The organism is Pseudomonas putida, assembly GCA_041071465.1.
In the GTDB taxonomy this organism is placed as follows: Bacteria; Pseudomonadota; Gammaproteobacteria; order Pseudomonadales; family Pseudomonadaceae; genus Aquipseudomonas; species Aquipseudomonas putida_P.
This window is the reverse complement of sequence record CP163498.1, coordinates 749,731-807,401: the sequence shown is the minus strand read 5'-3', so window position 1 is coordinate 807,401 and position 57,671 is coordinate 749,731. Positions and strand designations below refer to the sequence as shown.

Below are 57,671 nucleotides of genomic sequence, written 5' to 3'. Positions count from 1 at the left end.
CAGCGCCTGGATACTGCCAGTGAACAGTTCCTTGCTGCGTTGCGCCGCCTGCCTGCCAGCGACCCGCTACGGCTGGCCGAGGGGGCGGTGCTGCAGTTGCAGAAAAGCTGGGGCAAGTGGTGTCGCTGGCAGGAGGAAACCCATGGGGTTGCGTGAGTGGGAAGTGGGCGGCGTGCTGCTCAGCCCGTTTCTGCTTTATGTGTTGTTGGCGCTGCTGCTCACCGGCCTGCTGCGCCTGGTGGTGCAGGCTACACCGTTGGGGCGCTGGATCTGGCACGAAGCGCTGTTCGACGCGGCGCTGTTCGTTTGTGTGTTGTTCCTGGTGGTGCGCCTGCTGGGAGCGTTATAAAGGAGTGTTTCGATGCGTGCGGCCGTACGTACTCTGGTAACCCTGTGTGTGGTGGCTTTGGCCGTGTTGGCCGGCTACCAGCTGTGGCAGTACTACATGCTTACCCCATGGACCCGCGATGCCCGGGTGCGTGCCGATGTGGTGGTAATCGCACCTGATGTGTCCGGCTGGGTGCGCGAACTCAAAGTGCATGACAACCAGCAGGTCAAGGCCGGCGACCTGTTGATGAGTATCGACCGTGAGCGTTTCCAGGCCGCTTTCGACCAGGCCAGCGCCGTGACTGAAACTCGCGCCCAGCAACTGCGCTTGCGCGAGCGAGAGGCAGCCAGGCGAACTGCCCTGGGGCCCGAGGCGATCAGTGCCGAGTTGCGTGAAAACGCCCAGATCAATGCCGCCATCGCGCGTGGCGAGCTACACGAGGCTGAGGCGCAGTTGCAGGTGGCCAAGATCAACCTGGCGCGCAGTGAAGTGCGGGCACCGCGCAGCGGGCATATCACCAACCTGCGTCTGGCCGAAGGCAACTACGTGAACACCGGGCAAGCGGTGATGGCCCTGGTGGATGATTCAACTTTTTACATCCAGGCCTATTTCGAGGAAACCAAGCTGCCGCGCATTGGCGTAGGGGACTCGGTGAAAGTTTGGCTGATGGGCGCGGGCGAACCGATGCAGGGGCATGTAGAGAGCATCAGCCGCGGCATCACCGACCGCAACAGCAACCCGGACAGCCAGTTGCTGCCGGAGGTGGAACCCACTTTCAACTGGGTGCGGCTGGCCCAGCGGATACCGGTGAGGATTCGCCTGGATCAGGTGCCGGAAGGGGTGACCCTGAGTGCGGGGATGACCGCGAGTGTGCAAGTGCGTGAGGATCAGGATCGCTAGTGAAGGCCCTGGGGCCGCAAAGCGGCCCCAAGATGCCGAACTCAGAGAAACATCCCGCCCGATACCTCCAGCCGCTGCCCGGTAATCCAGCCATTGCCGTCTTCCAGCAGCAGCGCAATCGCTGCCCCGATATCATCCGGCAACCCCACCCGCCCCAATGCCGTGTTGCCAGCGATGTACTCATTCACCTGCGGGTTGTCCCGCACTACGCCGCCACCAAAATCGGTCTCGATCGCACCCGGCGCCAGAATGTTCACGCGAATGCCTCGCGCGCCCAGTTCCTTGGCCTGGTAGCGGGTCAGCACCTCCATTGCGCCTTTCATCGCGGCATAGGCGGCATACCCCGGCAACGCAAAGCGCGCCAGGCCGGTGGAAATGTTGACGATGCGGCCATTGTCCGCCAGTAGCGGTAGCAGGCGCTGGGTGAGGAAAAACGGCCCTTTGAGCTGAATGTTCAACAACTGGTCGAATTGCGCCTCGGTGGTTTCGATGTACGGCACGTTCAACCCAATCCCTGCATTGTTCACCAGAAAGTCGAAACGCTCGCGGCCAAAGTGTTGTTGCAGGGTCGTGCCCAGGCGCTCGGCGAAACCGGCAAAGCTGCTGCTGTCGCTGACGTCCAGTTGCAGCATGGCCGCTTTGACTCCGGCCTGCTCCAGCCGGGCCGCCACGGCGTGCGCTTCATCTGCCTTGCTGTTGTAGGTGCCGATGACATCGATGCCGCGTGCGGCCAGGTGCTCGGCAGCGTTGCGGCCGAGGCCGCGACTGGCGCCGGTGATCAGGGCAATTTTGCGGATCATGGTGAAAACCTCATGGTGGGTGAATGAGGACAGGTTATTGGTCGGTATGGCGCTGTTAAATCCTGAAAATATGGAAATACTGTTCGCTTTAACCGAATAGTAGGGGCCACGTGGTGAACAAGCTGGAGTTGTTGCGCACCTTTGTGCGGGTAAGCGAGGTCAGCAGTTTCACCCAGGCTGCCGAGAGCCTGGGGTTGCCACGTTCGACCGTATCGGAGCAGGTGAGGGCACTTGAGCGCTTGCTGGGCACGCAGTTGTTCAACCGAACCACACGCCGGGTGCAGGCAACCCAGGATGGCGCCTTGCTGTACGAGCGTAGCAAGGACCTGCTGTCGGGCATGGACGAGATCGAGAGCCTGTTCAGTGCCGATGATGCCGAGCTGGCCGGGCGCCTGCGCATCGATCTGCCAACCATGATGGCGCGCCGGGTCATCATTCCGGCGCTACCGCAGTTTCTGCAGCGCTTCCCGAGACTGGAAGTGGAACTCAGTTGCACCGATCGCCAGGTCGATCTGCTGCGCGAAGGGTTTGATTGCGTGATGCGCATTGGCGCATTGCAGGATCTGGATGTAGTGGCACGGCCGGTTGGGCAACTGAGCATGCGCAACTGTGCCAGCCCCGCCTACCTGGCTCGCTATGGTGTCCCGCGTACTCTGCAGGACCTGGCCGATCACCAGCTGGTGCATCATGTGCGCACCCTGGGTGCGCGCAGCGCCGGCTTCGAATACCTGCAAGGCGGTGAGTTGCAATTTCAGGCCATGGCCGGTGTGGTGACGGTCAACAATGCCGAAGCCTACTCGGCGGCCTGCCTGGCCGGGTTGGGGTTGATTCAGGTGCCTGCGGTGGGGGTGGCCGAGCACCTGCAGCGAGGCGAACTTGTTTCGCTGCTGGAAGACTGGCAGGCGCCGGCCATGCCGGTGTCGCTGCTGTATGCCCGGCAACGGCATGTGCCACGCCGGGTACAGGCGTTCATGCAGTGGCTGGGTGAAGTGCTGCACACCCAGGTCGATGCAGTGGTCAGTGATTGAGCAAAGCCATGGCGCATGGAAGGCCACTTGCGTTAGGCTGCCCTCTGCGAGTTGCCCGGCAGAGGCGACCCATTCCCGCCAGGCGTGCGTATCTTCCGATTTCATTGCGAGGTTACGTCATGGCCATTACTTCCCAGGATATCTGCAACGCCGCCGACCAGCTCAAGGGCTTTGTCGGTTTTCACGACAAGCGCGGCGTTCATATCGTGCGTTTCTCCGAGGACTCGTTCGGCATGGACGTGGCCGATGCCAGTATTACCCCCTGCAGCGAGTTCGTCTGGCGGCCCGAGCAAGGGCAGCGTATGGCGCTATGCCGCGAACGGCTGGCGCTGTTGCTGGAGCAGCATGTGGATGACCGCTTGAATATCGGCGAGCCGCTGCGCGCCTACCTGCGCCGGGGCGACCTGCCGGAAATCGTCGCTGAGCGCAGCCTGCAGCAGCCCGTGTAGGAGCAGCCTTGCGCGGCTGCTACAAGGGCTGTGCTGTGTTTTTGGATGTTTGCTGCAGCAGCGCCTGCAGCCCTGCACTGTCCAACGGGCGGCTCATGTAGTAGCCCTGCACTTCATGGCAGCGGTCCTTTTCCAGCGCCTTGAGCTGCTGTTCGCTCTCTACACCCTCGGCTGTCACTGTCAGCCCCATCGCTTCACCGAGATTGATGATGGCCTGGACCACGGCGCGGTCGCTCCCGCCGTTGTTGTTCAGGCCGCTGATGAAGCGCTTGTCGATCTTGATGCTGTCGAACGGGTAGGTACGCAGGTAGCCCAGCGACGAATAGCCCGTACCGAAATCGTCCATGTTCAGGCGCACGCCCAACTCTTTGAGCGACAGCATGGTGCCCAGCGCGCCCTCGATGTCGTTGAGCATCACGTTCTCGGTAATTTCCAGCTCCAGACGCTGGGCCGGGAAGGCGGTGTCCAGCAATATCTCGCGCACGTCGGCCACCACATCGCTGCGCAGGAACTGCGCAGGCGACAGGTTCACCGAAACCAGAACATCGTTGGGCCAGTCATGGGCGGTACGGCAGGCTTCGCGCAGTACCCAGCGGCCCAGCGCAACGATGATGTCGCTCTGCTCGGCCAGCGGGATGAAGGTATCCGGCCCCAGCAACCCTTCCTGTGGGTGCTGCCAGCGCAGCAACGCTTCGACTCCGACGATGCGCAGGTCGCCGAGGCGGTAGCGCGGCTGGTAATGCAACACGAACTCCTGATTGCGCAAAGCCCGGCGCAGGTCGTTCTCCAACTGGCGGCGGTACTGGATTTGCTGGTTCATTTCGGCAGCGAAGTAGCGCCAGGTGTTCTTGCCGTCGGCCTTGGCCTGGTACAGGGCAATGTCGGCGCAGCGAATCAGCTCGCCGGCATCGAAGCCTTGAGTGCGGGTCTGGGCAACGCCAATACTGGCGCCAATGTGCAACTGCTGGCCGTCGAAGATGATGGGTTGCTGCAGCAGGCCAATCAGCCGCGCACAGAAGCGGTCGATTTCGCTACGGTTGTCCATGCCGCCGAGTACCAGGATGAACTCGTCGCCGCCCAGGCGCGCGACCAGGTCGCCATCGCGGGTGGTGTCGCGCAGGCGCGTTGCCACTTCTTGTAGCACGGCATCGCCAGCGGCATGGCCGAGCGAGTCGTTGATCGGCTTGAAGTTGTCCAGGTCCAGCAGCAGCAGGGTGAGCGGCGGTGAGTCATTGCCGCGAAGCAGTGCCTGTTCCAGGTGCCTGGCCAGCTTGTTGCGGTTGGCCAGCCCGGTCAGTGGGTCGTGCAGCGACAGGTGCTGGATGCGCGCGTGGGCGTCGACTTCGTCGGTTATATCGCTGGCCGTTCCTCGAAAGCCAAGCGCCTTGCCGTCGTGCCAGATGGCGCGGGCGGAAATCCGGCAATAACGGTTTTGGCCATTCGGGTCTCGGTAGGTGCACCGCAGGTTGGCCAACTGCTGCGGGTCGGCGGTAGTCAATACGTCCAGCCAGGGCGACAACGGTGTGGTATCGCAGGCCAGCAGCTGGTTGAGCGGGTGGCCCAGCCAGTCGTCTACCGGGTAGCCGGTGACGTTGGCAAAGCGTTGCGACAGGTAGGTCAGGCGTTGTTGCCGGTCGGTTTCCCAGATCCAGTCGGATGCCGACTCGGCTACCGCGCGAAAACGTTGCTCGCTGGCCTCCAGTGCCTGGTTGCTCTGTTGCAGGTGGAGCAGGGTCAGGCCGACTGCTCGTGAGCTGCGCAAGGCATGGCGGCACAGGTACAGCATGACCAAGCCGAGTATCAGCAGCACGCTCAACAGAGCTGGCAATACTGCCCACAAGAGTTGGTGCCCAGGCAGCGGGCTGCTCCAGGACAGGTGATAGCCGGTGTCGCCCAGGTCGATACGCAGGTGGCCATGCTGCTGTTTATCTTCCTTCTCCACGTGCATGCCCGTCAGGCCGGCACCTTTGCCCAGCTGCGCCAGTTTTTCTTCGGTAAGCTGGTCGACGAACAGCATCACTGGCGCCTGGCTCACCTCGCTGTCGGTGACGTCGCGGTCAGGGCGCACGGCCGCTGCACTGAGTACGGCCGGCCAGCCATTGAACAACACGAAGTGGGTGACCTGCTCGCGCGCAATTGCCGCCGCACGGGCCTGGTCAATGATCGGCTGGAGCGGTGCGTCTATATACGTGTTGGCGCCGGCCTGGCTGGGCTGGCCTTTGAACAAGGCATAGGTGGTACGGTCGTCTTCCAGCACAAACACCCCTTCGTAGCCGCTGGCGCTGTACAGCGACTCACCTACATTTTTTTCTTCGTAGGCCCAGTGCCAGTCGACATCACCTGCCAGGTGCTCGAAGGCTGCATCCCATACGGCATAGCTGGACAGAAACTGGCGCGAGGCGAGCAACCGTTGTTCCAGCGCCTGGGTTGCATGGAAGGCGCTGCGTTGGCGCTCCTGCTGGTCGAGCGTGGTCGCGATATTGAACAGAGCTCCGAGAATGACCAGGCAGGCCAGGCCGAACACTGTGCTGAAACCGGCAATCAGGTGGCGCACCTGAAAGCGTGGTGTAGGGCTGGCGGGTGGAAGGTTGGCGGTCCTGGCCATGCGCGAGCGGCTCCTTCAGGCAACCTCCCGCCAGGCAGTCAGGAAGGAGGTTCAATCAGGATAGGCCAGCTTGAGCGCGGCAGCGTCAGCGCGGGCAAAATTGACTTGATCGCGGCCAGCGTGCTTGGCGGTGTACAGCGCCTTGTCCGCCTGTTCGAGCCAGTGCTCCGGGGACTCCAGGCCGGCCTCGAATGGTGACAGGCCGATACTCAGGCTGATGCGCAAGTGGGGTAGCTGTGGGTTGCGGTAGCTGGAAACCTGCTCGCGCAGGCGCTCCATGGCATGACAGGCCTGGGCTTCGCTGGTATCGGGCAGGATCACGCAGAACTCGTCGCCGCCGTAACGCCCGGCTTGGTCGCCTTCGCGCAGGTTGCGCCGCAGCTCGACGCTGAGCTGGCGCAAGACACAGTCGCCGACCACATGGCCGAAGGTGTCGTTGATGGTCTTGAAGTGGTCGATGTCGATCAGGGCAATCACCGCGTGCCCCTGTTGCTGCTTGCAGGCCTGGAACTTGAGCAGCAGCAGGTCTTTCCAGGCGCCGTGGTTGAGCAGCCCGGTCAGGCTGTCGGTGAGGCTCAGTGCGCTCAGCCGGCGCTTGTGGTCGCCCAGCTTGATCGCCAGCTGGTAGCACACCCAGCCCAAGGCCAGCGGGTAAAGCGTGAGCATTGGCAGGCAGGCATAGACCTGCAGGGGGGTGGCGGTCAGTTGCAAGCCGGGGCCGAGCAGCAGAAGGGCGACAAGCATGCCAGCCAGCTGCGCCAGCACCCCGCGAAAGACCATGCGTTTGCCGCCGGCGGCGACGTTGTTCATGGTCATCATCGACAGCACGGTCACGCTGGGCAGCGGGTTGAAGTGCATGGCGGCGGTCCAGAACCCGCCCATTAGCGAATCCAGCAGCAAATTGCGTTGTTCTGCCTGGTACGGCGCTGCCGAGCGGGCAGCCCACAGGTAGGCGATGTGTGGCCACAACAGCCCATTGAACAGTACCAGCAGCCATGCCCAGGTGGGTGGCGACAGCGGCGCAATGGCCGCCATGACACTGAACAGGCCGATGCCCAGGCCGATGACACGCGGCAGGTAGATGCGCTTGACGAAAGAAAGGCCTTTGCCGCTGCGGTTGTCCATCATGGTCATGTTCTTCTGCCGGGTGCCGTTTATCGCATAACTTGCATGAATATTGTTGAACAGTGTTTCATCGGCGAAAAATGACCTTACAAGCCATTTCACGGTTGATCCGATCACTGTGGGGTAACATGAAGGCTTTCCTGTTGCTCGGAGTACTGCTGATGGTTCCTTTGGCCAACCCCGCCGGCGAGCCGGCGCCACAGCGGGACGGACGTTTTCACAACCAGGCATTGTTGCCGCAGGAAGGTGTACTGAAAAAGTTGCGCATTGGGCTAAAGTACCTGTTCTTGCGCAAACCGCCAGAAACCCGGCCAGCCACGCCGATCAGCCTGCAGCCCATGACCCGCCAGCAAGTGCTCGACGCCCCTGACCACAGCTTGTGGCGCCTGGGCCATTCCACGGTATTGCTCAAATTGCGTGGGCGTTTCTTCATTACCGACCCGGTCTTCGCCGAGCGGGCCTCTCCCGTGCAGTGGGCCGGCCCGTTGCGCTTCCATGCGCCACCGCTGGGGCTGGACCAGCTGCCGCCGCTGGCGGCGGTAGTGTTGTCGCACGACCACTTCGACCACCTTGATGAGCAGGCGATTCGCCAGTTGGCGCCGCGCACCGGGGTGTTCCTGGCGCCATTGGGTGTGGGCGACCGCTTGATCAACTGGGGCGTGGAGCCGGCGAAGGTGCGGCAACTGGACTGGTGGCAGGAGAGCGAAGTGGATGGCGTACGTTTCGTCGCCACCCCGGCACAGCATTTTTCCGGGCGCGGCTTGCTGGACAGTAACCGGACCTTGTGGGCGTCGTGGGTGATTGTCGATGAGGATGTGCGGGTGTTCTTCAGTGGCGATACTGGGTACTTCGAGGGGTTCAAGCAGATTGGCGAGCGCTTCGGGCCGTTTGACCTGACCCTGATAGAGACCGGTGCCTACAACGTGGCCTGGCCCGCTGTGCACATGCAGCCGGAGCAGAGCCTGCAGGCCCACCTGGATTTGCGCGGCCGCTGGATGCTACCGATTCACAACGGCACTTTCGACCTGTCCATCCATGGCTGGCAGGAGCCTTTCGAGCGTATTGTTGCGTTGGCCAATGAGGCTCAGGTGCGCCTGAGCACACCGCAGATGGGGGAACGGGTCAGCCTGGGCTCACCGCATGCCGGGCAGAACTGGTGGCAGCCGCGGCCCGCGCGCCAGCGGGGCCAAGGGCATGAGCGAACCGTAGCGGCGCGCTGAGTATCATTTGTGCTCGTCCCTGCGGGGCGAGGGCTGAGCCTGGTCGTCGTCCAGGAGTCGCGAGGGCGGCTTGCCGCTGTCACTGCGCACTTGGGCATGGCTGATCAGGGCGAAGATGAAGCTGCCGCCGATGATGTTGCCCGCCAGCGTCGGCAGGGCAAAATCCAGCCAGAAGCTTCGCCAGGTTTCATCCCCAGCCCAGACCAGGTAGGACACTTCGACCGAGCCCACTACTATATGAGTGAAATCGCCAAGGGCCATCAGGTAGGTAATCATCAGGATGATCCAGATCTTGGCGTGTTCCATCGACGGGATCATCCAGACCATTGTGGCGATCATCCAGCCCGAGACGATGCCCTTGGCGAACATCTGGCTGATATCGTTCTTCATTACCTTGCGGCCGACCTCCAAGAAGGCGACATCGGTCTTGCTGTCGAAGATCGGCAGTTCCAGCATCACCCAGGCCACCAGCAGGGTGCCGGCCAGATTGCCAAGCAACACCACGCCCCATAGACGAAGCAGGCGCCCGAAGTTGGCCAGAGTAGGGGAGGTCATGACGGGGAGCACGGCAGTGAGCGTGTTTTCGGTAAACAGTTGCTGGCGGGCCAGGATCACGGCAAGAAAGCCCGTGCTATAGCCGATGCTGGCGATTACCTGGGCACCGTCGCCTTCTGGCAGGCGGGCGTAGAACAGCCCCATGGCCATCAGTGACAGCCCCATGGAAAGGCCGGCGGCCAGTGCCGACCACCACAGCGCGGCCAGGGTGCGCTCCAGTTCCTGGTCACCTTGGCTGCGAATGATCTCATGCAGCACTGCCGCCCTTGGCGGCTGGTTGTGGCTGACCTCCTGTTCTTCGTCTGCAGACAGGCCGGGGGTTTTCTCGCTCTGCGCATCGCTCATGGCCGCTACGCTCCGTGGGGGTGTTTCTTTACAGATCCACGACGCTTTCATTAGTTGCCGAGTAGCGGCAAAACGGTGATGGAAAGTTTTTTCAGAACAAGGTGTTGACTCTGATTTTAAAGCGCGTATTATTCGCCTCCTCGCAGCGACAAACGCTTCGGGCAAGCGGTAAGTTGTTGAAGTTGTTAGCTTTCGAAAGAAAGCGGTGGTAAAAAACTTCAAAATAAACGCTTGACAGGCTCTGAGGAAAGCGTAGAATGCGCGCCTCGGTTGAGACGAAAAGCTCTTAACCAAACGCTCTTTAACAAATTGAATCAAGCAATTCGTGTGGGTGCTTGTGAGTACGGACTGATAGTCAAAAAGATTATCAGCATCACAAGTGGCCATGCGAGAAATCACATAGTCATTTGAGATTGCTGAGCCAAGTTTAGGGTTTCTTAAAAACCCAAGCAGTATTGAACTGAAGAGTTTGATCATGGCTCAGATTGAACGCTGGCGGCAGGCCTAACACATGCAAGTCGAGCGGATGACGGGAGCTTGCTCCTTGATTCAGCGGCGGACGGGTGAGTAATGCCTAGGAATCTGCCTGGTAGTGGGGGACAACGTTTCGAAAGGAACGCTAATACCGCATACGTCCTACGGGAGAAAGCAGGGGACCTTCGGGCCTTGCGCTATCAGATGAGCCTAGGTCGGATTAGCTAGTTGGTGGGGTAATGGCTCACCAAGGCGACGATCCGTAACTGGTCTGAGAGGATGATCAGTCACACTGGAACTGAGACACGGTCCAGACTCCTACGGGAGGCAGCAGTGGGGAATATTGGACAATGGGCGAAAGCCTGATCCAGCCATGCCGCGTGTGTGAAGAAGGTCTTCGGATTGTAAAGCACTTTAAGTTGGGAGGAAGGGCAGTAAGCTAATACCTTGCTGTTTTGACGTTACCGACAGAATAAGCACCGGCTAACTCTGTGCCAGCAGCCGCGGTAATACAGAGGGTGCAAGCGTTAATCGGAATTACTGGGCGTAAAGCGCGCGTAGGTGGTTTGTTAAGTTGGATGTGAAAGCCCCGGGCTCAACCTGGGAACTGCATCCAAAACTGGCAAGCTAGAGTACGGTAGAGGGTGGTGGAATTTCCTGTGTAGCGGTGAAATGCGTAGATATAGGAAGGAACACCAGTGGCGAAGGCGACCACCTGGACTGATACTGACACTGAGGTGCGAAAGCGTGGGGAGCAAACAGGATTAGATACCCTGGTAGTCCACGCCGTAAACGATGTCAACTAGCCGTTGGAATCCTTGAGATTTTAGTGGCGCAGCTAACGCATTAAGTTGACCGCCTGGGGAGTACGGCCGCAAGGTTAAAACTCAAATGAATTGACGGGGGCCCGCACAAGCGGTGGAGCATGTGGTTTAATTCGAAGCAACGCGAAGAACCTTACCAGGCCTTGACATGCAGAGAACTTTCCAGAGATGGATTGGTGCCTTCGGGAACTCTGACACAGGTGCTGCATGGCTGTCGTCAGCTCGTGTCGTGAGATGTTGGGTTAAGTCCCGTAACGAGCGCAACCCTTGTCCTTAGTTACCAGCACGTTATGGTGGGCACTCTAGGAGACTGCCGGTGACAAACCGGAGGAAGGTGGGGATGACGTCAAGTCATCATGGCCCTTACGGCCTGGGCTACACACGTGCTACAATGGTCGGTACAGAGGGTTGCCAAGCCGCGAGGTGGAGCTAATCTCACAAAACCGATCGTAGTCCGGATCGCAGTCTGCAACTCGACTGCGTGAAGTCGGAATCGCTAGTAATCGCGAATCAGAATGTCGCGGTGAATACGTTCCCGGGCCTTGTACACACCGCCCGTCACACCATGGGAGTGGGTTGCACCAGAAGTAGCTAGTCTAACCTTCGGGAGGACGGTTACCACGGTGTGATTCATGACTGGGGTGAAGTCGTAACAAGGTAGCCGTAGGGGAACCTGCGGCTGGATCACCTCCTTAATCGACGACATCAGCCTACTGATGAGCTCCCACACGAATTGCTTGATTCATTTGCTGATCAGAACTCAGAAATGAGCATTCCCTGCGAATGTTGATTTCTGACTTTTGTCAGATCGTTCTTTAAAAATTCGGATATGTGATAGAAATAGACTGATGGCCAGTTTCACTGCTGGTTAATCAGGCTAAGGTAAAATTTGTGAGTTCTGCTCGAAAGAGCGACGTGCGAATTTTCGGCGAATGTCGTCTTCACAGTATAACCAGATTGCTTGGGGTTATATGGTCAAGTGAAGAAGCGCATACGGTGGATGCCTTGGCAGTCAGAGGCGATGAAAGACGTGGTAGCCTGCGATAAGCTTTGGGGAGTCGGCAAACAGACTGTGATCCAGAGATCTCTGAATGGGGGAACCCAGCCAGCATAAGCTGGTTATCTTGTACTGAATACATAGGTGCAAGAGGCGAACCAGGGGAACTGAAACATCTAAGTACCCTGAGGAAAAGAAATCAACCGAGATTCCCTTAGTAGTGGCGAGCGAACGGGGACCAGCCCTTAAGTTGGTTTGAGATTAGTGGAACGCTCTGGAAAGTGCGGCCATAGTGGGTGATAGCCCCGTACACGAAAATCTCTTATCAATGAAATCGAGTAGGACGGAGCACGAGAAACTTTGTCTGAATATGGGGGGACCATCCTCCAAGGCTAAATACTACTGACTGACCGATAGTGAACCAGTACCGTGAGGGAAAGGCGAAAAGAACCCCGGAGAGGGGAGTGAAATAGAACCTGAAACCGTATGCGTACAAGCAGTGGGAGCCTACTTTGTTAGGTGACTGCGTACCTTTTGTATAATGGGTCAGCGACTTATATTCAGTGGCGAGCTTAACCGAATAGGGGAGGCGTAGCGAAAGCGAGTCTTAATAGGGCGTTTAGTCGCTGGGTATAGACCCGAAACCGGGCGATCTATCCATGGGCAGGTTGAAGGTTAGGTAACACTGACTGGAGGACCGAACCGACTACCGTTGAAAAGTTAGCGGATGACCTGTGGATCGGAGTGAAAGGCTAATCAAGCTCGGAGATAGCTGGTTCTCCTCGAAAGCTATTTAGGTAGCGCCTCATGTATCACTGTAGGGGTAGAGCACTGTTTCGGCTAGGGGGTCATCCCGACTTACCAAACCGATGCAAACTCCGAATACCTACAAGTGCCGAGCATGGGAGACACACGGCGGGTGCTAACGTCCGTCGTGAAAAGGGAAACAACCCAGACCGTCAGCTAAGGTCCCAAAGTCATGGTTAAGTGGGAAACGATGTGGGAAGGCTTAGACAGCTAGGAGGTTGGCTTAGAAGCAGCCACCCTTTAAAGAAAGCGTAATAGCTCACTAGTCGAGTCGGCCTGCGCGGAAGATGTAACGGGGCTCAAACCATGCACCGAAGCTACGGGTATCACCTTTTGGTGATGCGGTAGAGGAGCGTTCTGTAAGCCTGTGAAGGTGAGTTGAGAAGCTTGCTGGAGGTATCAGAAGTGCGAATGCTGACATGAGTAACGACAATGCGAGTGAAAAACTCGCACGCCGAAAGACCAAGGTTTCCTGCGCAACGTTAATCGACGCAGGGTTAGTCGGTCCCTAAGGCGAGGCTGAAAAGCGTAGTCGATGGAAAACAGGTTAATATTCCTGTACTTCCAGTTATTGCGATGGAGGGACGGAGAAGGTTAGGCCAGCCTGGCGTTGGTTGTCCAGGTTTAAGGTGGTAGGCTGGAATCTTAGGCAAATCCGGGATTTCAAGGCCGAGAGCTGATGACGAGTTGCCTTTAGGCGACGAAGTGGTTGATACCATGCTTCCAAGAAAAGCTCCTAAGCTTCAGATAACTGGGAACCGTACCCCAAACCGACACAGGTGGTTAGGTAGAGAATACCAAGGCGCTTGAGAGAACTCGGGTGAAGGAACTAGGCAAAATGGCACCGTAACTTCGGGAGAAGGTGCGCCGGCGAGGGTTAAGGACTTGCTCCGTAAGCCCATGCCGGTCGAAGATACCAGGCCGCTGCGACTGTTTATTAAAAACACAGCACTCTGCAAACACGAAAGTGGACGTATAGGGTGTGACGCCTGCCCGGTGCCGGAAGGTTAATTGATGGGGTTAGCGCAAGCGAAGCTCTTGATCGAAGCCCCGGTAAACGGCGGCCGTAACTATAACGGTCCTAAGGTAGCGAAATTCCTTGTCGGGTAAGTTCCGACCTGCACGAATGGCGTAACGATGGCGGCGCTGTCTCCACCCGAGACTCAGTGAAATTGAAATCGCTGTGAAGATGCAGTGTATCCGCGGCTAGACGGAAAGACCCCGTGAACCTTTACTATAGCTTTGCACTGGACTTTGAATTTGCTTGTGTAGGATAGGTGGGAGGCTTTGAAGTGGGGACGCCAGTTCTCATGGAGCCATCCTTGAAATACCACCCTGGCAACTTTGAGGTTCTAACTCAGGTCCGTTATCCGGATCGAGGACAGTGTATGGTGGGTAGTTTGACTGGGGCGGTCTCCTCCCAAAGAGTAACGGAGGAGTACGAAGGTGCGCTCAGACCGGTCGGAAATCGGTCGTAGAGTATAAAGGCAAAAGCGCGCTTGACTGCGAGACACACACGTCGAGCAGGTACGAAAGTAGGTCTTAGTGATCCGGTGGTTCTGTATGGAAGGGCCATCGCTCAACGGATAAAAGGTACTCCGGGGATAACAGGCTGATACCGCCCAAGAGTTCATATCGACGGCGGTGTTTGGCACCTCGATGTCGGCTCATCACATCCTGGGGCTGAAGCCGGTCCCAAGGGTATGGCTGTTCGCCATTTAAAGTGGTACGCGAGCTGGGTTTAGAACGTCGTGAGACAGTTCGGTCCCTATCTGCCGTGGACGTTTGAGATTTGAGAGGGGCTGCTCCTAGTACGAGAGGACCGGAGTGGACGAACCTCTGGTGTTCCGGTTGTCACGCCAGTGGCATTGCCGGGTAGCTATGTTCGGAAGAGATAACCGCTGAAAGCATCTAAGCGGGAAACTTGCCTCAAGATGAGATCTCACTGGGATCTTGAATCCCCTAAAGGGCCGTCGAAGACTACGACGTTGATAGGTTGGGTGTGTAAGCGCTGTGAGGCGTTGAGCTAACCAATACTAATTGCCCGTGAGGCTTGACCATATAACACCCAAGCAATTTGTGCGTCAGCCAAATTGCGGTGGTGAAGATGATACGAACCGAAAGTTCGCAACGAACCACACAATCACATATCCGAATTCGCTGGGCTGTCCATCTGGACATTCTGGCTACAGAATTTCTTGACGACCATAGAGCATTGGAACCACCTGATCCCATCCCGAACTCAGCAGTGAAACGATGCATCGCCGATGGTAGTGTGGGGTTTCCCCATGTGAGAGTAGGTCATCGTCAAGATTCATTTCGCAAAACCCCTATCTGCACATGCAGGTAGGGGTTTTGTCCTTTCGCCTGAAAATTGCAACTCCTACAGCCGCACAAGGCTGTTCCTACTGGTACCTGCGACAATATCCCATCGCATTAACGTGACTTTCCTGTTGCCCCCCTACGTCAAGACTTTGTTCAGGGCACTCCTGCCCCTGCACCTGGCGATGCCAGCGTACCGTGCTGCGCATTTCTGGACTTCCACCGTCCCATCACTTGAGGTAGCAAGCAAGATGGCCAAGGCCGCCGATGTCGTTGTGCAATGCCTGGAAAACGAAGGTGTCGAGTATGTATTCGGCATTCCTGGTGAGGAAAACCTCGACCTGCTCGAATCCCTGCGCAAGTCGAAGATCAAGCTGGTACTGACCCGTCACGAGCAGTCTGCAGGTTTCATGGCTGCCACCTACGGCCGCCTGACCGGCAAGACCGGCGTCAGCCTGTCGACCCTCGGCCCTGGCGCCACCAACCTGGTCACCGCCAGCGCCTATGCCTACCTGGGCGGCATGCCGATGATGATGATCACCGGGCAGAAGCCGATCAAGAAGTCCAAGCAGGGCCGCTTCCAGATCATTGACGTGTGCGGCATGATGGACCCCATCACCAAGTACACCCACCAGTTCGCCTCGGCCGACAACATCCCGTCGCGCATGCGCGAAGCCTTCCGCCTGGCCGAAGAAGAAAAGCCGGGGGCGGTACACCTGGAACTGCCAGAAGACATCGCCGCCGAGCAGACTGATGCACTGCCGATCCCGCGCAGCCTGCACCGCCGCCCGCTGGCCGAGCACGTGGCCATCGAAGCAGCCGTCGAGAAACTGCTGAACGCCCGTAACCCGATCCTGGTGATCGGCGCAGGCGCCAACCGCAAGATGACCGCCAAGGTCCTCAAGCAACTGATCGACAAGACCGGCATCCCGTTCATCACCACCCAGATGGGTAAAGGTGTGGTCGACGAGCGCCACCCGCGCTTCCTGGGCAACGCCGCGCTGTCGTCGGGTGACTTCGTTCACCGCGCCGTCGAAGCGGCCGACCTGATCATCAACATCGGCCACGACGTGATCGAGAAGCCGCCATTCTTCATGGTCCGTGGCGGCACCGAGGTCATTCACATCAACTTCCGCTCCGCTGAAGTCGATGCCGTGTACTTCCCGCAGGTTGAAGTGATCGGCGACATTGCCAACGCTGTTTGGCAGATCAGCGAAGCGCTGAACGACACGTCGCACTGGGACTTCACCCGCCTGATGGCCATTCGTGAAGCCAACGAAGCACAGATCGCCGAAGGTGCCGACGATAACCGCTTCCCGGTCTACCCGCAGCGCCTGGTGGCCGACATCCGTCGTGTACTGCCGTCCGAAGGCATCGTTGCCCTGGACAACGGCATCTACAAGATCTGGTTCGCCCGTAACTACAAGGCGCACAAGCCCAACACCGTGCTGCTGGACAACGCCCTGGCGACCATGGGCGCCGGCTTGCCATCGGCGATGGCCGCGCACCTGGTGCACCCGGACCGCCCGGTGATTTCGGTGTGCGGTGACGGTGGCTTTATGATGAACAGCCAGGAGCTGGAAACTGCGGTACGTCTGGGCATGCACATCACCGTGGTGATCCTGCGTGACGACGGCTATGGCATGATCCGCTGGAAGCAGGCCAACATGGGCTTCACCGATTTCGGCCTGGACTACGGCAACCCGGACTTCGTCAAATACGCCGAAGCCTATGGTGCCAATGGCCACCGCGTGGAAAGCGCCGAAGGCCTGCTGCCGCTGCTGGAACACTGCATCAAGACCCCAGGCGTGCACGTGATCGACTGCCCGGTCGACTACAGCGAGAACGACCGCATCCTCAACAGCGAGTTGCGTGAGCGCGCGCTGGCGGTATAACGTCCAACGCAAGCCAACACCCACAGGCCTTTCTCGATTCTGTGGGTGTTGGTGACACATAACCAACACTCCGCACATCTCAACTCGATCATGCTCAGGCTTCTCAATTCATGGAGCGCCCGAGAACATGACCATCGGTTCGACCCACAACTATCCTGCTGATCTGGCCCTTGAGCCATCCTTGCCCTTGCAGCCGTGGGCCGCACGGTTTCCGAATCCACCAGACCTCTGCTTCGATTACCGACGTCTGGTTGAACAACCGGGAGGCGTTGCAAGTGCCGCCCAACCGGAACATCGGATCTGCATTGTCGGTGCTGGTGTCACAGGGTTAACTGCTGCTCGGGAATTGCTACGCTGTGGTTTCACCCGCATCACCTTGATAGAGCAGTCGCAGCGTGTGGGCGGTCGCCACCTGACTGTGGTGAACAAAGGCGGTAATCACAAGCAGCCTTCAACGCCATTCGAGATGGGGGCCATGCGTATACCTTTGTTCAGCAGGACAGGCGAACCGCCTAAAGATGGACGCTCGCTTATGGCCTATTACGCCAAGCTGTTCGAGCTACGGCTTTCCGAATTTCCAAACCCTGGGACACCCTGGGTGAATGCAACGGGTATCTATCTTCGGAATGGACAACTAGAAGGAGAGGAGAAGCCAGAGCTGCTGATTTGGCGAAATCCAGAAGGGAATACCCCTCCACCTACAGCCACACTGCAAAAGGTCTATGAAAAATGGTACCGCTTCGCCGGGCAGTTTGCCGAGCGCATCGCTGTGGTATATGGCACGCAATGCTGGGCGTCGATATGGCAGAGTGTTGTCGAGCGCTATCACCTGATGTCATTCAGGGATTTGGTACATTTGCCGGTGCTGACAGCGTGGGACCCCGCCAACCCTGGTGATTTCGGTGGGTTGGGCATGAGCCGTGAAGAGTCGGCCATTTTCTATTCCATCGGCATTGGTGATGGGAGCTGGGGAGCGTTCTATGACGTCTGCTGCCTTTACCCACTACGTACAGCAATTTTGGGTTTCAGCAGCCATTTGCAGCTGGTGCATGGCCGTGTCGATAAGGAAGGTGTGCCATATGCTGCACCGTATCTGGAGGCCAGCACTGTGCCTGATAGCAGAGGGCTGATGTTCAACGGGCCGGCTTATATTGGGCACTCCCGCAGTCGATTATGGACGCATGGAACCACGCTCATTGGGAAACCAGCTGCAAGGTCTATGCGCCACTGAAGAAGCACTATCTGGACCGCAACTCGGCGCTACCGCAGATTCTCGTCACCGACAGCTTTGTCCACGACGTCTATGCCTACCGATACAACGACCATTACGCCGATGACTGCATGAAGCCATATCGCCCTATATCGATACCCGAAACATTTGCATACAGCGCTGGATGACGGACAAAAATGCGCTCGGCTGCGCGAAGCTGTATCGAGCAGGTACCTACTATGACGCGGTCGGGCTGATGAAATACAACCGCGATTTCAGCCCGCTCAGGGCTGTATCTGGCTGGAGAGTCTTTCTCTGTTGACGCCGGCTGGACCGAGCCGTGTTTGCGTACCGCGCTGGATGCAGTCATCAACCTCTGCCATCGAACTTCAGCGGCGTTCAATGGTGGCTTCACCCTTGAGGACTACCCCCATTATCAAGTTGGGAAATAGCGGCGCCCGAGCGTTTCTGTGAGACTTTTCCTATTGCAATTATTCGCTTGTCTGTCGACCCCATAGGACTCACCCGACTGTCCCCGCCAAGCCGAACCCCGCTCTACTGGCGACCTTCCAAAACAACCACAAGAAGGAAGCCGCCATGTCTGAACACAGCACCCCCGTCAGCCCTGTCCGTATTGCCGTCATCCAGTACGACCCTCAGGTCGGGGTCGAACACAGCGACGGCAATTTGAGCAAAGGCTTGGCACTGGCTCGACGCGCGGCGCGTGAAGGCGCCAATCTGATCGTGCTGCCCGAGCTGGCCAACACCGGCTATACCTTCCACTCCCGTGCCGAGGCCTACGCCCATGCCGAGACGTTGCAGGAGGGCCGCAGCCTGAAAGCCTGGGCAGCGTTCGCCAGAGAGCACCGGGTGTATCTGGCAGCGGGTTTCACCGAGCGTGATGGACTGAAGCTATACGACAGTGCCGCACTGTTCGGCCCCAACGGCCTGCTAGGGCATTACCGCAAGGCTCACCTATGGAACCAGGAGAAGCTCTGGTTCACCCCGGGCAACCTCGGGTTCCCTGTGTTCGAGACACCTATCGGTCGTATAGGCCTGTTGATCTGCTGGGATATCTGGTTCCCTGAAGTGCCGCGGCTTATGGCCGCACAAGGCGCCGACATCATTTGCAGTTTGAACAATTGGGTGTGGACTCCACCCCCCCTGTTCGACGAAGCAGGTCGTTGCATGGCCTCGTACCTGACCATGACCGCCGCGCACGTAAACAATGTCTACATTGCCGCCGCCAACCGTATCGGCAATGAACGGGGAGGGCGCTTTCTCGGTTGTTCATTGATCGCCGGTACCAATGGTTGGCCTATCGGGGAGGTTGCCAGTGCGCAGGAGGAGGCCATTCTGTATGCCGACGTCGACCTTAGCAGCGCGCGTTCAGCACCGATCTGGAACAGCCTCAACGACCTGCAGCGTGACCGCCGCACCGACCTCTATGATGCGTCGCTTGGCTATCGCCTGCATACGCCTATGCCACGCTGAGGGGGCGCGTATGAAGGCATTACGTTTGTCCAGTCGGCAGCGCTCCCCTGTGTTGCTCTTCATTTGCTTGTTGATACTGCTGGTAGCCAGCCTAGCGCTGGGCCAATGGCCGGACTACGCGCAACTGGCGGCGACACTCGATCAGCCGCTAAGCCGCTTGCGCTGGATAGTGGGTGATATCAGCGAGGTGGCATTCTACAAACATGAACTGCCTGCTCTGGGCTTGTTGCTAGGGGCTTGCCTGGCGCATTGGGCCCATGTTCGCGGGTATCGATGGCAAGGTTTTGCCATCTGCTATGGCAGCGGGCTGTGGCCCCGGCTGCACCGGCATACGGTTCAATGCTGGTGATGCACATTGTGGCAGGGCAGGCCCTGGCGTCCCTGGTTGGTGTCGTCATCTGGCGTAGCCAGTGGCAAGCCCGTGGGTGGTACCCTACCTACATTCCGATTGTCTCGATCGTTCCGGCCGCGGTGCTGACGCATGGCGGCAGCTGGGAAGTCGTGGTGAGCAGTGCTGTGCTGGGGGCGCTGGTGGCTCCGCCGCTGGCGGTGGCGATCACGCGCCGGTTGCCGGCCTATGTGCATGGCTACATTGGCAACGTGATGTCGATGGCCATCAGCACGCTGGGAATTGTGCCGTTGATCGGGTTACTTGTGGGAGGAGACGCATGATTGAGCATTCAAGCCTGCCCAGGCTGTCGATCGCCAGTTTAGGGGGTACCGTCAGCATGCAGGCTGGGGCTGCTGGCTGTGGCGTGGCCCCAACCCTGGATTGTGAGCAGCAACTGCTTCAAGTCCCACAGTTGCGCGAAATGGCGCAGTTGAACGTTGCTTCATTGTCCCTGGCCCCCAGTGCATCGCTGGGATTCGCGGCGTTGTTGGATGTGCTGGTTTGGGCTCGTAGCGAGGTGGAGCGCGGTGCCCAGGCGGTGATCCTGACCCAAGGCACCGACAGCCTTGAGGAAGCGGCCTATTTCCTTGATCTGCTCTGGCCATTCGATGCACCGTTGGTGATGACCGGTGCCATGCGCTCGGCCAGCCAGGTGGGCAACGATGGCCCGGCCAACCTGCTGGCTGCGGCACAGGTTGCATTGGCACAAGGCAGCCGTGGGCGTGGTGTACTGGTGGTGATGAATGATCAGGTCCATTGCGCGGCAAGGGTTCGCAAGATGGCCAGCCTGGCGATGGCGGCTTTCGAGTCACCAGGCTTCGGCCCTTCGGCGGAAGTTGTAGAGGGTGTTGTGGTCTATCGCCATCCGCCAGGTCGTCGGGCTGTGCTGCCGTTACCGGGCCGAACCGACCAGCGCGTTGCCCTTCTGGAGGCTTGTCTGGATGTGGACACAGCGCTGCTGCAGGCTGTGGCTCCATTGGGCTATGAAGGGCTGGTCATTGCTGGTTTCGGTGCTGGGCACGTTTCCGGTACTTGGTCCGATGTGCTGGAGCATCTGGCGCCCACCTTGCCGGTCATTGTAGCCACCCGCACAGGTAGAGGCCCTACAGCCCGGACAACATACGGGTTTGCAGGCTCCGAGATCGACCTGCAGCGCAAAGGCGTGCAAATGGCCGGGCACCTCTGCCCGCGCAAGTGCCGCATCTTGCTTTGGCTGCTGATTGGCACCGAACGGCAGCATGAGTTGCAGGGCTGGTTGGCCATCTGAGGAATCTGCCCGCGCAGTGGTGCTCGCGGGCAGCCCTTGCGCCGTTGCTGTGCTAGGGTGCACACACTTTTGCTTCCCAGGATTTTCACCCCATGCTCCCCGTACTCAGCGAAAAAGAACTCGACCGCCTCGAAGACCTGCTGATCACCTATGGCAACGACTACTCGGTACTCAACCTGGCCGAGCTCAATGGTTTCTTCACCGCGCTGGCCAGTTCACCGGTAACCGTGACCCCGGAACATTGGTTGCCAGCCGCTGCCGGTGGCAAGGTGCCAAAGTTCAAGAAGCCGGCACATGAAGAGGCTTATGTGGCGTTGATGCTGCGCTATGCCAGCCAAGTGGCGGAAGAGCTGAGCGATGATGTCGACCAGTTCGAGCCGCTGTTCGAAGAAAGGGAAGACGAGCAGGGCACTGTGATCGTGATGGAGGAATGGTGCTTCGGCTACATGCGCGGTACCCAGATTGCCGGTTGGGGCGAGTTGCCGCAGGAGCAGGACCAACTGCTCAAGGCGATTTCGCTGCATGGGTTGGAGGACAATTTCGAACTGCTGGACCAGATGAGCGAAGCGGATATCCAGGCCTGCGTACCGCAGGTTGTCGAGGCTTCGCGCGGGTTGTTCCGCTATTTCAAGAAACTGAACTGACCACCTGCACGTTCTGGAAACCATTATTCCGCTGCGCGAAATTATGGTTTCCCCTGCGCACTGATTCTGCTGCCAGCCGATCCAGTGCAGCATGTGCTCCATCAGCCCATCCCGGTGCTGACCAGGAGCCAAGCCCATGTCGAACCCGATCAAGCTCTACAACTTCCCCAAGTCTGGCCACGCCCATCGCATCGAGCTGATGCTCTCGCTGCTGAACCTGCCCACAGAGCTGGTGTTCGTCGACCTGGCCAAAGGTGCACACAAGCAGCCGGACTTCCTTGCCCTCAACCCGTTTGGCCAGGTCCCGGTCATCGATGACAACGGTACGGTGATCGCCGATTCCAATGCCATCCTCGTCTACTTGGCGAAAAAGTATGACAACGGCACTTGGTTGCCCGAAGAGCCTGCTGCCGCTGCCCGTGTGCAACGTTGGCTGTCAGTCGCTGCCGGTCCGCTGGCCTTCGGCCCGGCTGCGGCCCGCCTGGTGACGGTGTTCGGGGCTTCGTTCAATACCGACGAAGTGATTGGCCGTGCCCACACCCTGCTCAAGGTGATCGATACAGAGCTAGCCAGGACGCCATTCCTGGCGGGCAGCACGCCCACCATCGCCGACATTGCCAATTACTCGTACATCGCCCACGCGCCCGAAGGCAACGTGTCGCTGGAACCCTATGCCAACGTGCGCAGCTGGCTGGCACGGATCGAGTCACTGCCAGGCTTCGTGCCCATGCCACGCACAGTGATCGGGCTGCAGACCAGCGCCTGACACCCCGCCATCGGGAGGAACGCCGCCATGCAACAGCCCCCGGACCATCGCCCCTCGCCCTGGCATGCGGGCGAGAAGACCCTGCAGGAAAAGGTCGGTGTAGCAGAGCGCATGGAGGCGTTCGGGCAAAAGGTCATTCGTGACTACATGCCCGACCAGCACCGTACTTTCTATCATCAGTTACCTTTCATGATCGCCGCCAGCGTGGATACCCTGGGTCGGCCGTGGGCCACCCTGCTGGAGGGGCCAGAAGGGTTTGTCAGCTCGCCCGACCCTCGCCTGCTGACCATCGATACCACGTTGCCAGCGGACGACCCCGCCACCCCTGGGCTGGTAGCAGGAGAGGCGGTCGGCCTGTTGGGTATCGAGTTGCACACCCGTCGGCGCAATCGCATCAATGGGCAAATCCGTCAGGCTGCACAAGGGCAACTGCAGGTGGCCGTGGAGCAGTCGTTCGGCAACTGCCCGCAGTACATTCAGTTGCGTGATTACACCCGTGTCGACCAACCCCCGCAGGGGCGCGTTGACGCCCCTGAACTGGATGCCACGACTGCCAGCATGATCGAGGGCGCCGATACCTTCTTCGTCGCCAGCTATGTCGAGCACGGCAATGGCCAGCGCTCGGTGGATGTCTCCCATCGGGGTGGTCGGCCAGGGTTCATCAAGGTCGAAGGCAGCCTTCTGACCATTCCCGACTACGCTGGCAACCTGCACTTCAACACCTTGGGCAATTTGCTGGTCAACCCGCAGGCAGGCTTGCTGTTCATCGATTTCAGTAACGGTAATGTTCTGCAGGTATGCGGGCGTGCCGAGGTGCTGCTGGACAGCCCTGCCATCCAGGCTTTTGAAGGTGCCGAGCGGTTATGGACGCTGCAGGTCGAGCAGGTGGTGTGGCGCCCGGCTGCGGTCTCACTGCGCTGGGCCTTCAAGGCGTACGCACCGACCAGCCTGATGACGGGTACCTGGGCCGAGGCCGACGCGCGCCTGGAGCAACGCCGGCAACAGCGCCAATGGCAAGCCTGGCGTGTGCTGCGGGTGGAGCAGGAAAGCCGTGATATCCGCTCGTTCTACCTTGAGCCACCGGCCGGTAGCCGTGTGGCCTTCGCGCCAGGCCAGCATCTTCCTGTGCAAGTGCAGCGTGATTGCGAGGCTGCGCTGATCCGCACCTACAGCCTGTCCAGTGCACCCGCTGATGGCTACCTGCGCATCAGCGTCAAGGCCCAGGGCCCGGCCTCGCGCTATTTGCACGAGCGCATCGTGGCGGGTGATGTGTTGAACGTGCGCCCACCGATGGGCAGCTTTACGCTCGACCAGCAAAGCACACGGCCGCTGGTGCTGATTGGTGCAGGTGTGGGTATTACGCCCTTGCTGGCCATGCTGCGTGAGCAGGTGAGCACGGGGCAGGCCCGGCGAATTCATTTGTTTCATGGCGCGCGCAGCCTGGCCGAATTGCCGTTTCAGCAGGAGCTGGCGAGTTTGCAGCAGCAGGCCGCTGGGTTGTTGCGCGTGCACCGTGCCCTCAGCCAACCGGAAGGGCATGCGCGGGTCGGTCGCGATTTCGAGTTTATCGGGCGATTGGGCATCGAGCAGGTCAAGGCGACGCTGGCGCTGGACGACTATGACTTCTACCTGTGCGGCCCAGGCAGCTTTACCCAGGCATTGTATGAAGGGCTGCGCGGGGTGCATGTGCCGGATGCGCGGATTCACGCCGAGGCCTTTGGCCCGTCGACGCTGCGCCGGCACACGGATGACGGGCGGCCCACCGTGCAACACCTACCCGCTGCCAACGAGCCGGTGCCGGTGTATTTTGCGGCTTCGGCGAAGGAGGCACGCTGGACGCCCGGTAGCGGTACGTTATTGGAGTTGGCCGAGGCGCGTGGGTTGGCGCCAGAGTTCAGTTGCCGGGGCGGCTCGTGCGGCACCTGCAAGACCAAGCTCGTCAGTGGCCAGGTGCATTACCCGAACCTACCGGCAGAGCTGCCGGAGGCGGGTTCGGTACTGATCTGTTGTGCTGTGCCGGCACATCAGGAAGAGGGCGCACAGGCCCTGGTGCTGGAAATCTGATATGCCTGTCCTGCAAGCATAAAACGCCCGGATATCCGATAATCTCCACCCCCTCCGATGCCAGGAGCTCGCATGGACCAGATCCACCTGATGAAGGTGTTCGTTGCCGTCGGCGAACTGGAAAGCTTCGCCGCCGCTGCTCGCCGCCTGGACATCTCGCCAGCCGCCGTCACCCGCGCCGTCAGCGCTCTGGAAGACCAGCTCGGGGTCAAGCTGCTGCTGCGTACTACCCGCAGCGTGCGCCTGACCGAGGCCGGCGGGCGCTATCTGGAAGACACGCGGCATATCCTTGCCAGCATTCACGAAGCCAACGAGGCGGCTGCCGGTATCAACGCCACCCCCAAGGGCGACCTGGCAGTGACCGCGCCGATCCTGTTCGGCAAGAAGTTCGTCATGCCGTGCATCGTCCGCTACTTGCAGCAGTACCCGGAAGTCGATGTTTCCGCCTACTTCCTCGACCGTGTTGTGAACATGGTCGAGGAGGGCATGGACGTGGCCGTGCGCATCGGTCCTTTGCCCGACTCCGGGTTGAAGGCGTTGCGGGTGGGCAGGGTGCGTCGCATGTTGTGTGCCTCGCCCGACTACCTGGCGCGTCATGGCGTACCGGAGCACCCGTCGGACCTGGCAGGGCATGCGGTGATCGGCACCACCAACCTTTCGCCACGGGCCGGTTGGCGCTTTGGGGTCACCGATGAGCCGACGCTGGTACGCATGAAGCCGCGGCTGACGGTAACCAGCAATGATGGGGCAATCGCAGCGGCCAGCGGCGGGCTGGGGATTGCCCGGCTGCTGTCGTACCAAGTGGCAGAAGAGCTGGCCAGCGGGCAACTGCAGGTGATCCTGGCCGAGTACGAGGAGGCGCCCTGGCCCATTCATGTGCTGCACCGCGAAAGCAAGTACGGCTCGGCCAAGGTCAGGGCCTTTATCGACATGCTGGCGCAGGCCCTGCGAGCCCAGCAGCTTGATTGAGGTCGTACAACATAGCTGCGAACAGCTAGAAATAATAAGTGTTGTACGACGACATATGACGTGGCAATCTTCCACCTGAAACAATTTGTCGCAAATAGCCCCCGTCGGCCTTTGCGCCAATCACCCGCAACTCTAAAAACAAAAATTCAGGTGAACCATGAAGATGAAAGGCATCCGTTGGTGGATGGTCAGCCTTGTCACGGCCGGGCTCGTCGTCAACTACCTCGCCCGCAATACCCTCTCGGTGGCTGCCCCCACCTTGATGACCGACCTTTCCATCAGTACCGAGCAATACGCCAAGATCGTCGCCGCCTGGCAGGTGTGCTACGCCCTCATGCAGCCGGTGGCCGGCTGGTTCATCGACTTCATCGGCACCAAGCTGGGCTTTGCCGTGTTCGCCATGGCCTGGTCTGTGGCCTGTGCCGGCGCGGCCTTGGCTACAGGCTGGCAGAGCATGGCATTCATGCGCGGGCTGCTGGGCATGACCGAGGCCGCGGGCTTGCCGGCCGGGGTCAAGGCTACTACCGAGTGGTTCCCGGCCAAGGAGCGTTCGGTGGCGATCGGTTGGTTCAATATCGGCTCGTCGCTTGGCGCCTTGCTGGCGCCGCCACTGGTGGTGTGGGCGATCCTGCACAGTGGCTGGCAACTGGCGTTCGTCATTGTTGGCGCGTCAGGCATTGTCTGGACGTTGCTGTGGATGCTGCTGTACAAGCACCCGCGTGACCAGAAGCGCCTGAGCGATGAGGAACGGGACTACATCCTTGCCGGGCAGGAAGCGCACTTCAAACAGGACACCCGCGAGAAGGGCGCGTGGAAGCGCATCTTCAAAACCCGCAACTTCTACGCCATCGCATCGGCGCGAATTCTTTCCGAGCCCGCCTGGCAAACCTTCAATGCCTGGATCCCGCTGTACCTGATGACCGAGCGGCACATGAACATCAAGGAAGTGGCGATGTTCGCCTGGCTGCCGTTCCTGGCGGCCGATATCGGCTGTGTGCTGGGCGGTTACCTAAGCCCGTTGTTCCACCGCTACTTCAAGGTGTCGCTGTTCACCTCGCGCAAGATGGTGCTGGTGTTCGGTGCCAGTTGCATGATCGGCCCGGCCTGCATCGGCCTGGTGGAAAGCCCGTACACCGCGATCCTGTTGCTGTGCATTGGCGGCTTTGCCCACCAGACGCTGTCGGGGGCGCTGTACTCGATCACTTCGGATTCGTTCAGTAAGGACCAGGTGGCCACGGCGACCGGCATGGGTGGCATGTGCGGCTATCTGGGGGCGGCGGTGTTCACCCTGGTGTTCGGCGTGCTGGTCACGCAGATTGGCTACAGCCCGTTGTTCGTGGTGCTGGCAGCGTTCGATATCGTGGCGGCGGTGCTGGTGTGGAAGGTGGCGCGCGAAGTGAGTGGCGAGTCTTCTGTCAGGAAGATGGCAAGCTCGACCGAGGCACTGGCATAAGGCTTGAGATTTTGGGGCCGCTTTGCAGCCCCAATTCCAGGCAGCTCCCTTACAGCGCCTGATACTGCATCCTGAACCCAAGGTTCATCGCTTCCCCACGCTGCAGCAACCGCAACCCCGGCCGCCCTGGCAAGTGATGCGCATTAACCGGGTGGCTTACCGGCTCAAAGCAGAAAAAGCCTTGCCCTTGCGGGCAGAACAGCAAGAAGTGCTCAGCCCCGCTGGCACTGCACGTCAGTCGATGACCCGCGCTTGGCTGTTCAATCACACACTCCCCCGGCCAACCACTGAAGGCATGATCGACGACGCTCTCAGGCAAAAGCCCCATGGCATTGAAACGCCACGGTTCAGGCACTTCGGCCTGATACGACGGCAACCGCCCATCCTCGGCCAGCCACACCTTGCGCGCCGCCGCGTACAGTTTGGTATCGGGATAGCGCGGAAAGTAAGGGTGCAAACCCAGCCCATACCAGGTCGCCAGCGCTTCCAGGTGCACCACATGCAGGTCCAGGTTCAGGCAGCCCTCATGCAAGTGCACATCCAGCGTGGCTTGGTAGGCAAACGGCACGGCACTGTCCAGCCTCAGCCGCGCACGTCGTTCGCTGTGGTGCTCTACCTGCCAGGCCTGCTGCCAGGCACTTCCATGAATCGGGTATGGATCATGCTCGGTGTTCGGTGCCAGTGCCTGCCAGCCCTCGGGCTGGGCAAAGCCACCCTCGGCAATGCGGTTGGACCACGGTGCCAGCGGGTAACAGGCCAACCGCCTCGGGGTGCCACTGGCCAGCGCAGCCGTGTCGGAATGGCGCAGCAACGGCTGGCCGGTTGCCTTCACTTCCCAGTTCACCAGGCTGGCGCCCACCCCCGGTGCCAGGCTCAGACGGGTTAGGCGGTCCTGCAGGTGCAGCTCGGTCACAGCCATGCAAGGCTCCTTTCTGGGTGATCGATCAATGGGGCCGACGGTAGGTGAGCAGCACGATGCCGCACACCACCACGGCGCCCCCGACCAGTTGCAGGGGGCTCAGGTGCTGATCGAGCAAGGCCCAGCCCAGCAGCAAGGTGGCGATGGGTTCAACGTTCATGACTGGCGCGTTCTGCGCCATGTTCAGGCGAGGTACACAAACGAACAGCAAGGTGAAGGCTAGGCCGTACAACACCACCAGGCAGGCCAGGGCCGCCCAGCCGCTGCTGCTGCCTGGTAGTGACAGGCCGGACGGCATCACCCCGCTTGCGCCTGCAATCAGCATGCTGGAGAACACGATCAGCAAGGTCAGCAGGCTGCGCACGGGGCCCCGCACGCTGGCCAATTTGTGGTCGGTGATCCACAAGGCGCAGGCAAAGGCACAGGCGGCGCCAAAGGCCAGGCTGATGCCCGTTGCCCAGTGCGGGTTGGCCGCGCCACTGTCGGCCAGGCGTGCCGGCACATCCAGTGCCAGTACCAGACCGCACAGGATCAGGCCCATGAACAGCACCGTGCGGCCGGTGGGGCGTGCGCCACCCAGTGTCCAAGTGAGCAGTGCCAGCAGCATCGGAAAGGTGTTGCCCACCAGCAGCGCCAGGGCGACCGGGATGCGCGCTACCGCCGAATACAGGCACAGGCTCTGGGTGGCGATCAGCAGGCCGAGCAGCAGTTGCCAGTGCCGGGTACCGGCAGGCAGGCCCAGCGCCTGGCGTTGCCACACCAGCAGGCCGGCCAGCACCAGCAAGGTAATACCTGAGCGGCAGAGGATCGCCAGCAACACGCCGGTGCCGTCATCGAAGGCGATGCGTGCGGCAATGTGGTTGCCGGCGAATGAGCAGGCCAGCAAAGCCAGCAGGGCAATGGCCAGCTTGCGTGGGAACAAGGGGAAACAGAGGAGGGGACAGCCATGTGCAGGATCCGTTTGCAGATAGAGCCAAAGGGGCCGCAACGCGGCCCCGATTCTATTTACAGCACCACGCTAGGCAGCCACAGCGAAATGGCCGGAATGTAGGTCACCGCCATCAGCACCAAGAACAGCGCCAGGTAGAACGGCAGCAGCGCCTTCACCGTCGACTCGATGCTCACCTTGCCGATGGCCGAACCGACGAACAGCACGGCGCCCACCGGTGGGGTGATCAGCCCGATTCCCAGGTTCACCAGCATGATCATGCCGAAGTGCACCGGGTCCACGCCGATACCGGTGATTACCGGCAACAGGATCGGCGTAAGGATCAGGATCAGCGGCGCCATGTCCATCACCGTGCCCAGCAGCAACAGCATGAAGTTGATGCACATCAGGATCACATAGCGGTTGTCCGACAGGGTCAGAAACGCCGTGGTGATTTTCGACGGGATCTGCATCAGCGTCATCACGTAACCAAAGCTGGCGGCAAAGCCGATCAGAATCATCACGATCGAGATGGTGCGCACCGTGCGATGCATCAGCTTGGGCAGGTCGCGCCACTTGTAGTCGCGGTAGACGAACATGGTCACGAAGAACGACCACACCACCGCCACTGCCGCCGACTCGGTAGCGGTGAACACGCCCGACAAAATGCCGCCAAGGATAATGACCATGGCCATCAGGCCCCACAGCGCTTCACCGGCGATTTTCAGCGCCTGGCGCATCGGGATCACTTCGCCCTTGGGGTAGTTGCGCTTCTTGGCGAAGATCAGGCACAGGCCCATCATCACCGCACTCAGCAGCAAACCGGGCATGACTCCCGCCATGAACAGCGAGGCAATCGACACCGTGCCGCCCGCCGCCAGCGAATACAGCACCGAATTGTGGCTGGGCGGGGTCAGCAGCGCCTGTACCGAGCCGCTGACGGTCACGGCAGTGGAGAATTCGCGCGGGTAACCCTTGCGCTCCATCTCTGGGATCAGCACCGAGCCCACCGAGGCGGTGTCGGCCACCGACGAGCCGGAAATCGCGCCGAAGAAGGTCGAGGCCATGATATCGACCAGCGACAGCCCACCGCGCACGAAGCCCACCAGCACTCCGGCAAATGCCACCAGCCGCCGTGACATACCGCCTTCGGCCATGATCGCGCCGGCCAGCACGAAGAACGGAATCGCCAGCAGCGAGAACTTGTTAACCCCACTGGCCACCTGAATCATCATTGCCTGCAGCGGGATATCGATCCACCAAGCGCCAATCAGCGCCGACAGGCCCAGGGCATAGGCCACCGGCATGCCCAGCAGAATGAGCATGATGAAACTGCCCAACAGAATGAACGCATCCATTTACGCCGCTCCTTCGCTTTCTTCTACGTGGTCGAAGCGCACCACCTTGCGGTGGCTCTGATCGCCCAAGAGGAGTTTTTCCAGTACGAACACCAGGGTCAGCACACCACCGAGCGGAATCGGCGCATAGGTCATGCCAACCCGCACCCCAGGCAATGACGCCAGAGACTGGTTCCAGGTAGTGATGCACAGCTTGGTGCCGTAGTAAGTCATGAACACGCACACCAGAATCATCAGCACTTGCACCAGCAGCGCAACCAACTGGCGCTGCAGTGGTGGCAGGCGGTCTGTAATCATCGCCACCGCCATGTGCGCCCCAGCCCGGTAGCTGGCTGCGGCGCCGACGAAGGTGAACACCACCATCAGCAAGATGGCCACTGGCTCCGGCCAGCTTGAGCCAGTGCCGAGCACGTAGCGGGCGAAAATGCCCCAAGGGATGATCAGCGACATGGCCAGGATCGACAGGCCGGCGATCCAGATGCAGCCGCGGTACAGCGTGTCGTTCGCACGCAGAAAAAGGTTCTTCATGGGCATCACCAAAGCGGCAGGGCGGCGGGCGCCGCACTGCCGAGGTCGTTTGGGTAGGGGGCGCTGTTACTGGACGGCGTCGATGCGCTTCATCAGGTCGGCGTACTGCGCGCCGTATTTTTCGCGTACCGAGGCAGTGGCGTCGTAGAATGGCTTCTTGTCCACGGTGATGAACTCGACACCGGCGGCCTTGAGCTTCTCTTCGCTGGCGGCGGACTTGGCATCCCACAGTGCGCGTTCTTCCATCTGCGCTTCACGCGCGACCTTCTTCACCAGTGCTTGCTGCTCGGGGCTGAGTTTGTTCCAGGTGGTTTTGGACATTACCACCGGCTCCGGCAGAATCAGGTGCCCGGTCAAGGTGTAGTACTTGGCGCTCTGGTAGTGGTTGTGCTCGAGCAGCGTGGGCGGGTTGTTCTCGGCACCATCGATCACGCCGGTCTGCAGGGCGCTGAAAATTTCCCCGGTGTCCATGGCGATACCGTTGCCGCCCATGGCGTTCATCATGTCGATGAACAGCGGGTTGCCCTGTACGCGAATCTTCATGCCCTTGAGGTCTTCCAGGCTGCGTACCGGTTTTTTCGTGTAGATGCTGCGCGAGCCGCCATCCATCCAGGCCAGGGCCACCAGGTTGAAATCGGAGTTGGTGATCTTGTCGAGGATCTCCTGGCCGATCTCGCCGTCGATGATCTTGCGCATGTGCTCATGGTCGCGGAACACGAACGGCATGTTGAACACGTTTACATCCGGCACCACCGGGCCGACGATCCCCAGGCTGACGCGGGTCATCTGCACGGCGCCGATCTGCGCCTGTTCGATCACTTCCTTCTCCGAGCCCAGCACGCCGCCGGCGAACATCTTGAAGGTGATGTCGCCGTTGCTGGCTTCTTCCAGCTTTTTACCCATGTTTTGCTCGGCGACCACGGTCGGGTAGCCGGCCGGGTGAATTTCGGCGAACTTGATGTCCAGTGCCGAGGCGGGTGTGGCGACGCTGAAGGCGAAGGGGAGTACGGCAAGGAGCAGCTTGCGTTTGAACGTCATGATGAAACTCCGTGGTTTTTATTATCTGGTTTCGTGTGTGCAAGTGTGGGGGCGGCAAGGGGCGTCAGCCCCGGTAGGCAGGTTCTTCCAGGCCCTTGGTGCCAGGGTTGAGGGCAAATACCCCGCCGGCCAGGGGCTGGTCGCTGAGGTCTGTGCCCGCAGGGCGGATCGAAGTGACGTACAGGGTGTCCAGGCTGGCGCCGCCAAAGGCGCACATCGCCGGCTTTTTCACCGGCACGCTGAGTGAGCGGTCGAGGCGCCCGTCGGGGGTAAAGCGGTGGATCTGCCCGGCATCGTTGCCGCAGATCCAGTAACAGCCATCCTGGTCGATGGCGGCGCCATCGGGGCGGCCGGGGTAGCCGCGCATATCGACGAACAGCCGCTTGTTGTGCGGTGTGCCGCTGTCGATGTCATAGTCGAAAGCCCAGACCTTTTGCACGCTGGGGTGCGAGTCGGACAGGTACATGCGCGTGCCGTCGGGGCTGAAGGCCAGCCCGTTGGGCACGATCATGCCGTCTTGCTGCAGGTGCAGGTGGCCTTCGCTGTCATGCCGGTACAGCGCGCCGACATGGGCGCCTTGCTGCATGTCCAGCAGCATGGTCCCGGCCCACAAGCGGCCCTGGCGGTCGCAGCGGCCATCGTTGAAGCGCATGCCGGCCTGGGCATGCTGGACGCTGTTGAGCAAACGGCTGTCCAGGCTGCCGTCGGCTTTGGCCTGGATCTGGAAGATGCCGCTTTCCATGCCTGCTACCCAGCCCCGAGCGCTGCGGGCGATGCAGGCCAGCATCTCGTCGCCCTGCCAGACCTGGTGCTTGCCATCGACCGCCTGCCAGCAGTGCAGCTGGCGGGCGGGAATGTCGACCCAGTACAGAGCCTGTTCGCTGACGTGCCACACGGGGCTTTCCCCAGTGCCGTTGCGGGCGTCGACAATCAGTTCGCAATTCATGGCCGTGCCTCCTGGCGCGTGTGGGTTCAGTTGAATGGGCCGGCCACGGCGAAGGCGCCGCCCTGGTAGACCATGCTCGGGTCATCGGCGGCGGGCGCCGGCTGGGCTTCAACGGCGGCGCGGAAGGCTTCGGAGCTGTCCTTGGGCACATAGCCAAGGTGCTCGGCATGGCGGTTGTCCCACCACACGGTGCGGTTGTCGGAGGCGCCGTAGACGATGGTGTGGCCAACGTCGGGCGTGAACAACCCACGCTCGATCAGTTGCACCAGGTCGTCGTAGCTCAGCCAGGTGCAGAGCATGCGCGGGTTCTGAGGTTGCGGGAACGACGAGCCGATGCGAATGCTGACGGTCTCGATGCCGTAGCGGTCGAAATAGAAGCTGGCCACATCCTCGCCGTAGCACTTGGACAACCCGTAGTAGCTGTCGGGGCGGCGCGGGGAGTGGGCGTCGATGCGCTCATCCTGGCGGTAGAAGCCGATGGTGTGGTTCGAGCTGGCGAAGATGATGCGCTTCACCCCATGCTTGCGTGCTGCCTCGTAGACATGAAACACACCGCAGATGTTGGGGCCAAGGATGTCTTCGAAGGAATGCTCGGTGGACACGCCGCCGAAGTGAATGATGGCGTCCACGCCTTCGACCAGGGCGTGGACCGCAGCCTTGTCGGCCAGGTCGCAGGTGATCACTTCTTCGTGCGGCCCGGCAGCAGGTGCCATAGGGCTGATATCGGAAAGGCGCAGGACCTCGGCGTAGCCTTGCAGGCGTTCGCGAAGGACCTTGCCCAGGCCGCCTGCGGCTCCGGTGAGCAGCAGGCGATTGAGGGGAGTAGGGGTCATGGCCGGCTCTTGTTGTTAATTGTTGTAGGTTGTCGTATGACTTAGCTGATTATTGGCGGTGGGTTCGGTTGTTGTCAATGACAACTCAGTGACTGATTAGCGTTATGTGCGGTACTTGTAGGAGCGGCCTTGTGTCGCGAAAGGGCCGCAAAGCGGCCCCGGCAATTTTGCGGTGAGGCCAAGACCCTGGGGGCGCTTCGCACCCCGATCGCGACACAAGGCCGCTCCTACAAGGGCCCGGGTTGAGCGGGTTACAGCAACGACAACGGGTAGTTGAAGATCAACCGGTTCTCATCGAACTCGTTGTTGCTGTAATCCCGCCGAATCGACGAGTTGCGCCACTTCACACTCAAGTCCTTGAACGCCCCGCTCTGGATCACATACGCAAGCTCCGTCTCGCGCACCCACTCCTTGCCATCAGTGACCGACCCGGTATGCACATCGCGCCCGCTGATATAGCGGTTCATCAAGGTCAACCCCGGCACCCCGACCGTCACGAAGTTGAAGTCATGGCGCACCTGCCACGAGCGTTCGTTGGCATTGTCGAAGCTGGAGTTGTAACTGTCGTTGGCCAGGGTCCCGCCGCTGGTGCCGTTGACCCGCATCCAGGTATCGCCATCAACTTTCTGCAGCCCCACCCAGAACGTGCTGCCGCCGTACTTGGCCGAGAACATCCCCGAGTAGGTCTTGTTGTCCAACTGCCCGGCGCGCTCGGAGCCATCCTCATCGCCCTGGAAGTAGCCCAGGTTGGCGCCCAGGGTCCAGTCACCCACTGGCTGGTTATGGCTCACTTGCAGATACTGCTGCTGATACACGTCCTTCAGTACCGCATTCCACAACCCCACCAGCGTGCGGTCCTGGTTGAATTTGTACTCGCCACCGACGAAGTTGAAGCGGTCTGACACCCCGCCGCCGTAGCTCATGTCTTCCATGCTGGCGTCGTTACGCGGGCTGTTGCCGCGGAACTGGCCGCCATACAACGTCAACCCGGCGATCTCGTTGGAGGTGACTTGCCCGCCACGGAACGTCTGCGGCAGCGAGCGCCCGTCGTCCGAACGCAAAATCGGTAGCACCGGCATCCACTCGCCGATTTTCAGTTCGGTCTTGGAGATCCGTGCCTTGCCTGCGACTGCCAGGCGCCCGTAGTCGTCTGCTGGCTTGCCATCGTCGTGGCGCGGGAGCAACGCTGTACCATAAGTGCCGCCGCCGCCATCGAGCTTTACCGACCATAGCCCCAGCACATCCACCCGAACCCGATCGGCCCTTGGGTGAATCCCGACCGCGCATCGAGGATGAAGCTTTGCGTCCATTCCTCGGCCTTGCTTTGCGGGTTGCTGGGGTTGGTGAAGTTACGGTTGATGTAGAAGTTACGCAGCCCGAGCGTAGCCTTGCTGTCTTCGACAAATCCAGCAGCCAGGCTGGTGCCCGGCAGGCCAGCGATGACACCGGCGCCCAACAGGGCGAAAGGCAGGGTATGGCAGACTCTCATTATTGTTGTGCTCCCGAAGGGTATGGCAGCCCGTCCACCGGGCACGCGCGAGCGGCCTGCGGTAGGGGCGGGTAGGTAACGGGCCGGTCAGGGCCAGGGGTGAAAGCGCGGAAACGGGCCGCTAGGTACTGATGGGCGTACGCCAGCCAGTTGGGGGTAGAGGGATGTGCAACAGACGTGGATGCAGCGGGATGGGTGTCGACATGGGATCGTCCACTGATTGTTGTTTTTGTTATGTGTTGTCGTACAACTGTGGGCGATTATTAGCAAGGCCGAGGTAGGCTGTCAACGTGTAATGGCCTATTGATTATAGGCCCGGCACTCGAATAATGAGGTGTAGCGGCTCTATCATGCCTTCTACAAAGACATACGATGACTTCGCTTAAGCTCCAAGGCTTGCACAGTCCCTGAAGGGGCAGCCTGAGTGATGATGCAGGACAGTTGCTGCGAAGGGCTCAGCGTCATCTCACAGAGCACATTGCCAAGCCATTCCAGCAAAAAAAAAGGCTGCCATTCGGCAGCCTTCTCGATGCTCAGCCCGGACGATCAGTCCCAGCTCAGTGCACCACCAGTCTGATACTCGATCACGCGCGTCTCAAAGAAGTTCTTCTCCTTCTTCAAGTCCATGATTTCGCTCATCCAAGGGAACGGGTTGGTAGTCCCTGGGTACTCTTCTTTCAGACCAATCTGAGTCAGACGGCGGTTGGCGATGAACTTGAGGTAATCCTCCATCATCGCCGCGTTCATGCCCAGCACGCCGCGTGGCATGGTGTCACGGGCGTATTCGATTTCCAGCTGGGTCCCTTGCAGGATCATCTGGGTCGCTTCTTCCTTCATCGCCGCGTCCCACAGGTGCGGGTTTTCGATCTTGATCTGGTTGATCACGTCGATACCGAAGTTCAGGTGCATCGACTCGTCACGCAGGATGTACTGGAACTGCTCGGCCACGCCGGTCATCTTGTTGCGGCGGCCCATGGACAGGATCTGGGTGAAGCCGCAGTAGAAGAAGATGCCTTCCAGCACGCAGTAGTAGGCGATCAGGTTGCGCAGCAGCTCTTTGTCGGTTTCGACGGTGCCGGTGTTGAATTCCGGGTCGGAGATGGCGCGGGTGTACTTCAGGCCCCAGGCGGCTTTTTTCGCGACCGACGGGATCTCGTGGTACATGTTGAAGATCTCGCCTTCATCCATGCCCAGCGATTCGATGCAGTACTGGTAGGCGTGGGTGTGGATCGCCTCTTCGAAGGCCTGGCGCAGGATGTACTGGCGGCACTCGGGGTTGGTGATCAGGCGGTACACCGCCAGGGCCAGGTTGTTGGCAACCAGCGAGTCGGCGGTGGAGAAGAAGCCCAGGTTGCGCATGACGATGCGGCGCTCGTCTTCGGTCAGGCCGTCCTGGCTCTTCCACAGGGCGATGTCGGCGGTCATGTTGACCTCTTGCGGCATCCAGTGGTTGGCGCAGCCGTCCAGGTACTTCTGCCAGGCCCAGTCGTACTTGAACGGTACCAGCTGGTTGAGGTCGGCGCGGCAGTTGATCATGCGTTTTTCGTCAACTGCAACACGGGCCGAGGAACCCTCCAGCTCGGCCAGGCCTTCGGCAACGTCGAGGGCATCCAGGGCAGCCTTGGCACGTTTGACGGCTTCGGAGTCAGAAGCGGTGGCCGCACGGGCTTCCAGGGCGGCGGCACCACCGGCGCTGTCGAGCTTGTCGAGAGTGGCGGCGGCAGCGGCCTGCGCAGGGGTATTGCCTTTGGCGGCTACTTCGCCGTCTTCTTTGTCGAATTCGTCCCAGCTCAGCATGGTTTGGCTCCTGCTTGAGGGTCGCCCTGGGGCAACCGGTTGGATTTTAAGAATGTGATGCCTGACGCAAGGCCGTAACGGCGAATGGACAGCTCGAGAGGCTGACTCTCGTTTACATCTGAATGTGTTCTGGCTTGTACCTGGCCAGGCCTCTGGGAGGGGCCAGGACAATTGAAAGGTGCTCTTTTCAGAGGGGGCGAAGTATATAGGGATTTCGCCTTCGATCGGGGCGCGTCTCTTGCGGGCGAGCGTAACTATTTCGACCGGAATTGCGTGCGTCCGTTCACCTGGTTCGTGTCGTTTGCTACGGGGAGGGAGTGTAGCGGCAAAATGCGAATGACACTACATATTGTGCCATTTTATTTTTTTCACACATTATGTGGTGTTGGCGCGATCTTTGTAAGCTCGGCTTTGTGTCGCGATAGGGCCGCAAAGCGGCCCCGGCGATCATGCGGCGCTGCTGCAATCCTGGGGGCGCTTCACACCCCCATGCGACACGAGGCCGCTGCCACGGGTGTGCAGCGTTTCGACAATGTGTGTCTTGGGGTTGTTGCGTGCTTCTGCGACCGTGGTGAAACGCCCGGTTTCAGCATTGCGACCAATCTTGCGAGTTTTCTTTTTTTTCCGCGCCATGGGCTAATGTCCTGTTCGAGAGGTCTTGTTCTTTTACCGAGCCGCGCGAGCGGTGGGCAAAGGGCAAGATTTCTCTGATGCGCGGATACAAAAATGCCGCGCGGGGCACCCGTAGGCACCCCGCGCGGCATTCAGGCCTTACTGGCAGGCTTCGCAGTCAGGCTCGTCGATCGCGCAGGCCTTTGGCACTGGCGCAGGGCCGGCTGCCTGAACCGGGGCGCTGTCGCCACCGCTGGAAACGGCGTTGAGCTTGCCGGTGTTGATGGTCGACTTCTCGGTGCTGGTCGCGGCCAGGGCACGGAGGTAGTAGGTGGTTTTCAGACCACGGTACCAGGCCATGCGGTAGGTCACGTCCAGCTTCTTGCCCGAGGCGCCGGCGATGTACAGGTTCAGCGACTGAGCCTGGTCGATCCACTTCTGGCGACGGGAAGCTGCGTCGACAATCCACTTGGTCTCGACTTCGAACGCGGTGGCGTACAGGTCTTTCAGCTCTTGCGGGATACGTTCGATCTGCTGCACCGAGCCGTCGTAGTACTTCAGGTCGTTGATCATGACCGAGTCCCACAGGCCGCGGGCCTTCAGGTCGCGGACCAGGTACGGGTTGATCACGGTGAACTCGCCCGACAGGTTCGATTTCACGTACAGGTTCTGGTAGGTCGGCTCGATCGACTGCGACACGCCGGTGATGTTGGCGATGGTCGCGGTTGGCGCGATGGCCATGATGTTCGAGTTACGAATACCTTTCTGTACGCGGGCACGTACCGGCGCCCAGTCCAGGGTTTCGTTCAGGTCGACGTCGATGTACTTCTGGCCACGGGCTTCGATCAGGATCTGTTGCGAATCCAGCGGCAGGATGCCCTTGGACCACAGCGAACCCTGGAAGGTCTCGTAGGCGCCACGCTCGTCGGCCAGGTCGCAGGACGCCTGGATCGCGTAGTAGCTGACCGCTTCCATCGACTTGTCGGCGAACTCGACGGCAGCGTCGGAGCCGTAGGCGATGTGCTGCAGGTACAGTGCGTCCTGGAAGCCCATGATGCCCAGGCCGACCGGGCGGTGCTTGAGGTTCGAGTTACGCGCCTGCGGCACCGAGTAGTAGTTGATGTCGATCACGTTGTCGAGCATGCGCACAGCGGTGTTGACGGTGCGTTGCAGCTTGGCGGTGTCCAGCTTGCCATCGACGATGTGGTTCGGCAGGTTGATCGAGCCCAGGTTGCAGACCGCGATCTCATCCTTGTTGGTGTTCAAGGTGATCTCGGTGCACAGGTTGGAGCTGTGGACCACGCCCACATGCTGCTGCGGCGAACGCAGGTTGCACGGGTCCTTGAAGGTCAGCCATGGGTGGCCGGTCTCGAACAGCATCGACAGCATCTTGCGCCACAGGTCTTTGGCCTGGATGGTCTTGAACACCTTGATCTTGTTGTACTCGGTCAGGGCTTCGTAGTACTCGTAGCGCTCTTCGAAGGCCTTGCCGGTCAGGTCGTGCAGGTCTGGCACTTCCGAAGGCGAGAACAGGGTCCACTTGCCGTCATCGAAGACACGCTTCATGAACAGGTCGGGGATCCAGTTGGCGGTGTTCATGTCGTGGGTACGACGACGGTCATCACCGGTGTTCTTGCGCAGCTCGATGAACTCTTCGATGTCCAGGTGCCAGGTTTCCAGGTAGGCACACACGGCGCCCTTGCGCTTGCCACCCTGGTTGACGGCAACGGCGGTGTCGTTGACCACTTTCAGGAACGGTACGACGCCCTGGGATTTACCGTTGGTACCCTTGATGTAGGAGCCCAGTGCGCGCACAGGGGTCCAGTCGTTGCCCAGGCCACCGGCGAATTTCGACAGCATGGCGTTGTCGTGAATCGCGTGGTAGATGCCCGACAGATCGTCCGGCACGGTGGTCAGGTAGCAGCTGGACAGCTGCGGGCGCAGGGTGCCGGCGTTGAACAGGGTCGGGGTCGAGGCCATGTAGTCGAACGACGACAACAGGTTGTAGAACTCGATCGCACGGGCTTCCTTGTCTTTCTCCTCCAGCGCCAGGCCCATGGCCACACGCATGAAGAACACCTGCGGCAGCTCGAAGCGCACGCCATCCTTGTGGATGAAGTAGCGGTCGTACAGGGTCTGCAGGCCCAGGTAGGTGAACTGCTGGTCGCGCTCGTGGTTGATCGCCTTGCCCAGTTTTTCCAGGTCGAAGTCGGCCAGCGCCGGGTTCAGCAGTTCGAACTCGATACCTTTGGCGACGTAGGCTGGCAGGGCCTTGGCGTACAGGTCGGCCATTTCGTGGTGGGTAGCGCTGTCGGCTACGTTGAGGAAGCCCAGGCCTTCGGCGCGCAGGGTGTCCATCAGCAGGCGTGCGGTAACGAACGAGTAGTTGGGCTCGCGCTCTACCAGGGTACGGGCGGTCATCACCAGGGCGGTGTTGACGTCCTTGATGGCCACGCCGTCGTACAGGTTCTTCAGGGTTTCGCGCTGGATCAGGTCGCCATCGACTTCGGCCAGGCCTTCGCAGGCTTCGCTGATGATGGTGTTCAGGCGGGCCATATCGAGCGGAGCCAGGCTGCCGTCGGCCAGGGTGATGCGGATGCTTGGGTGCGGCTCGACCACGGCGTCGGTGTTGGCGCGGGTGGCACGCTCCTTGGCACGCTGGTCGCGGTAGATCACGTAGTCGCGGGCAACTTTCTGCTCGCCGGCGCGCATCAGGGCCAGTTCGACCTGGTCCTGGATTTCTTCGATGTGGATGGTGCCACCCGATGGCATGCGACGCTTGAACGTGGCGGTAACCTGCTCGGTCAGACGCGCGACGGTGTCGTGGATGCGCGACGAAGCGGCGGCGGTGCCGCCTTCAACTGCGAGGAACGCCTTGGTGATGGCCACGGTGATCTTGTCGTCGGTGTAAGGGACGACAGTGCCGTTACGCTTGATCACGCGCAGTTGGCCGGGGGCGGTGGCGGCCAGATCCTGGTTGGAATCGGCGGCCTGCGGCACCTTGGCCTGCGGGTTCTCGCGAGTTGTGTCGGTTTGCATGGGTGGGTGTCTCCACAGTTTCTATATTGTTCAGGCGCCTTTTGGGCGCCCACCGTTCCGTCCACTTGCTCGATGGCCTGGCGGGGATGCGCAATGCATGCGCGTCCGCCCGCGCGGGCGTACCGACTTCGGGACAGACTCAGGAATAAGGGGCAATGGCTTGCCGCTCCCTGGCCGAAGTCAAAGGTTCTGGGCAGGGCCCAAAAACTGTTGCTGATGGATGCCAGGCCTGGCCTGCAACACCCATACCCGAACAAGGCCCTGGAAGGGCTTGCCTCGGTCGCCTCCGCAGGAGCGGTTCGGCTGCTGAAATCACCTGAAGTTCCACCCGGAAAATCGCTTGATCTTGCGGGTTGACTTTTGTGTGTGATTTTGCACGAACCCCTATATCTAGTGGTTCGCTGCGATCGGGATACAAGATAATGCGGTATTGGGGGCTTTGCAAGGCGAGCGCCTGTGGATAACGTGTGTGTACTTTGTGAGTGAATGGTGGGTATTCGCTGTAGGCCTTGTGCCAAGTGGTTTGCAGTATTTTTCTGCGCCTTGATGCCCCGGGGCAGTTTTTTTCGGGCGCGAACCCTATCACAAAAAACGGTTCAGTCGAGGGGCTGTGGGTGGGTTGGCAGTGCCGGGGGCGGGACGTAGTATCCGGCTGTGATATTGCTTTTAGGTTAAAGGGGCAGTGCGCAGGTTTCGAAAGCGGCGCGGTCCCTGTGGGAGCGGCTTTAGCTGCGAAACGGCCCGCACTGGCAACAGAAAAACAACAATTAAAGGCAGAGGCCATGGACCACCCCACCCCACGCATCCTCATTGTTGAAGACGACCAGCGTCTGGCCGACCTCACTGCCGAGTACCTGCAGGCCAACGGCTACGAGGTCAGTGTCGAGGGTGATGGAGCCCGCGCCGCGCGGCGCATCGTCGACAGCCAGCCCGACCTGGTCATTCTCGACCTCATGCTCCCCGGCGAGGACGGTCTGAGCATCTGCCGCCGTGTGCGTAGCCAGTACCTTGGCCCGATCCTGATGCTCACCGCCCGCAGCGACGAACTGGACCAGGTCCAGGGCCTGGACCTGGGGGCTGATGACTATGTCTGCAAACCGGTGCGCCCACGCCTGCTGCTGGCGCGCATTCAGGCCCTGCTGCGCCGTAGCGAGACCGTGGACAGCAAACGTCAAGACCTGGCTTTCGGTGCGCTGCACATCGACAACCGCTTGCGCGAGGCGCGCCTGGGCGAACAATTGATCGAGCTGACCGGCGCCGAGTTCGACCTGCTCTGGCTGCTGGCCAGCAATGCCGGCCGGGTGCTGACGCGCGAGCAGATTTTCACCGCACTGCGGGGCGTGGGCTACGACGGCCAGGACCGCTCCATCGATATACGCATTTCTAAAATCCGCCCCAAGATCGGCGATGACCCACTGCAGCCACGGTTGATCAAGACCCTGCGCAGCAAGGGCTATCTGTTTGTCGGCGAGGCGCCATGAACAATTCGATCTTCCTGCGCGTCTACGGCGGCATGCTGGCCGTGTTGGTGCTGGTGGCCTTGCTTGGCGTGCTCAGCCTGCACCTGGTCAATGAAGTACGCGCCGCACAGCACCGCGAGGGCTTGGCCCAGGGAACCTTCAGCCTGATGGCTGACAACCTGGCGACGCAGAATGAAACCGAACGCAAGCGCTCGCTGCTGATCTGGGAGCGCCTGCTTGGTGTGCCGCTGACGTTGCAGCCAATGACCGCGCGCAGCCTTGACGGTGGCCAGCGGGCGCGCCTGTACCGTGGCCTGGTGGTAGTCGAGAAGACGGGGCCACATGCGGCGCAAGTACTGCGCAAGGTCGGCCAGGAAGACCTGATGCTGGTTGCGCAGATCAAACAGATCAGCGAGCAGCTGGCGCGCGCCACACTCTATCTATTGGCTGACGAACTGGTGCGCTACCCGGTAACCGAACAGCAGCAGCGCCTGGCCCAGATCAAGCTGGAAAAGGGCTTTGGCTTTGGTGTCGCCCTGCAGCGTATCGAGCGGGTCAGCCTGGACGATGACCAGCGGCGCCGGGTCGAGGAGGGCGACACGGTGATGGCGCTGGGCAAGGATGGCGACTCGATCCGTGTATTCGCAGGGCTGACGGGCTCTCCCTGGGTGCTGGAAATCGGCCCGTTGTATCAGCTCAACCCGTACCCGCCGCAGTTGCTGATCCTGATTGCCTTCCTAGGCCTGTGCTTGATCGGCCTGGTGGTATACCTGCTGGTGCGTCAGCTGGAGCGCCGGGTGTCAGGGCTGGAGATTGCGGCCACGCGCATTGCCCAAGGCAGCCTGGATACCCGCGTACCGGCTGGCGATGCCGACTCGGTAGGGCGCCTGGCCGCTGCCTTCAATGGCATGGCCGAACACCTGCAGCGCTCGCTGACCATGCAGCGCGAGTTGGTACGGGCGGTGTCCCATGAGCTGCGCACGCCAGTGGCACGCCTGCGCTTTGGCCTGGAAATGATCGAAAGTGCCACGACTGAGCAGGCCCGGGCCAAACACCTGGCCGGCATGGACGGCGACATTCAGGACCTCGACAAGCTGGTGGACGAGATGCTGACCTACGCCCGTCTGGAGCAGGGCGCGCCAGCCTTGAAGTTCCAGCGGGTCGATCTGGATGCCTTGCTCGATCGGGTGATCGGAGAGCTGGCGCCGTTGCGTGCCGAGGTGCGGGTGGTGCGCGGTGACTGCCAGGGCGCGGATGCCGAGGGCGCCTGGGTCGAAGCCGAGCCGCGTTACCTGCACCGGGCCCTGCAGAACCTGGTCGGCAATGCCATGCGCCATGCCGAGTCTGAAGTGCGTCTGAGCTACCAGTTGGGGCAGCAACGCTGCCGTATCGACGTGGAAGATGACGGCCCTGGGATCCCCGAGGGTGTCTGGGACCGCATCTTCACGCCATTTACCCGCCTTGATGACAGCCGTACCCGTGCCTCGGGCGGGCATGGCCTGGGCTTGTCGATCGTACGGCGGATCATCTACTGGCACGCGGGCAGGGCTTCGGTTGGGCGCAGTGCCGCGTTGGGTGGCGCCTGCTTCAGCCTCAACTGGCCCCGGCAGCAGGCACCGTTGTAAAGGTCAGACGCTGACCAGGCTCAGCAAGTGGCCGTCCTGCAGGCAGAACTGGCCCTGAAGCTCAGCGCCGTGCCGCCATTGCGGCGACAGGTCGGTGAGCAGACGCAGGCGCGCCAGGCCTTCGGCGGACCAGTCGAGTACTTCGGCGTGCTCGAGTAGAAGCGCTGGTGGGTCAGCGGGTAGAGGGTCTTGAACAGGCTTTCCTTCAACGAGAAGGTCAGGGTTACCGTCAGGCCGAGCTGGTGGCTGTCCAGGCGCTCCAGCTCGGCCGCGGTGAGAATTTCGCCCATCAGCCGCTCGGCACGCTCGTCATCGAGCAGGGCTTCCTGATCCAGCCCAAGGCCTTGGCAACTGCCTTCGGCGGCGACCACTGCGGCGGCCCAGCCCTGGCCATGGGTGATCGAACCGTGAATGCCGGCTGGCCAGATGGGCGAGCGGTCCTCATGGGTAGCCGGTACGTAGTCGCGGCCGTCCAGGCGCTGCAGCGCGGCGCGGGCACATACGCGACCGGCCAGGTACTCGGCCTGGCGCTTGGCCACCGAGCGTTGCAGGCTGGCACTTGGCACGATGCCGGCGCGCTGGAAATCGTCGGGTGCCAGGCGGGTAGGGTCGAACGTGCAACTGACCAGCACCGCGCCGGGCAGCGGGCGGGGCAAGGGCCAGTGGTGCTGGAGTGGGGCGCAGCAGGCTGGGAGAGTGTTCATGGCGCTATTGTGCCAGCCGCAGCGGCGGTGTGGGAGGTGGGATTGCCGGGGCCGCAAGCGGCCCGCGACAATCTTTATTTGAATACCTTCTTGAAGAACGCCTGCATATCCGCCCAGGAGCTTTCGTCCGCCGCCTTGTTATAGCCAATGTCGGGCCCACCATGGTCGCCATGGCTCAGCCGGTCAGCATCGGGGTTGGTAAACCCGTGCTTGGCGCCTTCAATGCTGACGAACTGGTAGTTGGCCTTCGCAGCATCCATCTCGGCCTTGAACGCCTCAACCTGCTGCGGCGTGACCATGCTGTCCGCCGCACCATGCTCGACCAGGATATCGGCCCGCACCACGCCAGGTTTTGCCGGGGTCTGGGTGGCCAGGGCGCCATGAAAGCTCACCACACCGTCCAGTTTTTCGCCGCGCCGCGCGGCATCGAGGACCACCTTGCCACCGAAGCAATAGCCGACAGCACCCAGCTCATGCTTGTTGGTGTTCGGTTGCAGCTTCAAAAGCTCGAGGCCGGCGTCGAAGCGCCTGGCTGCCGCTGCCGGGTCTTTCATCGCTTCGGCCATGAACGCCTGGGCGTCCTGCGGGTGCTCGGTGTGCTTGCCGTCGCCATACATATCGATGGCCAGCGCGTTGTAGCCCAGTGCTGCCAGGTCGCGGGCACGGCGCTTGGCGTAGTCGTTCAGCCCCCACCATTCATGCACCACGACGATGCCGGGGCGCTTGCCCTCGACGGCATCATCGTAGGCGTAATAGCCGACCAGGCGGTTGCCGTCGGCATCCTGGTAGGGGATTTCGCGGGTTTGTACCGCCGCTTGGGCGAGGACGGCGCTGCACATCAGGGTCAAGGCCAGCAGGGCACGCATGGGTCACTACTCCTTGTTCTGCAATCGGTTCGTTCAGCCGGGGTTCAGCCAGGGTTCAGTCGCGGTTCAGGGTGCCCTGCTTACTCTAGCTTCCAGACCGAAACAGCGCACCCAACTAGAGTATCCAGCCATGAAAACCTTCAATACCCTGCTTGCCGCCATGGCCGTCTGCGCCGCTGGCATCACCTCCGCCCAGGCCGCAGACGATAACTTCGCCAGCCTGACCTACGGCCAGACCAGCGACAAAGTTCGCAAATCCGGCCTGCTGCAGCGCAACACCGACCACCTCAACGCCGACGGTATCATTGGCAAGGACAACACCTGGGGTGTGCGTGTGGGCAAGATCAACGACCAAGGCCGCTACTACATGACCTATGACAATGTCTCGGGCGACCACAGCGGCCTGAAATTGCGCCAGGAAAACCTGCTGGGCAGCTATGACCTGTTCCTGCCGGTGGGCGATACCACCAAACTGTTCGGCGGTGGCAGCCTGGGCATGACCAAGCTCAGCCAGGAGTCGCCAGGCGCCAGCCGCGATACCGACTACGGTTATGCCTACGGCCTGCAGGCCGGCGTGATTCAGGACATCACCGACAAGGCCTCGGTCGAACTGGGCTACCGTTACCTGCGCACCAATGCTGCAACCGAAGTGGGTGCGCATGGCGGGCCGAAGGACGGCACTCTGCGCCTGACCAGCAGCGCGCAGACCTATCTGGCAGCAAGCTACAAGTTCTGATCGGCGAGCCGCGTTATCCTGTACCGGCCCGTTCGCAGCACAAGGCTGCTCCTGCAGGGGTGATGTTTCTGCAGGAGCAGCCTTGTGCTGCGAAGAGGCCGGTATAGGCAATACACACAAGGAGCTGCACATGAAACTGCTGGTGGTCGAGGACGAAGCCCTGCTTCGCCATCACCTCTACACCCGCCTGGGCGAAAGTGGCCATGTGGTCGAAGCCGTTGCCGACGCCGAGGAGGCGCTGTACCAGGCTGGGCAATACCACTTCGACCTGGCCATCGTCGACCTGGGCCTGCCTGGTATCAGTGGACTGGAGCTGATCACGCGCCTGCGCAGCCAGGACAAGACCTTCCCCATTCTTATCCTTACCGCTCGAGGCAACTGGCAGGACAAGGTCGAAGGCCTGGCCGCCGGTGCCGACGACTACCTGGTCAAGCCGTTTCAGTTCGAAGAGCTCGAAGCGCGGCTCAATGCCCTGTTGCGCCGCTCCAGTGGCTTTACCCAGTCAACCATTGCCGCAGGCCCCTTGGTGCTCGACCTCAACCGCAAGCAGGCCACCCTCGACGAACAGCCTTTGGCACTGACCGCCTACGAATACCGCATTCTCGAATACCTCATGCGCCATCATCAGCAGGTAGTGGCCAAGGACCGACTGATGGAGCAGCTGTACCCTGGGGATGAGGAGCGCGACCCCAATGTCATAGAAGTGCTGGTTGGCCGCCTGCGCCGCAAGCTTGAAGGCGCGCACGGCTTCAAACCCATCGACACGGTGCGTGGCCTGGGCTATCTGTTCACCGAGCGCTGCCGATGATCCGCTCGCTGCGGGTGCGCCTGATGCTGGCTGCCGCAGTGTTGGCACTGCTGTTCATGCTGGCACTGCTGCCGGCCTTGCAAAAGGCCTTCAGCCTGGCCCTGCAGGAATCGATCGAGCAGCGCCTGGCTTCGGATGTGACCACGTTGATTTCCGCTGCGCGTATCGAACATGGGCAGTTGCAGATGCCTGCGTTGCTCCCGGACGAGCGCTATAACCTGCCGTACACCGGGCTGCTTGGCTATATTTTCGACCGTGATGGCAACCTGGTCTGGCAGTCGCGTGCCACCGCTGACCGGCACATCAACTACCGCCCGCGCTATGACGGGCGCGGCAACGAGTTCGCCCGCATTCACCAGTCCGACGGCGAAGAGTTCTTCGTGTACGACGTCGAGATCAAGCTGCTGGGTGGTCAGAGCGCCGCTTACAGCATTGTCGCCCTGCAACCGCTTAGTGAGTACAAGGCTACCCTCAATGGCCTGCGCGAAAAGCTCTACCTGGGGTTCGGCGCTGCATTGCTGGCGCTCATGGTGCTGCTGTGGGCTGGCCTGACCTGGGGCCTGCGCTCGTTGCGCCGGCTAAGCCATGAGCTGGACGAGGTGGAATCGGGCGTGCGCGAGGGCCTGAGCGGCGAGCACCCTCGCGAGCTGCTGCGCCTGACCCGCTCGCTCAACCGCCTGTTGCGCAGTGAGCGTGAGCAACGCACGCGCTACCGTGACTCGCTGGATGACCTGGCGCACAGCCTGAAGACGCCGCTGGCAGTGCTGCAGGGCGTGGGTGAAAGCCTGCAGCAACGCAGCGGCGAGCGCGAGCAGGCGCGGGTGCTGCAAAGCCAGATCGAGCGCATGAGCCAGCAGATCGACTACCAACTGCAACGTGCCAGCCTGCGCAAGAGTGGCCTGGTACGCCACAGCGTGAGGTTGCGGCCGCTGCTCGACAGCCTGTGCAGCACCTTGGCCAAGGTTTACCGGGATAAACGGGTGAGCGTGGTGCTGGCGTTGCCCGATGCGGCGCAGGTGCCGATGGAGCAGGGTGCGTTGCTGGAAATGCTCGGCAACCTGCTGGAAAACGCCTACCGGCTGAGTCTGGGCCAGGTGCGGGTGAGCCTGGAGCAGACGCCAGGGCAGTTGACCTTGTGCATCGAGGACGATGGGCCGGGGGTGCCCGCCGACCAGCGTGAGCGTATTCTCGAGCGCGGGGAGCGGCTGGACAGCCAGCACCCGGGGCAGGGCATCGGGTTGGCGGTGGTCAAGGATATCGTCGACAGCTATGACGCCGAGCTGAGCCTGGGGATTCGCCTTTGGGCGGCGCGGCGTTCAGGATCACCTTCAATCTCGATTGATTTCGCTGGCCTCCCACCAAGGGCGGCCCAGCAAGGGCGGATTTCCGCCAGCCCCCCCTGTACAAATCCCGCCATCGGGCGGAAATCCGCCAGCCTTCCTCCGCCAAATCGCCCTGTCGTTGGGCATTTATCCCTAGCAAATACGGCCCTTGCACCCTTCGTGGGCATTTTGGCACCACCCTTGCTATTGAACTTCGCAGAGGCCTGCCCAGGCAGCTCGAACACAACGACAAATCCCTCCAAGTGCAGGAGGGTTAGCGATTCAGGTGCCCCACCACCCTGGGAAGGGTGAACCGGCACACTTGAGGAAAATGAGCCATGACGACACGTCAGCCGCTGTACAAATCCCTGTATGTCCAGGTGATCATTGCCATCACCATCGGCATCCTGCTCGGCCACTACTACCCGGAAACGGGCGTCGCCCTCAAACCCCTGGGTGACGGCTTCGTCAAGTTGATCAAGATGGTCATCGCCCCGATCATCTTCTGTACCGTGGTCAGCGGCATCGCCGGCATGCAGAGTATGAAGTCGGTCGGCAAGACTGGCGGCTACGCGCTGCTGTATTTCGAAATCGTCTCCACCATCGCCCTGATCATCGGCCTCGTCGTCGTCAACGTGGTCAAGCCCGGCGCTGGCATGCACATCGACGTCAGCACCCTGAATGCCAGCAGCGTGGCTGCCTATGCCGCCGCCGGCGCGCAGCAGACCACCGTCGGCTTCCTGCTCAACGTCATCCCCAACACCGTGGTCGGCGCCTTCGCCAACGGCGACATCCTGCAAGTGCTGATGTTCTCGGTGCTGTTCGGCTTCGCCCTGCACCGCCTGGGCAGCTACGGCAAGCCGTTGCTGGACATGATCGACCGCTTCGCCCATGTCATGTTCAACATCATCAACATGATCATGAAGCTTGCCCCGATCGGCGCCTTCGGTGCCATGGCCTTCACCATCGGCCAGTACGGCGTTGGCTCGCTGGTGCAGCTGGGCTACCTGATGGCCTGCTTCTACATCACCTGCCTGCTGTTCGTGCTGGTGGTGCTGGGCGGTATCTGCCGTGCCCACGGTTTCAGCGTACTCAAGCTGATCCGCTACATCCGTGAAGAACTGCTGATCGTACTGGGTACTTCGTCCTCGGAGTCGGCCCTGCCACGCATGCTGGCCAAGATGGAGCGCCTGGGCGCGAAGAAGTCGGTGGTGGGCCTGGTCATCCCGACCGGTTACTCGTTCAACCTGGACGGTACCTCGATCTACCTGACCATGGCTGCGGTGTTCATCGCTCAGGCGACCGACACCACCATGGACATCACTCACCAGATCACCCTGCTGCTGGTGCTGTTGGTAGCTTCCAAAGGTGCTGCCGGCGTTACCGGTTCGGGCTTCATCGTCCTGGCCGCAACCCTGTCGGCCGTTGGCCACCTGCCGGTTGCCGGCCTGGCGCTGATCCTCGGCATCGACCGCTTCATGTCCGAAGCCCGCGCCCTGACCAACCTGGTGGGCAACGCCGTTGCTACCGTGGTAGTGGCCAAGTGGGTCAAGGAAATGGACAACGACAAGCTGGCTTCGGAACTGGCTTCCGGTGGTGCGCCGCTGGTCGATGCGCGTCCGACCGACGACCTGGGTGTGGCCGAAGGCCCGGCTCGCTGATCGCGCTGCGGTAAAACGAAAAAGGCGACCCCAGGGTCGCCTTTTTCATGCGCGGTCTTCGCGTCAGGCCAGCACAACCTCCAGCACCCGGATCGAGTCCGGCTGCGGGTAATGCCACCTCACCTGCACGTCCCAGAACCTCACCCCGTAAACCCGCTCGGCCGGAGGTACCTGATAAGCCGGCCGTGGGTCCTGCGCCAGGCATTGCTCGATCAGCTCCACCAGCGGCTCGCCCAGGCGCAAGGCATGCTCGCGGGCCTGGGGCAGGGCGTTGTCGGCCCACTGCACGGCAATTGCCACAGGCGCTGCATTGGCCATCTGGTTGCCGGCGCCAGCGATGCTGTCGGCGTAGGGCACATAGGGTTTGATGTCCAGCACCGGCGTGCCGTCGAGCAAGTCGATGCCTGACAGCAGCAGGCGCCCGGGCTCCACGCCCTCCAGGCGCACCACCGACTGGCCGATACCATTGGGCCGGTGGGTGGCGCGGGTAGCGAACACCCCCATGCTTTTGTTGCCGCCCAGGCGCGGTGGCCGCACCTTCAGGCGCGGCTTGTCCTCCAGGGCCTGGTGGAACAGAAATAGCAACCAGACATGGCTGACCTGCTCCAGGCCCTCGACCGCATCACCCTGGTCGAACGGTGGCAGCAGTTCGAGTACACCACGCGCGGCAGGCGCCAGCTGGGGTTGGCGCGGGATGGCGAACTTCTCCTTGAAACAGGAGCGGACGATGCCGACCGGGGCAACCGTATGCTGCATGGCCACTCAGCCGCGCACGCGCAGGGTCAGGCCCTTCAGGAAGTTGCGCAGCAACTGGTCGCCGCAAGGGCGGTAGTTATCGTGGCCAGCCTTGCGGAACAGTGCGCTGAGCTCAGGCTTGCTGACCGGGAAGTTGACCGACTTGAGGATCGCGTGCAGGTCCTCTTCCTTGAGCTCGAAGGCCACCCGCAGTTTTTTGAGGATCTGGTTATTGGTCACCGGCAGCTCGACCGGCTGCTGCGGGCGGCTGTCGTCCTTGCCACGGCGGTGTATTACCAGGCCGTCGAGAAAGTGCGCCATCACCCGTTCAGGGCAGCGCACGAAGCCTTCCTCTTCTTCTTTTTTCAGGTAGGTGGCCAGCACCAGCGGGTTCACTTCGAGGCTAGAGAGGCCGATGATCTCGGCCATCTTGGCGTCGTTCACCTTGAGCATGTAGCGCAGGCTGCGCAGGACGTCGTTGTGGTTCATTGCTGCAGAATCCTGTTCAGGTGCCGCGCGTTCCAGCGCGGCGCATTGCTTAGAAACGTTCGGTAGTGGCCAGGTAGCGCCATTGGCCCAAAGGCAGCTTGCCCATGGACACGCCACCCAGGCGAATGCGGCGCATGCTTATGAGCTCGAGGCGCAGGTAGGCGCAAAGCTCGGAAATCTGCCCTGGTTGTGGGTTTTTCAACACCATGCGCAGGTGGGTCTCGTTCTGCCAACTGGCCTTGGCCTTGGGCAGCTCGCGGTCATTGCGCGTGGCCCCGCGCGCCAGGCGCTCCAGCGCCTGAGGCGTGGTCTCGCCGCGCACTTCAACGATGAATTCCTGCTCCAGGCGACGCAGGTCCGCCTCGACTTTGCGGGTTACCCGCCAGTCCTGGGTGAACACCTGCAGGCCGCTGGCCCCACGCTCCAGCGGTGCCACGCAGTCCTGCCGGGCAAAATGCCCGTGCAGGGCGCGCACGCCTTCGCGGTGGGCTTCGCTGAGGCTAGCCATGTTCATGCTGGCACGAGCGGTTTCGCTGTCCACGCCGGCCGGCTGATTCAGCAGCAGGGTCACTGGCTCCAGGGTTTCGGCACGGGCGCCCGGCAGCAGCTCGACGCGCTGCTGTTCGACTTTGAACTGCGGCTGCTCGACCACCACGCCATCGACAGTAACCCAGCCTCCTTCAATGTACTGCTCGGCCTCGCGGCGGGAGCAGCCGAGCTGCTCGATGAGGCGTTTGGACAGGCGGACGGGTTCGGACATGGGGCAATTCGCAAGGCAGGGAAAGACCTCCATTGTACCTGCCCGTGCGCGATTGATGATGGGAATCTGTGTCAGATGCGCCATTTTGGATACTTGGCGCGGCACATTCAGGCGCCGCCACAAGGTGCGCTTCGCACCAACCTCATGTGCAGCAGAGGGTAGGGCTGGCCCAAGCCATCGGTTTGCGAACGGCCGATGACTTCAAATCCTTCATGCAGGTAGAAGCCCAGCGCTTGCGGGTTTTGTTCGTTGACGTCCAGGCACTCGGCATTCAGTTCGTTGATGGCATAGCGCAGCAGGCGCTTGCCAACACCTTGGCCACGGTGGGTAGGTGCGACGAACAGCATGTCCACCCGCCCGTTGGCGACCCCGGCGAAACCGCAGATCCGTTGTCGGTCCTTGCAGCAAATCAGCATCACTGCGTCGAGGTAGCGGCGCAGCACGTGTTCGCGCAGCAGCAGGATGTAGCTCTCTGGCAGGAAGTCGTGGGTGGCGCGTACCGAATCCTCCCATACCTGTACCAATTCGCTGTAGTCGCACAAGCGCGGGGTTTGCAGCGTCAGTAGCGCAGGCATGCCGGTATTCCTCCGTGACGGTAGGGAAAACATAGCAGGCCAACCACCGGTCGGCTGGTTCGCGCAGCGCTTGAAGCTCGGGGTATGGAGGTCTATTAATTAAACGTGGGAAAAAATCCCACGCAAAGAAAAGAAAAAACCGAAAGCAGAATTCCTGACTGATTTGGCGTTCTCGTGGCGAAGACCTGGAGACGGACTATGCAAATCCACCTGCTGTTCAAGAAGGCTTTACTCGCGGCTGCCGTAGCGGGCGTGCTGTCGACATCCATTGTCTTGATCCCTGATTCGATTACTCATGGCTCCAGTGCCTACGCCAAAGACGGCGGTGGTGGCGGTGGTGGCCACGGCGGTGGCGGTGGCCATGGAGGTGGCGGCGGAAGCGGTGGTGGCGGTGGCCATGGAGGTGGCGGCGGAAGCGGCGGTGGCGGTGGCCATGGAGGTGGCGGCGGAAGCGGCGGCGGTGGCCACGGTGGTGGCGGTGGAAGTGGCAGTGGCGGCGGCCACGGCAGTGGAGGCGACGGCGGCGGCCATGCCGGCAACGGCAACAGTGGCAGCGGCCATGATGGCCAGGGCCACGACGGCAACTCGAACTCTGGGCGCAGCAGCAGTCATGCTGAAGCAGGTGACGATCATGGCAATCACGTGGGTGGTGAGCCCGGTGATGATCACGGCAACCACGTTGGCGGTGAGCCCGGTGACGATCATGGCAACCATGTTGGCGGTGAGCCCGGGGATGATCATGGCAATCATGTCGGCGGCGAGCCTGGCGATGATCACGGCAATCATGTTGGTGGTGAACCTGGCGATGATCACGGCAACCATGTGGGTGGCGAACCGGGTGATGACAACAGCAGAAGCTGATTGGCGCTGATTCGAAGCGGCCCGTACAAAACCCAGCGGACGGGTTTTGTATGAGCAGGATTCATATGTCAAGGAATGCGCTCAATGCAATCGCCCGCCTTACCCCCCTCGATGTTAAGCGCGCTGCGGCGTGTCATGCGCCCTTTGGTGCGTTTGATGCTACGCAAGGGGGTGACCTACACGATGTTCGCCGACCTGCTCAAGGAAGTGTTCGTCGAGGTTGCGCATCGCGAGTTTCGTCTGAACGACACCGCACCAAGTGACAGCCGCATCAGCCTGCTTACAGGCGTACATCGTAAGGATGTTCGACGGCTGCGCAGCGAGGGCGATACGGTGCTTGCGGCCCTGCCCGCGAATATCACGCTAGGCGCACAGCTGGTCAGCGTCTGGACTACCACTGCGCCATTCTGTTCCGTACCTGGTCAGGCACTGGCGCTGCCGAGGCTGGCCAGCGTGGGGGGGATTGCTCATTTGATGCCCTGGTGGCCAAGGTCAGCACCGATATCCGCGGCCGGGTGGTGCTGGATGAATGGTTGCGCCTGGGTGTGGTGCGGCTCGACGAGCAGGATTGCGTTCACCTGCAAGCTCAGGCATTCGTGCCGCAAAAGGGCTTTGATGAAAAAGCCGCCTACTTCGGCCACAACCTGCATGACCATGCCTGCGCAGCAGTGCACAACCTCAGTGACGACGGCCAACCATTTTTTGAACGTAGCGTGCACTACGACGCCCTGAGCCTGGCAAGTGTCGAGCATGTGCGTGAGGTGGTCGCCAAGGATGGCATGCAGACGCTGCTTGCCTTCAGCCACCTTGCAGCCGAGCTGGAAAGCGTCGATGAGCCCAGTGCCGAGCAACGCCAGCGCATCACTGTCGGGCTTTATTTCTACACTGAAGCTACCGATCCCGATTCGTCGAAGACACCCGGCCCATGACTCTTCTTGCGCGCTGCCTCAGTGCTGTCACGTTCGCCCTGGTTTTCGGGTTGAACCTGATAGCGCCTGCCGAGGTGGTTGCGGCGCCGGTGTGTGTCAGCCGGGACGAGGTGGGTATGGCCGGTGCTGCAGGTATGCAGTTTCCCGGCGGCGTGGGCGGTACCGGGGCCAGGGCGGGTGGTGTCGGTGGTACCGGCGCGCCACTCCAGCAACGCCCCGGTGGCACGGGTGGTACTGGGGCGGTGGCGGAAGGTGTGGACGGTACCTACTTCGATCACAGCCACGGTGGGGTAGGCGGTACCGGTGCGCCGATCCAGCGCCCGGGCGGTACGGGCGGCACAGGTATTGTCGGCACTATCACCGGGTTCGCCTCGATCTGCGTCAATGGCATGGAGGTGCACTATGGCAAGGACGTACCGGTGAGTGAAAACGGGGCGCCTGCCAGCAGTGGTCACCTGGCGATCGGGCAAGTGGTGGCGGTGGAGGCGTTCGCCACCCAGCGTGGTCTGCAAGCAGGGCGCATTTCGATCCTCAACGTCTTCGAAGGGCCGCTAACGGCGCTGCCCAATGCCTCGGCCCCCCTGCGAGTCATGGGCCAACCTGTGCGGCTTGCCGCTGGCGCGCGGGTGGCTGAAGGGCTGCGCCCGGGCGAGCCCGTGAGGGTCAGCGGCCTGCGTGATGCCCGGGGCGAAGTGGTGGCGACCCGTATCGAACGGGCTCCGGGGTTGAGGGAGGCCAGCGCCATCGGTGCGGTAGATCGTGCTGGCAACCTTCAGGGGTTGAAGCTGGGTACCCGTGTGGCACCTGCACGGGAAGTGCTGGTGCGCGGCCAGTGGACCGGGCGCCAGCTGGAAGTGGCGCAAACCCGCCCCGACCCGAGCCTGCCTTTTGCTGGCCGAGTCCAGCAGGCAGTGGTCGAAGGTTTGGTGCAGCGCACTCAGGCACGGCAACTGGTGGTTGCAGGCATCAATGTGACGTTGGGGCAAGGCACTGTAATTGTTGGCAGGCAGCCTGCGACGTTGGCGCTTGATCAACGTGTGCGGGTAAGCGGGGTACTCAGTGGTACTCACGAGTTGCGGGCAACCCGTGTGGAGTTCCAGGGAGACCGTATCGACAATCCGGACAGAAGCCATTCGGGGCACGATGGCGAGCAGGAAAGGAGCAGCTCCGGCGGCTCCAGCAACAGTGATCATGGCGCAAGCGATGCGACCAGCGTGCGCAATGAAGCCAGTGATGATCACCGTGGGCGCAGTGCCGTTGACGACTCCAGTGGCCATGGCAGCGGGGGTGGCGTGGAAAAATCTGGAAAGTCGGAACACCTCGACGCTGTGGAGCAGGCCGAGCGGAGTAACAGCGGAAGTTCTGATCGGGTGGAAAAGGTCGAAGTCGAAAAGGTCGAGAAGGTCGATAAGGGCGAAAAGGTCGAAAAGCCTGAGAAGGTAGAGAAGGTAGAGAAGGTAGAGAAGGTAGAGAAAGTAGAGAAGGTAGAGAAGGTAGAGAAAGTAGAGAAGGTAGAGAAAGTAGAGAAGGTAGAGAAAGTAGAGAAAGTAGAGAAAGTAGAGAAAGTAGAAAAGGTAGAGAAAGTCGAAAAGCCTGAAAAAGTTGAGAAGGTTGAGAAAGTAGAAAGAGTCGAAAAGGTAGAGAAAGTTGAGCTGCCGGAGAAAGTAGAAAAAATCGAGAAAGTCGAAAAGCCGGAAAAGGTCGAGACTGCCGAAAAAGTCGAGCATCCAGAGCGATCCGGGCGTTAGCCAACTAGGCTGGGTAAGTCCGACCACACTTCCCAAAAGGGTACTGAGGTGCAGATGAGACCAGCGCTCCCTCTTTTCGCTTGCTTGCTGTCATGCACCAGTGCCTCGGCCTTGGCCGATACCTTCAGCGCCGCCATCGGCATGGACTATTCAAGTGGCGACTATGGCACCGGCACCACGTCGGAAATCTGGTACATGCCGGTGGTCGGCAAGTACGAGACCGGCCCTATGACCTACAAGGTAACTGTGCCCTGGTTGCGCATCACCAACCCCGAAGTCGGCCCCAGTGGTGACCCCTTGCCTGGCGGTTGCCGGGACGTGGAAAGCGGGCTGGGCGACACGGTTGCCAGCGCCGGCTATGCGCTGCTCGATGGCAGTGACGGTGGCCTGATGCTGGACCTGATCGGCAAGGTCAAATTCCCCACCGCCGATGAAGACCAGTGCCTGGGCACCGGTGAGTACGACTACACCGCCCAGGTCGACATCACCAAGGGCTTTGGCCTGGTCACCGGGTTCGCCACGCTGGGCTGGAAGAAGTTCGGTGACCCACCCGACAGCAACTTCGACGACCCGGTATTTGCCAGCCTCGGCTTTGCGCTACCCGTGGCTGCGGGCACTTCGGCAGGTGCTTCCTATGATTGGCGGCAAAAAGTGGTCTCGACCGGATCGCAGATCCAGGAACTGACGCTGTTCCTCACCCACAAGCTCAACCAGCAGTGGAAAGTACAACTCTACGTGGTCAAAGGCTTCTCGGATGCAAGCCCGGATGCCGAGGGCGGCCTGATGCTATTTCACACGTTCTGACAAAAAAGCCCCTGCGCCGGTAGTTCCTGGTGGGGAGTGCCGGGGCAGGGGCTTTTCATGTTTCAGCCGTTTTAGATAGGCTCTGCCCACATGTCGTATTCGTCGGCATCCACGACACGGCAACGCACTTTGTCGCCTGGCTTGAAGCCATGGTCACCGTCGATGAACACGCTGCCGTCGATTTCCGGGGCATCGAAGAAGCTGCGGCCAACCGAACCCTGCTCCTCGACTTCGTCGATCAGCACCTCGATTTCCTTGCCGATGCGCAGTTGCAGGCGGGCGGTGCTGATGGCTTGTTGGTGGGCCATGAAGCGGTCCCAGCGCTCTTGCTTGATGTCGTCCGGCACTTCTTCCAGGCCCAGGTCGTTGGCCGGGGCGCCTTCCACCGGTGAGTACTGGAAGCAGCCAACGCGGTCGAGCTGGGCCTCGGTCAGCCAGTCCAGCAGGTACTGGAAGTCTTCCTCGGTCTCGCCCGGGAAGCCGACGATGAAGGTAGAGCGGATCACCAGCTCAGGGCACTGCTCGCGCCAGTTCTTGATGCGCGCCAGGGTGCGGTCTTCGAAGGCCGGGCGCTTCATCGACTTGAGCACTTTCGGGCTGGCGTGCTGGAACGGGATGTCCAGATACGGCAGGATCTTGCCGGCGGCCATCAGCGGGATCACGTCGTCCACGTTCGGGTATGGGTACACGTAGTGCAGACGGACCCAGGCGCCCAGGCTGCTCAGCGCTTCGCACAGCTCGAGCATGCGGGTCTTGACCGGGCGGCCATTCCAGAAGTCGGTCTTGTACTTGACGTCGACGCCGTAGGCGCTGGTGTCCTGGGAAATCACCAGGATCTCCTTCACGCCAGCCTTCACCAGGCGCTCGGCCTCGCTCAGCACTTCGCCCACCGGGCGGCTGACCAGCTTGCCGCGCATCGACGGGATGATGCAGAAACTGCAGCTGTGGTTGCAGCCTTCGGAAATTTTCAGGTACGCATAGTGGCGCGGGGTCAGCTTGACACCCTGTGGCGGCACCAGGTCGATCAGTGGGTTGTGGTCCTGACGCGGCGGCACCACTTCGTGCACGGCGTTGACTACCTGCTCGTACTGCTGCGGGCCGGTGACCGACAGCACGCTCGGGTGCACGTCGCGGATGCTGCCTTCTTCTACGCCCATGCAGCCGGTAAC

At 61.0% G+C, this 57,671-nt stretch carries 42 protein-coding genes, 3 rRNA genes and 6 pseudogenes (2 of these 51 only partly in view); 29 read left to right on the top strand and 22 right to left on the bottom strand.

What is annotated here, in order from left to right:
• The 3 genes in view from AB5975_03740 to AB5975_03730 are tightly spaced (at most 12 nt apart) and all read left to right on the top strand, a layout consistent with a single transcriptional unit that may run on beyond the window.
• Positions 1 to 156 carry the end of an FUSC family protein gene (locus tag AB5975_03740; GenBank protein XDR21037.1) on the top strand. The gene continues 1,833 nt to the left of window position 1, outside the view, so 156 of the gene's 1,989 nt are visible here — the last part of the coding sequence; the start codon falls outside the window, past its left edge; the stop codon is at positions 154 to 156.
• A complete protein-coding gene (locus AB5975_03735; protein XDR21036.1) occupies positions 143 to 349 on the top strand; it encodes a DUF1656 domain-containing protein in 207 nt (68 codons plus the stop codon). The genes AB5975_03740 and AB5975_03735 overlap by 14 nt, the downstream gene beginning before the upstream one ends.
• A 12-nt stretch (positions 350 to 361) precedes the next feature.
• The gene (locus AB5975_03730; protein XDR21035.1) at positions 362 to 1,228 is read left to right on the top strand and encodes an efflux RND transporter periplasmic adaptor subunit; all 867 of its coding nucleotides are present in this window, start codon (positions 362 to 364) and stop codon (positions 1,226 to 1,228) included.
• Between the two features lie 41 nt (positions 1,229 to 1,269).
• Here the strand turns inward: AB5975_03730 and AB5975_03725 are convergent, their stop codons facing one another.
• Positions 1,270 to 2,028 (bottom strand): SDR family NAD(P)-dependent oxidoreductase, encoded by a 759-nt coding sequence (locus AB5975_03725; protein XDR21034.1) that lies wholly within the window; start codon positions 2,026 to 2,028, stop codon positions 1,270 to 1,272.
• Positions 2,029 to 2,141: 113 nt separating this feature from the next.
• On the opposite strand from AB5975_03725, the gene AB5975_03720 reads away from it, so the two are divergent.
• Positions 2,142 to 3,056, top strand: a complete 915-nt coding sequence (locus AB5975_03720) for a LysR family transcriptional regulator (GenBank protein XDR21033.1) — start codon at positions 2,142 to 2,144, stop codon at positions 3,054 to 3,056.
• 119 nt (positions 3,057 to 3,175) lie between these two features.
• On the top strand, positions 3,176 to 3,505 hold the full coding sequence (locus tag AB5975_03715) for a DUF2025 family protein (GenBank protein ID XDR21032.1): 330 nt from the start codon (positions 3,176 to 3,178) through the stop codon (positions 3,503 to 3,505).
• A gap of 19 nt (positions 3,506 to 3,524) precedes the next feature.
• Here the strand turns inward: AB5975_03715 and AB5975_03710 are convergent, their stop codons facing one another.
• Positions 3,525 to 6,110 carry an EAL domain-containing protein gene (locus AB5975_03710; protein ID XDR21031.1) on the bottom strand — a complete coding sequence of 862 codons (2,586 nt, stop codon included), beginning with the start codon at positions 6,108 to 6,110 and terminating at the stop codon, positions 3,525 to 3,527.
• Positions 6,111 to 6,161: 51 nt separating this feature from the next.
• Positions 6,162 to 7,235, bottom strand: a complete 1,074-nt coding sequence (locus AB5975_03705; protein ID XDR22915.1) for a diguanylate cyclase — start codon at positions 7,233 to 7,235, stop codon at positions 6,162 to 6,164.
• A 128-nt stretch (positions 7,236 to 7,363) separates the two neighbouring features.
• Here AB5975_03705 and AB5975_03700 point away from each other — a divergent pair, with 128 nt between their 5' ends.
• Entirely contained in the window at positions 7,364 to 8,455 is a 1,092-nt protein-coding gene (locus AB5975_03700) for an MBL fold metallo-hydrolase (protein XDR21030.1), read from the top strand.
• Between the two features lie 3 nt (positions 8,456 to 8,458).
• Here the strand turns inward: AB5975_03700 and AB5975_03695 are convergent, their stop codons facing one another.
• On the bottom strand, positions 8,459 to 9,355 hold the full coding sequence (locus AB5975_03695; GenBank protein ID XDR21029.1) for a formate/nitrite transporter family protein: 897 nt from the start codon (positions 9,353 to 9,355) through the stop codon (positions 8,459 to 8,461).
• 457 nt (positions 9,356 to 9,812) lie between these two features.
• Here AB5975_03695 and AB5975_03690 point away from each other — a divergent pair.
• The 13 genes and pseudogenes from AB5975_03690 to AB5975_03630 all read left to right on the top strand — a co-directional run bounded on the left by AB5975_03690 (position 9,813) and on the right by AB5975_03630 (position 26,932).
• Positions 9,813 to 11,348 (top strand): 16S ribosomal RNA (locus tag AB5975_03690).
• A 278-nt stretch (positions 11,349 to 11,626) separates the two neighbouring features.
• A 23S ribosomal RNA gene (locus tag AB5975_03685) occupies positions 11,627 to 14,518 on the top strand.
• 136 nt (positions 14,519 to 14,654) lie between these two features.
• Positions 14,655 to 14,770: ribosomal RNA gene (gene rrf, locus AB5975_03680) — 5S ribosomal RNA — on the top strand.
• The 16S, 23S and 5S rRNA genes sit together here, the layout of an rRNA operon.
• A 260-nt stretch (positions 14,771 to 15,030) precedes the next feature.
• On the top strand, positions 15,031 to 16,674 hold the full coding sequence (locus AB5975_03675; GenBank protein XDR21028.1) for an acetolactate synthase large subunit: 1,644 nt from the start codon (positions 15,031 to 15,033) through the stop codon (positions 16,672 to 16,674).
• Between the two features lie 127 nt (positions 16,675 to 16,801).
• Positions 16,802 to 18,336: pseudogene (locus AB5975_03670) on the top strand (FAD-dependent oxidoreductase).
• 145 nt (positions 18,337 to 18,481) lie between these two features.
• Positions 18,482 to 19,378, top strand: a complete 897-nt coding sequence (locus AB5975_03665; protein ID XDR21027.1) for a nitrilase family protein — start codon at positions 18,482 to 18,484, stop codon at positions 19,376 to 19,378.
• Positions 19,379 to 19,388: 10 nt separating this feature from the next.
• Positions 19,389 to 20,050: pseudogene (locus tag AB5975_03660) on the top strand (hypothetical protein).
• Positions 20,047 to 21,036, top strand: a complete 990-nt coding sequence (locus tag AB5975_03655; GenBank protein ID XDR21026.1) for an asparaginase — start codon at positions 20,047 to 20,049, stop codon at positions 21,034 to 21,036. Before AB5975_03660 ends, AB5975_03655 begins: the two are co-directional and overlap by 4 nt.
• Before the next feature lie 92 nt (positions 21,037 to 21,128).
• Positions 21,129 to 21,680: a UPF0149 family protein gene (locus tag AB5975_03650; GenBank protein XDR21025.1), complete on the top strand. Its 552-nt coding sequence runs from the start codon at positions 21,129 to 21,131 to the stop codon at positions 21,678 to 21,680.
• A gap of 136 nt (positions 21,681 to 21,816) precedes the next feature.
• Positions 21,817 to 22,446, top strand: coding sequence for a glutathione S-transferase family protein (locus AB5975_03645; GenBank protein ID XDR21024.1), 630 nt, complete (start codon positions 21,817 to 21,819; stop codon positions 22,444 to 22,446).
• A gap of 27 nt (positions 22,447 to 22,473) precedes the next feature.
• Positions 22,474 to 24,510 (top strand): pyridoxamine 5'-phosphate oxidase family protein, encoded by a 2,037-nt coding sequence (locus AB5975_03640; GenBank protein ID XDR21023.1) that lies wholly within the window; start codon positions 22,474 to 22,476, stop codon positions 24,508 to 24,510.
• Positions 24,511 to 24,582: 72 nt separating this feature from the next.
• The gene (locus AB5975_03635; GenBank protein XDR21022.1) at positions 24,583 to 25,479 is read left to right on the top strand and encodes a LysR family transcriptional regulator; all 897 of its coding nucleotides are present in this window, start codon (positions 24,583 to 24,585) and stop codon (positions 25,477 to 25,479) included.
• Positions 25,480 to 25,636: 157 nt separating this feature from the next.
• Positions 25,637 to 26,932, top strand: a complete 1,296-nt coding sequence (locus AB5975_03630) for an MFS transporter (protein XDR21021.1) — start codon at positions 25,637 to 25,639, stop codon at positions 26,930 to 26,932.
• A gap of 49 nt (positions 26,933 to 26,981) precedes the next feature.
• Here AB5975_03630 and AB5975_03625 read toward each other — a convergent pair whose 3' ends face one another.
• The 11 genes and pseudogenes from AB5975_03625 to AB5975_03575 form a co-directional block, all read right to left on the bottom strand.
• Positions 26,982 to 27,851: an aldose 1-epimerase gene (locus AB5975_03625; GenBank protein ID XDR21020.1), complete on the bottom strand. Its 870-nt coding sequence runs from the start codon at positions 27,849 to 27,851 to the stop codon at positions 26,982 to 26,984.
• 25 nt (positions 27,852 to 27,876) lie between these two features.
• Positions 27,877 to 28,773 (bottom strand): EamA family transporter, encoded by an 897-nt coding sequence (locus AB5975_03620; protein ID XDR21019.1) that lies wholly within the window; start codon positions 28,771 to 28,773, stop codon positions 27,877 to 27,879.
• Between the two features lie 83 nt (positions 28,774 to 28,856).
• Positions 28,857 to 30,137, bottom strand: coding sequence for a TRAP transporter large permease (locus AB5975_03615; protein XDR21018.1), 1,281 nt, complete (start codon positions 30,135 to 30,137; stop codon positions 28,857 to 28,859).
• A complete protein-coding gene (locus AB5975_03610; GenBank protein XDR21017.1) occupies positions 30,138 to 30,665 on the bottom strand; it encodes a TRAP transporter small permease in 528 nt (175 codons plus the stop codon).
• A gap of 66 nt (positions 30,666 to 30,731) precedes the next feature.
• The gene (locus tag AB5975_03605) at positions 30,732 to 31,703 is read right to left on the bottom strand and encodes a TRAP transporter substrate-binding protein (GenBank protein XDR21016.1); all 972 of its coding nucleotides are present in this window, start codon (positions 31,701 to 31,703) and stop codon (positions 30,732 to 30,734) included.
• A gap of 64 nt (positions 31,704 to 31,767) precedes the next feature.
• Positions 31,768 to 32,649 carry an SMP-30/gluconolactonase/LRE family protein gene (locus AB5975_03600; protein ID XDR21015.1) on the bottom strand — a complete coding sequence of 294 codons (882 nt, stop codon included), beginning with the start codon at positions 32,647 to 32,649 and terminating at the stop codon, positions 31,768 to 31,770.
• Positions 32,650 to 32,675: 26 nt separating this feature from the next.
• On the bottom strand, positions 32,676 to 33,482 hold the full coding sequence (locus AB5975_03595; protein XDR21014.1) for an NAD-dependent epimerase/dehydratase family protein: 807 nt from the start codon (positions 33,480 to 33,482) through the stop codon (positions 32,676 to 32,678).
• A 251-nt stretch (positions 33,483 to 33,733) separates the two neighbouring features.
• Positions 33,734 to 34,971: pseudogene (locus tag AB5975_03590) on the bottom strand (OprD family porin).
• 546 nt (positions 34,972 to 35,517) lie between these two features.
• Positions 35,518 to 36,768 (bottom strand): ribonucleotide-diphosphate reductase subunit beta, encoded by a 1,251-nt coding sequence (locus tag AB5975_03585; protein XDR21013.1) that lies wholly within the window; start codon positions 36,766 to 36,768, stop codon positions 35,518 to 35,520.
• A gap of 447 nt (positions 36,769 to 37,215) precedes the next feature.
• A complete protein-coding gene (locus AB5975_03580; GenBank protein XDR21012.1) occupies positions 37,216 to 37,401 on the bottom strand; it encodes a hypothetical protein in 186 nt (61 codons plus the stop codon).
• A 138-nt stretch (positions 37,402 to 37,539) separates the two neighbouring features.
• Positions 37,540 to 40,419 carry a ribonucleoside-diphosphate reductase subunit alpha gene (locus AB5975_03575; GenBank protein XDR21011.1) on the bottom strand — a complete coding sequence of 960 codons (2,880 nt, stop codon included), beginning with the start codon at positions 40,417 to 40,419 and terminating at the stop codon, positions 37,540 to 37,542.
• A 782-nt stretch (positions 40,420 to 41,201) separates the two neighbouring features.
• Here AB5975_03575 and AB5975_03570 point away from each other — a divergent pair.
• Positions 41,202 to 41,900 (top strand): response regulator, encoded by a 699-nt coding sequence (locus tag AB5975_03570; protein ID XDR21010.1) that lies wholly within the window; start codon positions 41,202 to 41,204, stop codon positions 41,898 to 41,900.
• On the top strand, positions 41,897 to 43,504 hold the full coding sequence (locus AB5975_03565; GenBank protein XDR21009.1) for an ATP-binding protein: 1,608 nt from the start codon (positions 41,897 to 41,899) through the stop codon (positions 43,502 to 43,504). The genes AB5975_03570 and AB5975_03565 overlap by 4 nt, the downstream gene beginning before the upstream one ends.
• Positions 43,505 to 43,507: 3 nt before the next feature.
• Here the strand turns inward: AB5975_03565 and AB5975_03560 are convergent.
• Positions 43,508 to 44,208, bottom strand: a pseudogene (locus AB5975_03560) (4'-phosphopantetheinyl transferase).
• Positions 44,209 to 44,282: 74 nt separating this feature from the next.
• Complete coding sequence (locus AB5975_03555) at positions 44,283 to 45,074, bottom strand: dienelactone hydrolase family protein (protein XDR21008.1); 792 nt, start codon at positions 45,072 to 45,074, stop codon at positions 44,283 to 44,285.
• A gap of 130 nt (positions 45,075 to 45,204) precedes the next feature.
• Between AB5975_03555 and AB5975_03550 the strand changes: the two genes are divergently transcribed.
• The 4 genes and pseudogenes from AB5975_03550 (at position 45,205) to AB5975_03535 (ending at position 49,601) form a co-directional block, all read left to right on the top strand.
• On the top strand, positions 45,205 to 45,810 hold the full coding sequence (locus AB5975_03550; protein ID XDR21007.1) for an outer membrane protein: 606 nt from the start codon (positions 45,205 to 45,207) through the stop codon (positions 45,808 to 45,810).
• A gap of 130 nt (positions 45,811 to 45,940) precedes the next feature.
• Positions 45,941 to 46,618 (top strand): response regulator, encoded by a 678-nt coding sequence (locus tag AB5975_03545; GenBank protein ID XDR21006.1) that lies wholly within the window; start codon positions 45,941 to 45,943, stop codon positions 46,616 to 46,618.
• Positions 46,615 to 47,960, top strand: a pseudogene (locus AB5975_03540) (ATP-binding protein). Before AB5975_03545 ends, AB5975_03540 begins: the two are co-directional and overlap by 4 nt.
• A 318-nt stretch (positions 47,961 to 48,278) precedes the next feature.
• The gene (locus AB5975_03535) at positions 48,279 to 49,601 is read left to right on the top strand and encodes a dicarboxylate/amino acid:cation symporter (protein XDR21005.1); all 1,323 of its coding nucleotides are present in this window, start codon (positions 48,279 to 48,281) and stop codon (positions 49,599 to 49,601) included.
• 63 nt (positions 49,602 to 49,664) lie between these two features.
• Here the strand turns inward: AB5975_03535 and tsaA are convergent, their stop codons facing one another.
• The 4 genes from tsaA to AB5975_03515 all read right to left on the bottom strand — a co-directional run bounded on the left by tsaA (position 49,665) and on the right by AB5975_03515 (position 52,160).
• Entirely contained in the window at positions 49,665 to 50,357 is a 693-nt protein-coding gene (tsaA, locus tag AB5975_03530) for a tRNA (N6-threonylcarbamoyladenosine(37)-N6)-methyltransferase TrmO (protein XDR21004.1), read from the bottom strand.
• A 6-nt stretch (positions 50,358 to 50,363) separates the two neighbouring features.
• A complete protein-coding gene (locus AB5975_03525) occupies positions 50,364 to 50,825 on the bottom strand; it encodes a DUF1456 family protein (GenBank protein XDR21003.1) in 462 nt (153 codons plus the stop codon).
• A 49-nt stretch (positions 50,826 to 50,874) separates the two neighbouring features.
• A complete protein-coding gene (locus AB5975_03520) occupies positions 50,875 to 51,585 on the bottom strand; it encodes an rRNA pseudouridine synthase (protein ID XDR21002.1) in 711 nt (236 codons plus the stop codon).
• A 107-nt stretch (positions 51,586 to 51,692) separates the two neighbouring features.
• Positions 51,693 to 52,160, bottom strand: coding sequence for a GNAT family N-acetyltransferase (locus AB5975_03515; protein XDR21001.1), 468 nt, complete (start codon positions 52,158 to 52,160; stop codon positions 51,693 to 51,695).
• 210 nt (positions 52,161 to 52,370) lie between these two features.
• On the opposite strand from AB5975_03515, the gene AB5975_03510 reads away from it, so the two are divergent.
• The 4 genes and pseudogenes from AB5975_03510 to AB5975_03495 all read left to right on the top strand — a co-directional run bounded on the left by AB5975_03510 (position 52,371) and on the right by AB5975_03495 (position 56,502).
• Positions 52,371 to 53,021 carry a hypothetical protein gene (locus AB5975_03510; protein ID XDR22914.1) on the top strand — a complete coding sequence of 217 codons (651 nt, stop codon included), beginning with the start codon at positions 52,371 to 52,373 and terminating at the stop codon, positions 53,019 to 53,021.
• Between the two features lie 84 nt (positions 53,022 to 53,105).
• Positions 53,106 to 53,950, top strand: a pseudogene (locus AB5975_03505) (DUF6502 family protein).
• Positions 53,947 to 55,698, top strand: coding sequence for a DUF5666 domain-containing protein (locus AB5975_03500; protein XDR21000.1), 1,752 nt, complete (start codon positions 53,947 to 53,949; stop codon positions 55,696 to 55,698). Before AB5975_03505 ends, AB5975_03500 begins: the two are co-directional and overlap by 4 nt.
• 54 nt (positions 55,699 to 55,752) lie before the next feature.
• Complete coding sequence (locus AB5975_03495) at positions 55,753 to 56,502, top strand: hypothetical protein (protein ID XDR20999.1); 750 nt, start codon at positions 55,753 to 55,755, stop codon at positions 56,500 to 56,502.
• A gap of 71 nt (positions 56,503 to 56,573) precedes the next feature.
• Here the strand turns inward: AB5975_03495 and rimO are convergent, their stop codons facing one another.
• Positions 56,574 to 57,671, bottom strand: partial view of a 30S ribosomal protein S12 methylthiotransferase RimO gene (gene rimO, locus AB5975_03490; GenBank protein ID XDR20998.1) — the 3' portion only. The gene runs 234 nt beyond the window's last position; only the last 1,098 of its 1,332 coding nucleotides appear in the window; its start codon lies off the right edge, out of view — the gene reads right to left on this strand; its stop codon occupies positions 56,574 to 56,576.

Excerpts from the sequence above, each read along its gene's own strand:
- AB5975_03600 (XDR21015.1), bottom strand. The coding sequence starts at position 32,649 with ATGAATTGCGAACTGATTGTCGACGCCCGCAACGGCACTGGGGAAAGC.
- AB5975_03650 (XDR21025.1), top strand. The coding sequence starts at position 21,129 with ATGCTCCCCGTACTCAGCGAAAAAGAACTCGACCGCCTCGAAGACCTG.
- AB5975_03630 (XDR21021.1), top strand. The coding sequence starts at position 25,637 with ATGAAGATGAAAGGCATCCGTTGGTGGATGGTCAGCCTTGTCACGGCC.
- AB5975_03645 (XDR21024.1), top strand. The coding sequence starts at position 21,817 with ATGTCGAACCCGATCAAGCTCTACAACTTCCCCAAGTCTGGCCACGCC.
- tsaA (XDR21004.1), bottom strand. The coding sequence starts at position 50,357 with ATGCAGCATACGGTTGCCCCGGTCGGCATCGTCCGCTCCTGTTTCAAG.
- AB5975_03640 (XDR21023.1), top strand. The coding sequence starts at position 22,474 with ATGCAACAGCCCCCGGACCATCGCCCCTCGCCCTGGCATGCGGGCGAG.
- AB5975_03610 (XDR21017.1), bottom strand. The coding sequence starts at position 30,665 with ATGAAGAACCTTTTTCTGCGTGCGAACGACACGCTGTACCGCGGCTGC.
- AB5975_03695 (XDR21029.1), bottom strand. The coding sequence starts at position 9,355 with ATGAGCGATGCGCAGAGCGAGAAAACCCCCGGCCTGTCTGCAGACGAA.
- AB5975_03565 (XDR21009.1), top strand. The coding sequence starts at position 41,897 with ATGAACAATTCGATCTTCCTGCGCGTCTACGGCGGCATGCTGGCCGTG.
- AB5975_03525 (XDR21003.1), bottom strand. The coding sequence starts at position 50,825 with ATGAACCACAACGACGTCCTGCGCAGCCTGCGCTACATGCTCAAGGTG.
- AB5975_03725 (XDR21034.1), bottom strand. The coding sequence starts at position 2,028 with ATGATCCGCAAAATTGCCCTGATCACCGGCGCCAGTCGCGGCCTCGGC.
- AB5975_03535 (XDR21005.1), top strand. The coding sequence starts at position 48,279 with ATGACGACACGTCAGCCGCTGTACAAATCCCTGTATGTCCAGGTGATC.
- AB5975_03545 (XDR21006.1), top strand. The coding sequence starts at position 45,941 with ATGAAACTGCTGGTGGTCGAGGACGAAGCCCTGCTTCGCCATCACCTC.
- AB5975_03625 (XDR21020.1), bottom strand. The coding sequence starts at position 27,851 with ATGGCTGTGACCGAGCTGCACCTGCAGGACCGCCTAACCCGTCTGAGC.
- AB5975_03700 (XDR21030.1), top strand. The coding sequence starts at position 7,364 with ATGAAGGCTTTCCTGTTGCTCGGAGTACTGCTGATGGTTCCTTTGGCC.
- AB5975_03735 (XDR21036.1), top strand. The coding sequence starts at position 143 with ATGGGGTTGCGTGAGTGGGAAGTGGGCGGCGTGCTGCTCAGCCCGTTT.
- AB5975_03555 (XDR21008.1), bottom strand. The coding sequence starts at position 45,074 with ATGCGTGCCCTGCTGGCCTTGACCCTGATGTGCAGCGCCGTCCTCGCC.
- AB5975_03520 (XDR21002.1), bottom strand. The coding sequence starts at position 51,585 with ATGTCCGAACCCGTCCGCCTGTCCAAACGCCTCATCGAGCAGCTCGGC.
- AB5975_03665 (XDR21027.1), top strand. The coding sequence starts at position 18,482 with ATGTCTGAACACAGCACCCCCGTCAGCCCTGTCCGTATTGCCGTCATC.
- AB5975_03710 (XDR21031.1), bottom strand. The coding sequence starts at position 6,110 with ATGGCCAGGACCGCCAACCTTCCACCCGCCAGCCCTACACCACGCTTT.
- AB5975_03585 (XDR21013.1), bottom strand. The coding sequence starts at position 36,768 with ATGCTGAGCTGGGACGAATTCGACAAAGAAGACGGCGAAGTAGCCGCC.
- AB5975_03595 (XDR21014.1), bottom strand. The coding sequence starts at position 33,482 with ATGACCCCTACTCCCCTCAATCGCCTGCTGCTCACCGGAGCCGCAGGC.
- AB5975_03615 (XDR21018.1), bottom strand. The coding sequence starts at position 30,137 with ATGGATGCGTTCATTCTGTTGGGCAGTTTCATCATGCTCATTCTGCTG.
- AB5975_03500 (XDR21000.1), top strand. The coding sequence starts at position 53,947 with ATGACTCTTCTTGCGCGCTGCCTCAGTGCTGTCACGTTCGCCCTGGTT.
- AB5975_03580 (XDR21012.1), bottom strand. The coding sequence starts at position 37,401 with ATGGCGCGGAAAAAAAAGAAAACTCGCAAGATTGGTCGCAATGCTGAA.
- AB5975_03570 (XDR21010.1), top strand. The coding sequence starts at position 41,202 with ATGGACCACCCCACCCCACGCATCCTCATTGTTGAAGACGACCAGCGT.
- AB5975_03730 (XDR21035.1), top strand. The coding sequence starts at position 362 with ATGCGTGCGGCCGTACGTACTCTGGTAACCCTGTGTGTGGTGGCTTTG.
- AB5975_03575 (XDR21011.1), bottom strand. The coding sequence starts at position 40,419 with ATGCAAACCGACACAACTCGCGAGAACCCGCAGGCCAAGGTGCCGCAG.
- AB5975_03515 (XDR21001.1), bottom strand. The coding sequence starts at position 52,160 with ATGCCTGCGCTACTGACGCTGCAAACCCCGCGCTTGTGCGACTACAGC.
- AB5975_03715 (XDR21032.1), top strand. The coding sequence starts at position 3,176 with ATGGCCATTACTTCCCAGGATATCTGCAACGCCGCCGACCAGCTCAAG.
- AB5975_03675 (XDR21028.1), top strand. The coding sequence starts at position 15,031 with ATGGCCAAGGCCGCCGATGTCGTTGTGCAATGCCTGGAAAACGAAGGT.
- AB5975_03550 (XDR21007.1), top strand. The coding sequence starts at position 45,205 with ATGAAAACCTTCAATACCCTGCTTGCCGCCATGGCCGTCTGCGCCGCT.
- AB5975_03635 (XDR21022.1), top strand. The coding sequence starts at position 24,583 with ATGGACCAGATCCACCTGATGAAGGTGTTCGTTGCCGTCGGCGAACTG.
- AB5975_03605 (XDR21016.1), bottom strand. The coding sequence starts at position 31,703 with ATGACGTTCAAACGCAAGCTGCTCCTTGCCGTACTCCCCTTCGCCTTC.
- AB5975_03705 (XDR22915.1), bottom strand. The coding sequence starts at position 7,235 with ATGGACAACCGCAGCGGCAAAGGCCTTTCTTTCGTCAAGCGCATCTAC.
- AB5975_03655 (XDR21026.1), top strand. The coding sequence starts at position 20,047 with ATGATTGAGCATTCAAGCCTGCCCAGGCTGTCGATCGCCAGTTTAGGG.
- AB5975_03495 (XDR20999.1), top strand. The coding sequence starts at position 55,753 with ATGAGACCAGCGCTCCCTCTTTTCGCTTGCTTGCTGTCATGCACCAGT.